This is a genomic window from Amycolatopsis taiwanensis DSM 45107 (genome assembly GCF_000519205.1).
GTDB lineage: Bacteria > Actinomycetota > Actinomycetes > Mycobacteriales > Pseudonocardiaceae > Amycolatopsis_E > Amycolatopsis_E taiwanensis.
Genome location: NZ_JAFB01000019.1, coordinates 114707 through 169439 on the forward strand (window position 1 = coordinate 114707; position 54733 = coordinate 169439).

At 70.1% G+C, this 54733-nt stretch carries 61 protein-coding genes (2 of these 61 cut by a window edge); 22 read left to right on the forward strand and 39 right to left on the reverse strand.

All coding sequences use genetic code 11. The annotated features are described in order from the left end of the window. Together A3CU_RS0116405 and A3CU_RS0116410 are read left to right on the forward strand one after the other, a co-directional pair. Positions 1 to 482: the 3' portion of a hypothetical protein gene (locus A3CU_RS0116405; protein WP_027943231.1), read on the forward strand. 286 nt of this gene lie to the left of the window's left edge; the window shows 482 of its 768 coding nt (coding positions 287-768); the start codon falls outside the window, past its left edge; it ends in the stop codon at positions 480 to 482. Positions 483 to 619: 137 nt separating this feature from the next. After that, positions 620 to 1408, forward strand: coding sequence for an SDR family oxidoreductase (locus A3CU_RS0116410; protein ID WP_027943232.1), 789 nt, complete (start codon positions 620 to 622; stop codon positions 1406 to 1408). A gap of 11 nt (positions 1409 to 1419) precedes the next feature. Here the strand turns inward: A3CU_RS0116410 and lgt are convergent, their stop codons facing one another. The 9 genes from lgt to A3CU_RS0116455 form a co-directional block, all read right to left on the reverse strand. After that, positions 1420 to 2433, reverse strand: coding sequence for a prolipoprotein diacylglyceryl transferase (gene lgt, locus A3CU_RS0116415; RefSeq protein WP_027943233.1), 1014 nt, complete (start codon positions 2431 to 2433; stop codon positions 1420 to 1422). A gap of 114 nt (positions 2434 to 2547) precedes the next feature. Continuing rightward, complete coding sequence (locus A3CU_RS53500; RefSeq protein ID WP_169739640.1) at positions 2548 to 2721, reverse strand: hypothetical protein; 174 nt, start codon at positions 2719 to 2721, stop codon at positions 2548 to 2550. A gap of 46 nt (positions 2722 to 2767) precedes the next feature. Further along, positions 2768 to 3328, reverse strand: coding sequence for a Uma2 family endonuclease (locus tag A3CU_RS0116425; RefSeq protein ID WP_043841324.1), 561 nt, complete (start codon positions 3326 to 3328; stop codon positions 2768 to 2770). A gap of 155 nt (positions 3329 to 3483) precedes the next feature. Beyond that, entirely contained in the window at positions 3484 to 3606 is a 123-nt protein-coding gene (locus A3CU_RS55135) for a hypothetical protein (RefSeq protein ID WP_281174121.1), read from the reverse strand. Between the two features lie 45 nt (positions 3607 to 3651). After that, entirely contained in the window at positions 3652 to 4434 is a 783-nt protein-coding gene (trpA, locus tag A3CU_RS0116435; protein ID WP_027943235.1) for a tryptophan synthase subunit alpha, read from the reverse strand. A 65-nt stretch (positions 4435 to 4499) separates the two neighbouring features. Continuing rightward, complete coding sequence (gene trpB, locus A3CU_RS0116440; protein ID WP_052371777.1) at positions 4500 to 5759, reverse strand: tryptophan synthase subunit beta; 1260 nt, start codon at positions 5757 to 5759, stop codon at positions 4500 to 4502. Between the two features lie 14 nt (positions 5760 to 5773). Further along, entirely contained in the window at positions 5774 to 6583 is an 810-nt protein-coding gene (gene trpC, locus A3CU_RS0116445) for an indole-3-glycerol phosphate synthase TrpC (RefSeq protein ID WP_027943237.1), read from the reverse strand. Between the two features lie 91 nt (positions 6584 to 6674). After that, the gene (locus A3CU_RS0116450; protein ID WP_043841325.1) at positions 6675 to 7223 is read right to left on the reverse strand and encodes a Trp biosynthesis-associated membrane protein; all 549 of its coding nucleotides are present in this window, start codon (positions 7221 to 7223) and stop codon (positions 6675 to 6677) included. Then, positions 7201 to 8772, reverse strand: coding sequence for an anthranilate synthase component I (locus A3CU_RS0116455; RefSeq protein ID WP_027943239.1), 1572 nt, complete (start codon positions 8770 to 8772; stop codon positions 7201 to 7203). The genes A3CU_RS0116450 and A3CU_RS0116455 overlap by 23 nt, the downstream gene beginning before the upstream one ends. A gap of 124 nt (positions 8773 to 8896) precedes the next feature. Here A3CU_RS0116455 and A3CU_RS0116460 point away from each other — a divergent pair, with 124 nt between their 5' ends. Then, positions 8897 to 9526 (forward strand): TetR/AcrR family transcriptional regulator, encoded by a 630-nt coding sequence (locus A3CU_RS0116460; protein WP_027943240.1) that lies wholly within the window; start codon positions 8897 to 8899, stop codon positions 9524 to 9526. Here the strand turns inward: A3CU_RS0116460 and hisI are convergent. Both hisI and hisF read right to left on the reverse strand, forming a co-directional pair. Then, positions 9510 to 9905 carry a phosphoribosyl-AMP cyclohydrolase gene (gene hisI, locus A3CU_RS45040; protein ID WP_052371778.1) on the reverse strand — a complete coding sequence of 132 codons (396 nt, stop codon included), beginning with the start codon at positions 9903 to 9905 and terminating at the stop codon, positions 9510 to 9512. The genes A3CU_RS0116460 and hisI overlap by 17 nt on opposite strands. Next, positions 9902 to 10675, reverse strand: coding sequence for an imidazole glycerol phosphate synthase subunit HisF (hisF, locus tag A3CU_RS0116470; RefSeq protein ID WP_027943241.1), 774 nt, complete (start codon positions 10673 to 10675; stop codon positions 9902 to 9904). Before hisF ends, hisI begins: the two co-directional genes overlap by 4 nt. Positions 10676 to 10798: 123 nt before the next feature. On the opposite strand from hisF, the gene A3CU_RS0116475 reads away from it, so the two are divergent. After that, the gene (locus A3CU_RS0116475; RefSeq protein WP_027943242.1) at positions 10799 to 11653 is read left to right on the forward strand and encodes a DMT family protein; all 855 of its coding nucleotides are present in this window, start codon (positions 10799 to 10801) and stop codon (positions 11651 to 11653) included. Positions 11654 to 11795: 142 nt separating this feature from the next. Here the strand turns inward: A3CU_RS0116475 and A3CU_RS0116480 are convergent, their stop codons facing one another. Continuing rightward, the gene (locus tag A3CU_RS0116480; RefSeq protein WP_027943243.1) at positions 11796 to 12644 is read right to left on the reverse strand and encodes a LysR family transcriptional regulator; all 849 of its coding nucleotides are present in this window, start codon (positions 12642 to 12644) and stop codon (positions 11796 to 11798) included. Between the two features lie 115 nt (positions 12645 to 12759). Here A3CU_RS0116480 and A3CU_RS0116485 point away from each other — a divergent pair, with 115 nt between their 5' ends. Both A3CU_RS0116485 and A3CU_RS0116490 read left to right on the forward strand, forming a co-directional pair. Beyond that, positions 12760 to 13485, forward strand: coding sequence for an SDR family oxidoreductase (locus A3CU_RS0116485; protein ID WP_027943244.1), 726 nt, complete (start codon positions 12760 to 12762; stop codon positions 13483 to 13485). Positions 13486 to 13617: 132 nt separating this feature from the next. Beyond that, entirely contained in the window at positions 13618 to 14007 is a 390-nt protein-coding gene (locus A3CU_RS0116490; protein ID WP_027943245.1) for a PPOX class F420-dependent oxidoreductase, read from the forward strand. A 527-nt stretch (positions 14008 to 14534) separates the two neighbouring features. Here the strand turns inward: A3CU_RS0116490 and priA are convergent. Both priA and hisH read right to left on the reverse strand, forming a co-directional pair. Then, complete coding sequence (gene priA / locus A3CU_RS0116500; protein WP_027943247.1) at positions 14535 to 15269, reverse strand: bifunctional 1-(5-phosphoribosyl)-5-((5-phosphoribosylamino)methylideneamino)imidazole-4-carboxamide isomerase/phosphoribosylanthranilate isomerase PriA; 735 nt, start codon at positions 15267 to 15269, stop codon at positions 14535 to 14537. 336 nt (positions 15270 to 15605) lie between these two features. Continuing rightward, a complete protein-coding gene (gene hisH / locus A3CU_RS0116505; protein ID WP_156960393.1) occupies positions 15606 to 16235 on the reverse strand; it encodes an imidazole glycerol phosphate synthase subunit HisH in 630 nt (209 codons plus the stop codon). A gap of 68 nt (positions 16236 to 16303) precedes the next feature. Between hisH and A3CU_RS45045 the strand changes: the two genes are divergently transcribed. The 3 genes from A3CU_RS45045 to A3CU_RS0116520 are packed head-to-tail and all read left to right on the forward strand — an operon-like array spanning position 16304 to position 17646. Beyond that, complete coding sequence (locus A3CU_RS45045) at positions 16304 to 16708, forward strand: hypothetical protein (RefSeq protein WP_156960394.1); 405 nt, start codon at positions 16304 to 16306, stop codon at positions 16706 to 16708. A gap of 37 nt (positions 16709 to 16745) precedes the next feature. Then, positions 16746 to 17207: a redox-sensitive transcriptional activator SoxR gene (gene soxR, locus A3CU_RS0116515; protein ID WP_027943249.1), complete on the forward strand. Its 462-nt coding sequence runs from the start codon at positions 16746 to 16748 to the stop codon at positions 17205 to 17207. Between the two features lie 4 nt (positions 17208 to 17211). Continuing rightward, positions 17212 to 17646 (forward strand): GNAT family N-acetyltransferase, encoded by a 435-nt coding sequence (locus A3CU_RS0116520; protein ID WP_027943250.1) that lies wholly within the window; start codon positions 17212 to 17214, stop codon positions 17644 to 17646. Positions 17647 to 17693: 47 nt separating this feature from the next. On the opposite strand, the gene A3CU_RS53505 is transcribed toward A3CU_RS0116520, so the two are convergent. The 4 genes from A3CU_RS53505 to hisD all read right to left on the reverse strand — a co-directional run bounded on the left by A3CU_RS53505 (position 17694) and on the right by hisD (position 20956). Beyond that, positions 17694 to 17852 (reverse strand): hypothetical protein, encoded by a 159-nt coding sequence (locus A3CU_RS53505; protein WP_169739641.1) that lies wholly within the window; start codon positions 17850 to 17852, stop codon positions 17694 to 17696. 64 nt (positions 17853 to 17916) lie between these two features. Beyond that, a complete protein-coding gene (hisB, locus tag A3CU_RS0116530; RefSeq protein ID WP_027943251.1) occupies positions 17917 to 18543 on the reverse strand; it encodes an imidazoleglycerol-phosphate dehydratase HisB in 627 nt (208 codons plus the stop codon). Further along, positions 18540 to 19634: a histidinol-phosphate transaminase gene (locus A3CU_RS0116535; protein WP_027943252.1), complete on the reverse strand. Its 1095-nt coding sequence runs from the start codon at positions 19632 to 19634 to the stop codon at positions 18540 to 18542. Before A3CU_RS0116535 ends, hisB begins: the two co-directional genes overlap by 4 nt. Further along, entirely contained in the window at positions 19631 to 20956 is a 1326-nt protein-coding gene (hisD, locus tag A3CU_RS0116540; RefSeq protein WP_027943253.1) for a histidinol dehydrogenase, read from the reverse strand. The genes A3CU_RS0116535 and hisD overlap by 4 nt, the downstream gene beginning before the upstream one ends. 48 nt (positions 20957 to 21004) lie before the next feature. On the opposite strand from hisD, the gene A3CU_RS0116545 reads away from it, so the two are divergent. Then, positions 21005 to 21802 carry a carbon-nitrogen hydrolase family protein gene (locus A3CU_RS0116545; RefSeq protein WP_027943254.1) on the forward strand — a complete coding sequence of 266 codons (798 nt, stop codon included), beginning with the start codon at positions 21005 to 21007 and terminating at the stop codon, positions 21800 to 21802. On the opposite strand, the gene A3CU_RS45050 is transcribed toward A3CU_RS0116545, so the two are convergent. Then, positions 21768 to 22706 carry a DMT family transporter gene (locus tag A3CU_RS45050; RefSeq protein WP_052371780.1) on the reverse strand — a complete coding sequence of 313 codons (939 nt, stop codon included), beginning with the start codon at positions 22704 to 22706 and terminating at the stop codon, positions 21768 to 21770. The two genes, A3CU_RS0116545 and A3CU_RS45050, sit on opposite strands and share 35 nt — an antisense overlap. A gap of 223 nt (positions 22707 to 22929) precedes the next feature. On the opposite strand from A3CU_RS45050, the gene A3CU_RS0116555 reads away from it, so the two are divergent. Further along, the gene (locus A3CU_RS0116555) at positions 22930 to 23589 is read left to right on the forward strand and encodes a VC0807 family protein (RefSeq protein ID WP_043841329.1); all 660 of its coding nucleotides are present in this window, start codon (positions 22930 to 22932) and stop codon (positions 23587 to 23589) included. 43 nt (positions 23590 to 23632) lie between these two features. Here the strand turns inward: A3CU_RS0116555 and A3CU_RS0116560 are convergent, their stop codons facing one another. Both A3CU_RS0116560 and A3CU_RS0116565 read right to left on the reverse strand, forming a co-directional pair. After that, positions 23633 to 24904, reverse strand: coding sequence for an erythromycin esterase family protein (locus A3CU_RS0116560; protein ID WP_027943256.1), 1272 nt, complete (start codon positions 24902 to 24904; stop codon positions 23633 to 23635). A gap of 56 nt (positions 24905 to 24960) precedes the next feature. Next, entirely contained in the window at positions 24961 to 25608 is a 648-nt protein-coding gene (locus A3CU_RS0116565) for a CatB-related O-acetyltransferase (RefSeq protein ID WP_027943257.1), read from the reverse strand. A gap of 121 nt (positions 25609 to 25729) precedes the next feature. Between A3CU_RS0116565 and A3CU_RS0116570 the strand changes: the two genes are divergently transcribed. Next, entirely contained in the window at positions 25730 to 26395 is a 666-nt protein-coding gene (locus A3CU_RS0116570) for a TetR/AcrR family transcriptional regulator (protein WP_027943258.1), read from the forward strand. Between the two features lie 50 nt (positions 26396 to 26445). Here the strand turns inward: A3CU_RS0116570 and A3CU_RS0116575 are convergent, their stop codons facing one another. From A3CU_RS0116575 to A3CU_RS0116585, 3 genes are read right to left on the reverse strand one after another with little or no spacing between them, the layout of a single operon-like run. Further along, on the reverse strand, positions 26446 to 27438 hold the full coding sequence (locus A3CU_RS0116575; RefSeq protein WP_027943259.1) for an ABC transporter permease subunit: 993 nt from the start codon (positions 27436 to 27438) through the stop codon (positions 26446 to 26448). Next, positions 27435 to 28316: an ABC transporter ATP-binding protein gene (locus tag A3CU_RS0116580; RefSeq protein WP_027943260.1), complete on the reverse strand. Its 882-nt coding sequence runs from the start codon at positions 28314 to 28316 to the stop codon at positions 27435 to 27437. Before A3CU_RS0116580 ends, A3CU_RS0116575 begins: the two co-directional genes overlap by 4 nt. Continuing rightward, positions 28313 to 28705 (reverse strand): GntR family transcriptional regulator, encoded by a 393-nt coding sequence (locus tag A3CU_RS0116585; RefSeq protein ID WP_245617122.1) that lies wholly within the window; start codon positions 28703 to 28705, stop codon positions 28313 to 28315. Before A3CU_RS0116585 ends, A3CU_RS0116580 begins: the two co-directional genes overlap by 4 nt. A 184-nt stretch (positions 28706 to 28889) precedes the next feature. On the opposite strand from A3CU_RS0116585, the gene A3CU_RS0116590 reads away from it, so the two are divergent. After that, positions 28890 to 29597, forward strand: a complete 708-nt coding sequence (locus A3CU_RS0116590) for a GNAT family N-acetyltransferase (protein ID WP_027943262.1) — start codon at positions 28890 to 28892, stop codon at positions 29595 to 29597. A 10-nt stretch (positions 29598 to 29607) separates the two neighbouring features. Here the strand turns inward: A3CU_RS0116590 and A3CU_RS0116595 are convergent, their stop codons facing one another. After that, positions 29608 to 30213, reverse strand: a complete 606-nt coding sequence (locus tag A3CU_RS0116595) for a LuxR C-terminal-related transcriptional regulator (RefSeq protein WP_027943263.1) — start codon at positions 30211 to 30213, stop codon at positions 29608 to 29610. Positions 30214 to 30288: 75 nt separating this feature from the next. Between A3CU_RS0116595 and A3CU_RS0116600 the strand changes: the two genes are divergently transcribed. Next, on the forward strand, positions 30289 to 31305 hold the full coding sequence (locus A3CU_RS0116600; protein ID WP_027943264.1) for a type VII secretion protein EccE: 1017 nt from the start codon (positions 30289 to 30291) through the stop codon (positions 31303 to 31305). Between the two features lie 37 nt (positions 31306 to 31342). Then, a complete protein-coding gene (locus A3CU_RS0116605) occupies positions 31343 to 32437 on the forward strand; it encodes a dihydrofolate reductase family protein (protein WP_027943265.1) in 1095 nt (364 codons plus the stop codon). Positions 32438 to 32441: 4 nt separating this feature from the next. On the opposite strand, the gene A3CU_RS45055 is transcribed toward A3CU_RS0116605, so the two are convergent. Next, entirely contained in the window at positions 32442 to 33365 is a 924-nt protein-coding gene (locus A3CU_RS45055; protein WP_052371782.1) for a hypothetical protein, read from the reverse strand. Positions 33366 to 33371: 6 nt separating this feature from the next. Between A3CU_RS45055 and A3CU_RS55630 the strand changes: the two genes are divergently transcribed. Then, complete coding sequence (locus tag A3CU_RS55630) at positions 33372 to 33626, forward strand: SAM-dependent methyltransferase (RefSeq protein WP_043841332.1); 255 nt, start codon at positions 33372 to 33374, stop codon at positions 33624 to 33626. A gap of 15 nt (positions 33627 to 33641) precedes the next feature. Here A3CU_RS55630 and A3CU_RS0116620 read toward each other — a convergent pair whose 3' ends face one another. From A3CU_RS0116620 to nadA, 4 genes are all read right to left on the reverse strand, one after another. Further along, complete coding sequence (locus A3CU_RS0116620; RefSeq protein ID WP_027943266.1) at positions 33642 to 34943, reverse strand: sensor histidine kinase; 1302 nt, start codon at positions 34941 to 34943, stop codon at positions 33642 to 33644. Between the two features lie 345 nt (positions 34944 to 35288). Beyond that, positions 35289 to 36167, reverse strand: a complete 879-nt coding sequence (gene nadC, locus A3CU_RS0116625; protein ID WP_425388253.1) for a carboxylating nicotinate-nucleotide diphosphorylase — start codon at positions 36165 to 36167, stop codon at positions 35289 to 35291. Positions 36168 to 36300: 133 nt separating this feature from the next. Next, on the reverse strand, positions 36301 to 37980 hold the full coding sequence (locus tag A3CU_RS0116630; protein ID WP_084143305.1) for an L-aspartate oxidase: 1680 nt from the start codon (positions 37978 to 37980) through the stop codon (positions 36301 to 36303). Next, positions 37977 to 38999 carry a quinolinate synthase NadA gene (nadA, locus tag A3CU_RS0116635; RefSeq protein WP_052371783.1) on the reverse strand — a complete coding sequence of 341 codons (1023 nt, stop codon included), beginning with the start codon at positions 38997 to 38999 and terminating at the stop codon, positions 37977 to 37979. The genes A3CU_RS0116630 and nadA overlap by 4 nt, the downstream gene beginning before the upstream one ends. 155 nt (positions 39000 to 39154) lie before the next feature. Here nadA and A3CU_RS0116640 point away from each other — a divergent pair, with 155 nt between their 5' ends. Then, positions 39155 to 39805 (forward strand): NUDIX hydrolase, encoded by a 651-nt coding sequence (locus A3CU_RS0116640; RefSeq protein WP_084143306.1) that lies wholly within the window; start codon positions 39155 to 39157, stop codon positions 39803 to 39805. A gap of 39 nt (positions 39806 to 39844) precedes the next feature. Continuing rightward, positions 39845 to 40549 (forward strand): LON peptidase substrate-binding domain-containing protein, encoded by a 705-nt coding sequence (locus A3CU_RS0116645; RefSeq protein WP_027943271.1) that lies wholly within the window; start codon positions 39845 to 39847, stop codon positions 40547 to 40549. Between the two features lie 60 nt (positions 40550 to 40609). On the opposite strand, the gene A3CU_RS0116650 is transcribed toward A3CU_RS0116645, so the two are convergent. Further along, positions 40610 to 41629: a M48 family metallopeptidase gene (locus tag A3CU_RS0116650; protein WP_027943272.1), complete on the reverse strand. Its 1020-nt coding sequence runs from the start codon at positions 41627 to 41629 to the stop codon at positions 40610 to 40612. A 114-nt stretch (positions 41630 to 41743) separates the two neighbouring features. Then, positions 41744 to 42292, reverse strand: a complete 549-nt coding sequence (locus A3CU_RS0116655; protein ID WP_052371784.1) for a DUF2567 domain-containing protein — start codon at positions 42290 to 42292, stop codon at positions 41744 to 41746. 243 nt (positions 42293 to 42535) lie between these two features. Here A3CU_RS0116655 and A3CU_RS0116660 point away from each other — a divergent pair, with 243 nt between their 5' ends. Beyond that, positions 42536 to 43153, forward strand: coding sequence for a hypothetical protein (locus A3CU_RS0116660; protein WP_027943274.1), 618 nt, complete (start codon positions 42536 to 42538; stop codon positions 43151 to 43153). Positions 43154 to 43284: 131 nt separating this feature from the next. On the opposite strand, the gene bioD is transcribed toward A3CU_RS0116660, so the two are convergent. Further along, on the reverse strand, positions 43285 to 44007 hold the full coding sequence (gene bioD / locus A3CU_RS0116665) for a dethiobiotin synthase (RefSeq protein ID WP_027943275.1): 723 nt from the start codon (positions 44005 to 44007) through the stop codon (positions 43285 to 43287). A 247-nt stretch (positions 44008 to 44254) separates the two neighbouring features. Continuing rightward, positions 44255 to 45466: a cytochrome P450 family protein gene (locus A3CU_RS0116670; RefSeq protein WP_027943276.1), complete on the reverse strand. Its 1212-nt coding sequence runs from the start codon at positions 45464 to 45466 to the stop codon at positions 44255 to 44257. A 138-nt stretch (positions 45467 to 45604) separates the two neighbouring features. Here A3CU_RS0116670 and A3CU_RS0116675 point away from each other — a divergent pair, with 138 nt between their 5' ends. Beyond that, positions 45605 to 46231 (forward strand): nucleoside/nucleotide kinase family protein, encoded by a 627-nt coding sequence (locus A3CU_RS0116675; protein WP_027943277.1) that lies wholly within the window; start codon positions 45605 to 45607, stop codon positions 46229 to 46231. Positions 46232 to 46511: 280 nt separating this feature from the next. On the opposite strand, the gene A3CU_RS0116680 is transcribed toward A3CU_RS0116675, so the two are convergent. The 4 genes from A3CU_RS0116680 to A3CU_RS0116695 all read right to left on the reverse strand — a co-directional run bounded on the left by A3CU_RS0116680 (position 46512) and on the right by A3CU_RS0116695 (position 50854). Continuing rightward, positions 46512 to 47642 carry a glycosyltransferase family 4 protein gene (locus A3CU_RS0116680; RefSeq protein WP_027943278.1) on the reverse strand — a complete coding sequence of 377 codons (1131 nt, stop codon included), beginning with the start codon at positions 47640 to 47642 and terminating at the stop codon, positions 46512 to 46514. An 80-nt stretch (positions 47643 to 47722) separates the two neighbouring features. Next, positions 47723 to 48766 carry a C40 family peptidase gene (locus A3CU_RS0116685; RefSeq protein WP_027943279.1) on the reverse strand — a complete coding sequence of 348 codons (1044 nt, stop codon included), beginning with the start codon at positions 48764 to 48766 and terminating at the stop codon, positions 47723 to 47725. A 432-nt stretch (positions 48767 to 49198) separates the two neighbouring features. Beyond that, positions 49199 to 49414 carry a hypothetical protein gene (locus tag A3CU_RS0116690; protein WP_027943280.1) on the reverse strand — a complete coding sequence of 72 codons (216 nt, stop codon included), beginning with the start codon at positions 49412 to 49414 and terminating at the stop codon, positions 49199 to 49201. Between the two features lie 90 nt (positions 49415 to 49504). Continuing rightward, positions 49505 to 50854 carry an NYN domain-containing protein gene (locus tag A3CU_RS0116695; protein WP_027943281.1) on the reverse strand — a complete coding sequence of 450 codons (1350 nt, stop codon included), beginning with the start codon at positions 50852 to 50854 and terminating at the stop codon, positions 49505 to 49507. 281 nt (positions 50855 to 51135) lie between these two features. Between A3CU_RS0116695 and A3CU_RS0116700 the strand changes: the two genes are divergently transcribed. Together A3CU_RS0116700 and A3CU_RS0116705 are read left to right on the forward strand one after the other, a co-directional pair. Next, complete coding sequence (locus A3CU_RS0116700; protein ID WP_052371795.1) at positions 51136 to 52890, forward strand: DEDD exonuclease domain-containing protein; 1755 nt, start codon at positions 51136 to 51138, stop codon at positions 52888 to 52890. Positions 52891 to 53128: 238 nt separating this feature from the next. Continuing rightward, complete coding sequence (locus A3CU_RS0116705; protein WP_027943283.1) at positions 53129 to 53416, forward strand: Lrp/AsnC family transcriptional regulator; 288 nt, start codon at positions 53129 to 53131, stop codon at positions 53414 to 53416. Between the two features lie 78 nt (positions 53417 to 53494). Here the strand turns inward: A3CU_RS0116705 and qcrB are convergent, their stop codons facing one another. Continuing rightward, positions 53495 to 54733, reverse strand: partial view of a cytochrome bc1 complex cytochrome b subunit gene (gene qcrB, locus A3CU_RS0116710; protein WP_027943284.1) — the 3' portion only. 417 nt of this gene lie beyond the right edge of the window; the window shows 1239 of its 1656 coding nt (coding positions 418-1656); its start codon lies beyond the right edge, outside the window; it ends in the stop codon at positions 53495 to 53497.

Consider the following 54733-nt stretch of genomic DNA (forward strand, 5'->3'; position numbering starts at 1 on the left):
CGCTCAAGGACGAGACCGTCCGGGAGGTGATGACCGCCCGGCTCGACGGTGACATGCGCGAGATCTACCGGGAGGCCGAGCAGGGCGCCACTCTCGACGAGATCCTGGAGGCGCGCGGAGTCACCAGCGGAAGCGTGTTCGGCGGTGGCTCCTCGCAGTCCTACCCGCAGACCACGCCGTCGGCCGCGCCGAGCGAGGACGACTACTTCTCCAACGGGTTCATGGACAGCAAGCAACCGCCGGCCACCCCGCCGCCGGCCGAGCAGGCACCGCCGACGCCGCCCGCGGCAGGCTCGGAGCCACCGCGCACACCTCCACCTCGCCGTCGCGAGGTGGAGTACACCGACGACGAGTTCGAAAATCCGCTCGCCTCGCGCGGAGAGGCCAAGCGGACCGGACCGTCCCGGCCCGCGCCGTCGCGCCGTCCACGGGACGAGCCCGAGGATGACGACGACTACTTCGGCGGCTCGGTGTTCCGCTGAGCACGGCCGCCGGAACGGCCACCTTGGCAGTGTTTCGAAGGGCGCCCGTTACCTCGGGCGAAAACACGGACTTCTGGACCTAGCCCAGTCCGGCGCAAGGTGGCCGTTCCAGCGGTAGAACCTGTTACAGTTGCCCGGTGATACTCGATCGTTTCCGCGTTCCCGGCAAGGTGGCCGTGGTAACCGGGTCCGGACGCGGCATCGGCGCCGCGGCGGCGGTCGCACTCGCCGAGGCCGGCGCCGACGTGGTGATCTCCTCCCGCACCGCGGCGGACCTGGACGAGATCGCCGCCCGGATCTCCGCGACGGGGCGCACCGCACACGCCGTAACGGCGGATCTCAGCGATCCCGAGGCGGCCGCCGGGCTCGCAAACGAAGCGGTGGAAACCTTCGGCCGGCTCGACATCGTGGTGAACAACGTGGGCGGCACCTACCCGCGCCCGCTGCTGGAGACCACCACCGAGTTCCTCGAAGAAGCCTTCCGCTTCAACGTGTCCACCGCGCATGCCCTCACCACCGCCGCGGTGCCCGCGATGCTGGCAGCGGGCGGCGGCGCGGTCGTCAACGTCTCGTCGGTCATGGGCCGGATCGCCGGCCGTGGCTTCGCCGCCTACGGCACGGCGAAGGCTGCCCTCGCGCACTACACCCGGCTCGCCGCACGCGACCTGGCGCCGCGGATCCGGGTCAACGCCGTCGCGGTCGGATCGGTCGCCACCTCGGCACTGGAGATCGTGGTGAGCAACGCCGAGCTCAAGGCGAAGATGGAGTCCGCGACCCCGTTGCAGCGAATCGGCGAAGCCGAAGACATCGCCGCAACCGTGCTCTACCTCGCATCACCGGCCGGCGCCTACGTCACCGGCAAGGTCCTCGAAGCCGACGGCGGCAGCCAGGAACCCAACCTGGACCTGGGCCTGCCCGACCTGTGAGGACCCGGGCCCTACTCGGTCTTCCGCTCGGTGGACGACTCGTCCTGAGTCGACACCGCCGCCTTCGGTTCCGACGAGCCGGAGTCGTCCGCCTCGTCGGACGTGGTCGCTTCCGCGGAGTCTTGCTTGCCTCGCAAGGATTCCGGTGTTTCGCGCGGTCCCCGCCGCCGGGCCAGCACTATGTAGGCGACAGCGCTGGCGCACACGAGCAGCGCGACCCACACGTTGACCCGCACGCCCAGCACATGAGTCGCGTCGTCGGTGCGCATGAGTTCGATCCAGAACCGCCCGAGCGTGTAGCCGGCGACGTACAGCGCGAACGCGCGGCCGTGGCCCAGCTTGAACCGGCGGTCCGCCCACACCACGAGCCCGGCGATGGCCAGGTTCCACAGCAGCTCGTAGAGGAAGGTCGGGTGGACGGGGCTGTCCTGCAACGGGATGTGGCCGAACGCCACCCCGGTCGGGCCCTGGTCCGGGATCGACGGGTTGTTCGGGTCGAACCGCTGGTAGATCTCCAGTCCCCAGGGCAGGGTGGTATGCGCGCCGTAGAGTTCCTGGTTGAAGTAGTTGCCGATCCGGCCGATGGCCTGCGCGGTCACGATGCCCGGGGCGATCGCGTCGGCCATCGCGGGCAGCGGAATGCCCTTGCGGCGGCAGCCGATCCACGCGCCGACGCCGCCCAGCGCGATCGCGCCCCAGATGCCGAGCCCGCCGTCCCAGATGAACAGCGCCTGGACCGGGTTCTTGCCCGGGCCGAAGTACCGCCACCAGTCCGTGATGACGTGGTAGAGCCGCCCGCCGACCAGGCCGAACGGGACCGCGAAGATGGCGATGTCGACGACGGTGTTCTTGGCCCCGCCACGCTGCACCCAGCGCCGCTCGCCCCACCAGATCGCGAGGATGATGCCGGCGATGATGCACAGCGCATAGGCCCGGATGGGGATCGGCCCGAGATACCAGACCCCACGCTCCGGGCTGGGGATGGTGGCAAGGAACACAGCCGAGGCGGAATTCACACGGGCCACCGTAACGTGCCGAGCGTCTCGCGCCCACACCAGGACCGTAACGGCCGCGCGGAGCGCATCAATTGAGGGTGCTGGTGGGAGACGGGTGGGAATGGTGGCACCAGTCCGTTACGGTCAGTTCGACGCACCCCCGTTCAGCGTGGCCGAACCGATCGCGAGCACGCAGCCCACCGCGAAGATCGCGGTCAGCCAGACCGGGCCCCCGCGCAGGAAGTTCCACCCCGCGGCGATGGCCATGAGCACCGCCATGATGATGTTCCGGACCTGCAGGGGCGTTGGTTTGGCCATGCCGTCAGCCTCGCACGACGGCTCGGGAGACCGACGCCGGGGCAGCCTAGGTGAGGTCGACCGTGGCGGCGAACGGCCGGTCCACCGTCAGCTTGCCGGCCTCGCTCCTGGCGATCTCGCGAAACTCGCCGTCAGACAGTTCGAAGAGAATCGCCTCGACGGGGTCCGTGGCCGGATCCACCCGCAGGTAGTAGGAAATGCGAGCCTCGGCGTACAACTGGGCCTTGAGCGAACGGTCGAACACCTTGGTGGACGGAGACTCGATCTCCGCAGCCAGCAGCACATCTGGCCCGGAGTAGTACAGGACATCGACATCCGGGCAGGTGACCACGACCAAATCCGGGATGAGTAGTCGATCCTCCCCCAACCGCACATTGACGCCGAGCAACATCTCCGTTCCGGCCGGAACGGCATCGCGCAGACCATACAACTTTCCGAGCAGGCGCTGGTGCCGCGACGTCGGCGCAGGGCTCACCAGAAGAGCCCCATCCAGGAGTTCGACCCGGTCGCCGTTGTCATCGGGCAACGCGAGGACTTCGTCGACGGTCCACGGGTCGCGATGCTTGGGCACGACGTAGTCGACTTCCGCCTCAACGGAAGCAGCCATCCCGCTTCACCTCCAACCGGCCCGAGTACCGCCTGCAACCGCCAGTGTGACACATGGATCCTCCATCTCCAGGGGAACATGTGATCACGATGGCAGCCACCGCGGACACTCTCCGTGGTGGTCGCATCCTGCCGCGGTCCCGCACGCTGCGGAGGTCAGACACCGTCCAGCGGCATCAGCACCCGCCTGCGGGCGTGCTCTTCGGCTTCTTGGGGCAAGGCGTCGGCACCAGACGCCACGACGCGCAGGTACATCGCGGTGACGATGAGCGAGATCATGGCCTGATCAGGAACGGGGGTGAGGGGAAGGCGGCCGGCGCCGGATCAGGCGCCGCCCACCGGCTCGCGCACGCCCTTCGCCAGTTCGGCGGTCAGCGCCCGGACCGCCTCGGCGCCCTCGGCCGCCTTGGTGACCAGCGCGGAGCCGACGATCACCGCGTCCGCGAACCCGGCGACCTCGGCCGCCTGCTCCCGCGAGCGCACGCCGAGCCCGACGCCGATCGGCAGGTCAGTGTGTGCCCGGGTGCGGCGAACCAGTTCCGCCGCGCCCGCGCCGACCACCTCGCGCGCGCCCGTCACGCCCATCACCGCGGTCGCGTAGACGAATCCCGAGGACGCCCGCACCGTGAGATCGATTCGTTGCTCCGACGAGGACGGCGCCACCAGGAAGATCCGGTCCAGCCCGTGCCGCCGCGACGCGTCGACCCAGTCGGCCCCTTCCTCGGGGATCAGGTCCGGGGTGATCATGCCCAGCCCGCCGGCGGCGGCCAGGTCCCGCGCGAACGCCTCGACCCCGTAGCGGCGCACCGGGTTCCAGTAGGTCATCACGACCGCCTTGCCACCGCGCGCGGCGACCGACTCGACGGTCTCGAAGACGTGCCGGAGCCGGAAGCCGGCTCGCAACGCCGTGTCACCGGCGAGCTGGATGGTCGGACCATCCATCACCGGGTCCGAGTACGGCACGCCGACCTCGACCAGGTCCGCCCCACCGTCGAGCATCGCGGCGAAGGCGTCCTTCGACCGCTTCAGCTCCGGGTAGCCGGCGGGCAGGTAGCCGACCAGCGCGGCGCGCCCCTCGCTCCGGGTCCGCGCGAACAGGCCGTCCAGACCGTCCGCTTTCCCGGCACTGTCGGCACTGCCAGCGCTGTTAATGGAAGCCGCAGGCGTCGCTGTCACTGCCCCACCAATCCGAAGTACTTCGCCGCGGTGTCCATGTCCTTGTCGCCACGGCCGGACAGGTTCACCAGGATGAGCGCCTCGCGCCCGAGTTCGCGTCCCAGCTGGATCGCCCCGGCCAGCGCATGCGCGGACTCGATCGCCGGGATGATGCCCTCGGTGCGCGACAGCAGCCGCAGCGCGTCCATCGCCTCGGCGTCGGTGATCGGCCGGTATTCGGCGCGCCCGCTGTCCTTGAGCCAGGCGTGCTCGGGGCCCACGCCGGGATAGTCGAGCCCGGCGGAGATCGAGTGCGACTCGATGGTCTGGCCGTCCTCGTCCTGCAGCAGGTACGACAACGCGCCGTGCAGGTTGCCCGGCGTGCCCGTGGTCAGGGTGGCGCCGTGACGGCCGGTCTCCAAGCCCTCGCCGCCCGGCTCGAAACCGACCAGCCGCACGTCGGGGTCATCGATGAAGCCGTGGAAGATGCCGATCGCGTTGGATCCGCCACCCACACAGGCGGCGACCGCGTCCGGCAGCCGGCCGGTCTGCTCCAGTACCTGCTGGCGTGCCTCTTCACCGATCACCTTGTGGAAGTTACGCACCATCATCGGGAACGGGTACGGACCGGCGGCCGTGCCGAAGAGGTAATGGGTGGTTTCGGAGTTGGTGACCCAGTCCCGCAGGGCCTCGTTGATCGCGTCCTTGAGCGTGCGCGAGCCGGTCTTGACCGGCACGACCTCCGCGCCGAGCAGCTGCATCCGGGCCACGTTCAGCGCCTGCCGCTCGGTGTCCACCTCACCCATGTAGACCACGCACTCCAGGCCGAGCAGTGCGCATGCGGTGGCCGTGGCGACCCCGTGCTGGCCCGCGCCGGTTTCCGCGATCACCCGCTTCTTGCCCATGCGCTTGGTGAGCAGCGCCTGGCCCAGCACGTTGTTGATCTTGTGAGAGCCGGTGTGGTTGAGGTCCTCGCGCTTGAGGAAGATCCGCGCGCCGCCGGCGTGCTCGCCGAATCGCGGCGCCTCGGTGAGCAGGGACGGCCGGCCCGCGTAGTCCCGCAGCAGGCGCCGGAACTCGTTGACGAAGTCCGGGTCCACCCGGGCCTTGTCGTACTCGCCTGCCACCTCGTCGACGACGCCGATCAGCGCCTCCGGCATGAACCGGCCGCCGAAGGGGCCCCAGTACCCGCGTTCGTCGGGGTCGTGCACGTCGTGCTGCTGGTCGGTCTGCGGCAAATCCTCGCGCACCACCGGGCGCGCGCTGCGATCGTCCATCGGTTGCGGCTCCCTCACCGGCTTGGCCGCGGACACGCGGGATGCGAACCCGCGGTGACCAGCTTGGTCAGGGCGCCCTTCGGGTCGCCGGAGGCGACCAGGCCCTCGCCCACCAGCACGGCGTCGGCACCGTGACCGGCATAAGCCATCAGGTCACCCGGTCCGCGGACCCCGGACTCGGCGATCTTCGTCACGTCGAAGGGCAGCCCGGGCGCAAGCCGCGCGAACACGTCGCGGTCCACTTCCAGGGTGTGCAGGTTACGGGCGTTGATGCCGATCACCTGCGCGCCCGCCTCCAGTGCGCGATCGGCCTCCTCGGCGTTGTGCACCTCGACCAGCGCGGTCATGCCGAGCGACTCGACCCGGTCCAGCAGGCCGACGAGTGCGTTCTGCTCCAGCGCGGCGACGATCAGCAGCACCAGGTCGGCGCCGGCCTCGCGGGCCTCGTGCACCTGGTAGGGGGTCACGACGAAGTCCTTGCGCAGCAGCGGAATGTCGACCGCGGCCCGCACCGCCTTCAGGTCGTCCAGCGAACCACCGAACCGCCGTCCCTCGGTGAGCACGCTGATCGCCCGGGCGCCCGCGTCCTCGTAGTCCTTGGCCAGGGAGGCCGGGTCGGCGATGTTCGCCAGCGGGCCCTTCGACGGGCTGCGGCGCTTGATCTCGGCGATCACGCCGATCGACGACTCACGCAGCACACTCTTGGCGTCCCGGGGCGCGGGAGCCTTCGCGGCGCGGCGCTTCAGCTCGTCGAACGGGAGCGCCTTCTCCCGCTCGGCGAGGTCGGCGCGCACACCCGCGACGATTTCTTCGAGAACGCTCACAAACACCTTTCCCTTCCCGCAGAAAAGATGCTAACCCTCGCCCCGAGCCGGACCCGTCTCGGGTCGAAGAAGCCTTAACCAGCACGGAAAACTACCGATCGGTAGTGGGATCTTCGCCCTCCGACAGTGCCTCCCACAACTCGGCGTCCGCATCCCGCGCGGGCTTTTTCACGCTGGGTGCCGAATACTGTGCACCCAGTCGCGGCATCACCCTTGCATACCTGACGCCCAGCAACCCGCCGGCGATGACGAGAATTCCCGCCAGCAGGGCCAGACCGCGTCCGGTGACGATCTCCGTCACCGGTGCACCCGTTGGGTAACCGCTCCAGTGCGCACCGTCAACGGCGACCCAGCACATGGCGGCGCCGGCGGCGACCAGCACGACCGAGAGCACCCGGCGCGCCCAGCCACCGGTCGCGACCATCCCCGCCACCCCGGCGAGCGCGAGCACGGCCAGCGGGACCAGCGCGCTGGCGACCTGGTCGCCGATCCGGGTGTCCAGCACGATTCCGCGGATCCCGGCGTCCCGGGTCTGCGCGGTCCACACCAGACGCGAGGAGCCCCACAGCAGCGCCGCACCGAGTAGCAACGCTGCCGTGATGGTCCACAATGGACGCTTATGAGACGCTGGCGATGTCATCACTGGGATCCAGCTCCCGCGCCGGGGCCATGGTCTGTGCGGCGGCGACCGCCGAAAGCACCGTGCGGGCCTTGTTGAGGCATTCGTTGTCTTCGTAGTCCGGTAGAGAGTCGGCGACCACGCCACCACCGGCCTGGACGTAGGCGGTGCCGTCGGAGACCAGCGCGGTGCGGATCGCGATCGCGGTGTCGGCGTCCCCGGCGAAGTCCAGGTAGCCGACTATGCCACCGTAGAGGCCACGGCGCACCGGCTCAAGTTCCTCGATCAACTCCATCGCGCGCACCTTGGGCGCCCCCGACAGCGTACCGGCCGGGAAGCAGGCCGTCACCGCGTCGAACGCCGTGCGATCCGCACGCAGCTCGCCGGTGACAGTGGACACGATGTGCATCACGTGGCTGTATCGCTCGACGGAGAAGAAGTCGACCACCCGCACGGTACCCGGCTTGCACACCTTGCCCAGATCGTTGCGGCCCAGGTCCACCAGCATCAGATGCTCGGCGCGTTCCTTCTCGTCGGCGAGCAGGTCCTTGGCCAGCTGCGCGTCCTCGTCCGGATCCGCCCCCCGCCACCGGGTTCCCGCGATCGGGTGCGTGGTCGCCCGGCCGCCCCGAACCGTCACCAGCGCCTCCGGGCTGGAGCCGACGATGTCGAATCCCTCCAGGCGCAGCAGGTACATGTAGGGGCTGGGATTGGAGGTGCGCAACACCCGGTAGATGTCCAGCGCGTCGGCGTCTGTGGCCATTTCGAACCGTTGTGAGGGAACGACCTGGAACGCCTCCCCCGCCTTGATCGCCTCCACCGCCGTCAGCACGGCGGCGTGGTAGTCGTCCTTGGCGCGGTGGCGCACGAACTCCGGCGCCGGGCGCGCGAACACGGCCGTCGTCGACGGGGCCGGGGCGCCGAGCCGCTCGGTCATCTCCGCCAGCCGGCGGACCGCGTCGTCGTAGGCGGCGTCCACCCGCTCGGGCGAGTCGTCCCAGTTCACCGCGTTGGCGATCAACGTCACCGTGCCCTCGTGGTGATCGAAGGCGGCCAGGTCCGTGGCCAGCAGCATGGTCAGCTCGGGGATGTCGAGATCCTTCTCGGCCAGCTCCGGCAACCGCTCCAACCACCGCACCGCGTCGTAGCCGACGTAGCCGACCATGCCGCCGGTCAGCGGCGGCATGCCCGGCAGCGGCTCGGTATGCAGCAGCGCCACCGTCTCCCGCAGCACCGACAGCGGATCGCCCTCGGTGGGCAGGCCCACCGGCGGGCTGCCCACCCACACCGCGCGACCGTCACGGACGGTCAGCGCCGCCGGGCTGCGTACCCCCACGAACGACCATCGCGACCACGTCTGGCCGTTCTCCGCCGACTCCAGCAGAAACGTTCCCGGCCGGTCCGCGGCGAGCTTGCGGTAGACCCCGACCGGGGTCTCCCCGTCCGCGAGCAGCCGCCGAACCACCGGAATCACCCGGCGCCCTTCGGCGAGTGCGCGGAACTCTTCCCGGGTCGGGCTCGCCGAGCCGAGACCACCGGCGCCGGTATGTGCGGAAGGGACACTGACCATGGCCGTCATTGTGCCGTTCCCGGCACACGCCGGTGCAGGCAGTGTTGTCAGGGGGTTCCGCGTGGGGGACCCGAGGCCGCCACACAATTCAGGTTGCGTTGAATGCGGTGCGAAGATTGCGAACATGAGCACTGCCGACCAGAGCCCGGCGGCCCGGCGGCGGGGACGTCGCCCGGCCGGCCAGGACACCCGCGCCGCCCTGTTGACGGCGGCCCGTGACGTGTTCGCCGAAAGCGGCTACGAAGGCGCCACGGTCCGCGCCATCGCCGCCCGCGCGGGGGTGGACGCGGCCATGGTCAACCACTGGTTCGGCGGCAAGGAAGGGCTGTTCGCCCAGGCGGTGCTGAAGCTCCCGTTCGATCCCCAGATCATGGTCACTACCCTGCTCGAGGGCGGTCTCGACGGCCTCGGCGCGCGGGTGGTCCGGCAGTTCGTCACCACCTGGGACGCGACCTCCGGCGGCACGTTCCCGGCGCTGGTCCGCAGCCTGGCCAGCCACGACCAGGCCGCGGCCGGCCTGCGCGACTTCCTGGTCAAGCACATCCTCGGTCACATCGTGGACCGGATCCAGGCGGACGAACCGCACCTGCGGACCAACCTCTGCGCGTCACAGCTCATCGGCATCGGCATGGCCCGCTACGTGGCGAAGTTCGACCCGTTCGCCTCCGCCGACGTGGAAACCTTGGTCGCCGCGATCGGGCCGACCCTGCAGCGCTACCTCACCGGCGATCTCGGCCTCACCGATCAGCCCTGAGCTCCGCAACGCCCGGATCGGCGACCGTTGGGTGGTCGGCGAGCAGGAGTCGCTCGTCGCTGTCGAAACAGCTGCGGGTGCCGGTGTGGCAGGCGGGCCCGGTCTGGTCGACCCGTACCAGGACCGTGTCGGCGTCGCAGTCGAGACGCACCTCGCGCACGTGTTGCGTGTGCCCGGAAGTTTCGCCCTTGACCCACAATTCCTTGCGGCTGCGCGAATAATAGGTGCCGCGGCGCGTGGTCAGCGTCCGCTCCAGCGCCTCGTCGTTCATCCAGGCCACCATCAGCACGTCCGAAGTGGCGTGATCGACGACGACGGCGCAGACCAGCCCGTCGGCGTTCCGCTTGAGCCGGGCGGAAAGTGCGGGATCGAGACTCACCGGACCGCCACCCCGCCGGCCCGCAGCGCGTCCTTGACCTCGCCGATCTTCAACTGTCCGAAGTGGAACACACTGGCCGCGAGCACCGCGTCGGCACCCGCGCGGACCGCGGGCAGGAAGTGGCCGGGCTCGCCCGCGCCCCCGCTGGCGATCACCGGCACGGTGACCGCCTTGCGGACCAGGCCGATCAACTCGAGGTCGAAGCCGGACTTGGTGCCGTCGGCGTCCATCGAGTTGAGCAGGATCTCGCCGACTCCGAGTTCCTCACCGCGCGCGGCCCACTCGACCGCGTCGATGCCGGTGCCCCGGCGACCGCCGTGGGTGGTCACCTCGAATCCGGAGGGTGTCGGCCGGCCACCTTCGGGGACCCGCCGTGCGTCCACCGAGAGCACGATGCACTGCGCGCCGAACCGGCGGGAAGCCTCGCCGAGGAACTCCGGCCGCGCGATCGCGGCGGTGTTGATGCTCACCTTGTCCGCACCCGCCCGCAGCAGGCGGTCGACGTCCTCACAGGTGCGGACGCCACCGCCCACGGTCAACGGGATGAACACCTGCTCGGCCGTGCGCCGGACCACGTCGTAGGTGGTCTCGCGGTTGCCCGAGGACGCCGTGACGTCGAGGAAGGTCAACTCGTCGGCGCCTTCGGCGTCGTAGGCGCGCGCCAGTTCCACCGGGTCGCCCGCGTCACGCAGGTCGGTGAAGTTCACGCCCTTCACCACCCGGCCGGCGTCGACATCCAGACAGGGAATCACCCGTACCGCTACACCCATATGACCAGCGTACTGGGGTCGTTCAGAAGCCTGTGTTCCTGCTTCGTCGACCGCGTGTTCCGAAAACGCCGCATACTTCGCCGTGTCGCGCGGTAATCGGGTCGGCCGCCGTAGGGTCGCGGTATGTGGTGGGGTCTGGCCTGCGCGCTGTTCGCGGCGTGCGCCTACGGTGTCGCCTCGGTGCTGCAGGCGGTCGCGGCACGCTCGGTGGCGAGCACCGAGCACGGCGTCGACCCACGGCTGCTGGTGCGCGTGTTCAAGCAGTGGCGGTACATACTCGGCGTGGGCATGGACACGCTCGGCTTCGTCGCGCAACTCGCCGCGTTGCGGGTACTCCCGTTGTTCGTTGTGCAGGCCGCTCTCGCCGCGAGCCTGGCGGTGACTGCGGTGACGACGCTGGGGATCGGCGCGTCACTGAGCCGTCGCGAATGGACGGCCGTCGCCGCGGTTTGTGTGGGACTCGCGCTACTCGGTCTCTCGGCGGAGAGCGAGGGTTCCCACCCGGTCGGCCTGCCGTTCCACATTGGACTCCTGGTGGCCGCCCTGGTGCTGGGCGCCTGCGGCATGCTCGCCGGACGAGCGCCCGCGCCATTGCGTAGCCCGGCCCTCGGCCTGGTGGCCGGCCTGTGTTTCGGGACGGTGGCGGTGGCCGGACGGGTGATGACGACGGACAGCGTGGTGAGCCTGGTGACGGACCCGGCCGCGTACGCCTTGGCCGTGGCCGGAATCATCGCGATGCTCTTCTTCGCCTCGGCCCTGCAACGCGGCAGCGTCACCACCGCGACCGCGCTGATGGTGGTCGGCGAGACGGTCCTACCGTCGATCATCGGGATTCTCGCGCTCGGCGACACGACGAGGCCGGGGTATCCGCCGGTGGCCGGACTCGGTTTCGTGCTGGCCGTGGCCGCCGCGCTCGCACTGGCGCGCTTCGGCGAGGTCTCCCAGCCGGCTGAGCGCGAAGAGCCGCCGCCGGGGTGAGCGCACCACTATCCACATTGGATCAGACATGCCGTCATGAGACATTCTCACCCGAGTTTTGCCGGCAAAGCTCACGTTTTGCGTCCGGGCGGTTTTGACCTGGATTTCCGCCGATGAGTGCGGCTGAATTTACGGTCCCTGGCTAGCGGCGGGTCGCGGCTTGGACGAGTCCGGCGACGGCACGGGACCGGCTGTGCGGTGGCCAAGCGATCACCGTCGTCACCCGCGGCGCGTCCAGCACCGGCACGGTGGCGAGATCGGGGCGGAGGTGGGTGCGGGCCGACTCCGGCAGGACCGCCGACGCCCGGCCGAGCGCGATCAGTTGAAGAAGTTGCGTATGGTCTCGAACCCGTGGACCGGGGCCGTCCGGGTAGCTGCCGTCGGGGCCGGGCCAGCGTGGCGAGGGCAGGTCGGGCAGCGCGGTGACGTCGGCCATTCGCAGGTGGGTCCGGCCGGTGAGGGGGTGCCCGGCGGGCAGGAAAACGACCTGGCCCTCCGTGCACAGCTCCTCGGTGTCGAACCCGGCCGTGGCATCGAACGGCAGGTGCAGCAACGCCACGTCGGCCCGCCCGTCGCGCAGCAGCCTTTCCTGCTCGCCGGGCCCGCACAACTGCACATCGACGGTGACCGCGCCGGGTTCGGCGGCGTAGGCGTCGAGCAGTTTCGCCAGCAGTTCGCTGGACGCTCCGGCTTTGGTGACAAGGACAATGCCTGCTTGGCCGGTCGCGGCGAAGGCCGCGCGGCGGGTCCGGCGCTCGGCGGCGTCGACCGCGTCGAGGGCCGCCCGGCCCTCCCGCAGCAGCACCGACCCGGCCTCGGTCAGCGCCACGCCGCGGCTCGTGCGTTCCAACAGCACAGCCCCGAGCCGCCGTTCGAGTTGCCGGATCGCCCGCGACAGCGGGGGCTGCGCGATCCCGAGCCGCTGCGCGGCCCGCCCGAAGTGCAACTCCTCGGCGACCGCGACGAAATACCGCACCTCCCGCGTCTCCACGCCGCCAAGATACCCGCCCGGGTGCTCCGCTGACCTGGATCGATACCCGGAACGTATCGCTGCCCACCCACTTGGTGTTGGCGATGCGGGAGAGGCGCGGGACAGGATCGACGACATGAGCGAACAGACGATCGCGCTGGTCACCGGCGCGAACAAGGGGATCGGGTACGAGATCGCGGCCGGCCTGGGCGCCCTCGGCTGGAGCGTCGGCGTCGGCGCTCGGGACGAACAGCGCCGCGAAGCCGCTGTGGAGAAGCTGCGCGCGGGTGGCGCCGACGCGTTCGGCGTGCCGCTGGACGTGACCGACGACGCGAGCGTGGCCGCCGCCGCCAGGTTGATCGAGGAGCGCGCCGGACGTCTCGACGTGCTCGTCAACAACGCCGGGATAACCGGCAGCGAGCCGCAGCGGCCCACCACGGTGGACCTCGCGACGGTACGAACGGTCGTCGAAACCAACGTGCTCGGCGTAATCCGCGTCACCAACGCGATGCTGCCGCTGCTGCGCCTCTCGGCGTCGCCGCGGATCGTGAACATGTCCAGCGGCGTCGGCTCCCTCACCCGGCAAACCACTCCCGGCGCCGAAACGGGTCCGATTGCCATCGCGTACGCGCCGTCGAAGACGTTCCTCAATGCCGTCACCGTCCAGTACGCCAAGGAACTGGCCGACACGAACGTCCTGATCAACCTCGCCTGCCCCGGCTACTGTGCGACCGACCTCAACGGCTTCCGCGGCGTGCGGACCCCCGAGCAAGGCGCGGCGATCGCGATCCGGCTGGCGACCCTGCCCGATGGCGGACCGACCGGCGGGTTCTTCGACGACGACGGAATGGTGCCCTGGTAACGAACGCGTGCCACCAGGAACGTCGCCTGGAGCCGCAGATCACGATCGGACCGCTCCGCGCTACCGTCCACAGTGGATATGACTCGCCATCGTCATGAGGAATTCTCAGACCGGCCTCGCTACGTTGACCCCATGACATCGGAATACGAGCGGCTGGCCGCGGAGAGGTACGTCCTGGTGACGACCTACCGCCGCACCGGCGACCCGGTCGCCACCCCGACCTGGGTCGCCGGTGACAGCGGCGAGTTGGTCGTGTGGACCGTGCGGCACTCCGGCAAGGTCAAACGCGTCCGGCGGGACCCGGCGGTCCACGTCCAGGCGTGTGACTCGCGCGGTCGCCGGACCCACGGGCTCGAGGTGCCGGGCAGGGCCCGCCTGCTCGACGACGCGGGGTCCGAACGCGTCCGGCGCGCGATCGCCCGGAAGTACGGGTTGGCAGGGCGGGTGACCATGTTCTTCAGCCGCCTGCGCGGCGGCCGCGAACGCACCATCGGCATCGCCATCACTCTCGACGAGCCCTGACCCTGTGTCCCCGCCTCAGCCCCCCGAGTTCCGGCTTCAGCCCCGCGAGTTCCGGCTTCAGGCCGCCGTGTTCCCGCCTCAGGCCCCCGAGTTCCGGCTTCAGGCCCCCGAGTTCCGGCTTCAGGCCCCCGAGTTCCGGCTTCAGGCCCGCGAGTTCCGGCTTCAGGCCGCCGTGTTCCCGCCTCAAGCGCCCGAATTCCCGGTTCGGTGACGGGAGTGCCTATTCGGCGTTGCGCAAGGGGGAAGAACCGACCGCAACCGGAAACTCGGATACGCCAAGTCAGAACTCGCGCCCCCGAAGCCCGAACTCAGACGCCCCAAGCCGGAACTCGCGCCCCCGAAGCCCGAACTCGAACGCCCCAAGCCAGAACTCACGCCCCCGAAGCCCGAACTCAGACGCCCCAAGCCGGAACTCATGCCTTTCAAGCCCGAACTCGAACGCCCCAAGTCAGAACTCGCGCCGCCGAAGCCGGAACTCGGACGCCTCGAGCGAGAACTCGGACGCCTGAGCCGGGGACACGCGGGATTCAGCCGGCGACGGCAGTCAGGGCCTCGGGGAGGGTGAAGGCGCCGGCGTAGAGCGCCTTGCCGACGATGGCGCCTTCGACGCCGTCGCGGGCCAGCCCGGCCAGTGCGCGGAGATCGTCCAAACTCGACACCCCGCCGGAGGCGACCACCGGGGCGTCGGTGCGCGCGGCGACCTCGCTGAGCAGGTCGAGGTTCGGGCCCTTGAGGGTGCCGTCCTTGCTCACGTCGGTGACCACGTACCGCGCGGCGCCGTCGCGGTCGAGGCGTTCGAGGACCTCCCACAGGTCGCCACCGTCCCGTGTCCAGCCGCGCGCCGCGAGCCGGTGCCCCTCGCCGGTGATCCGCACGTCGAGGCCGATCGCCACCCGGTCGCCATGGGCCGCGATGGCCTTGGCGGTCCATTGTGGATCTTCCAGCGCCGCCGTGCCGAGATTGACCCGGCGGGCACCGGTGGACAGCGCGGCCTCGAGCGACTCGTCGTCGCGGATCCCGCCGGACAGCTCCACCTGCACGTCCAGCTTGCCGACGACGTCGGCGAGGAGTTCCCGGTTCGAGCCCTTGCCGAAGGCGGCGTCGAGGTCGACCAGGTGTATCCACTGTGCACCGTCGCGCTGCCAGGCGAGCGCGGCGTCCAGCGGGTCGCCATAGGAGGTCTCGGTACCGGCCGCGCCCTGGACGAGCCGGACGGCCTGGCCGTCGGCCACGTCGACGGCGGGAAGAAGGGTGAAACTCACGCGCCAACTATAGATGGTTGTTCAGAACGCGAGATGCACATGCTTGCTGCCCCATCACAACGGTGTCTTGCGGGGCCTCACACCCCCGACTGGGGGCACGCCCCCAGACCGCTCTGTCTTGCGGGGCTCCGCCCTCACACCCCGACTGAGGGCACGCCCCCCCAGACCGCTGTGTCTTGCGGGGGCTCCGCCCCACACCCCCCAACTGGGGGCACGCCCCCAGACCCCCTCACGTGGGCGGCAGGCAGGCCGCCCCCGTGGTCAACCGGCAGCCCACGAGAAGAAGTCACGGCCTGTCTGCCCGAACACGTTCCGACAACACTGTGGCGGGCTGGGTCACAGCGTTCGCAGCCAGTTCTCCAGCAGGTGGGCGCCGGCGTCCCCGGACTTCTCGGGGTGGAACTGCGTGGCCCACAGCGGGCCGTTCTCGGCGGCGGCCACGAAGTCCTCGCCGTGGTGTGCCCAGGTGACCTTGGGCTGGCAGCCGGGAAGGCCCGAGTCGAGTTCCCACTTCCGGGCCGCGTAGGAGTGCACGAAGTAGAACCGGGTGTCCGCGTCGAGCCCCGCGAACAGTTGCGAATCAGCCGGCGCACGCACCGTGTTCCACCCCATGTGCGGGACGATTTCGGCGTGCAGGCGCTCGACGGTGCCCGGCCACTCCCCGGTGCCCTTGGCCTCCACCCCGTGCTCGACGCCGCGCTCGAACAGGATCTGCATGCCGACGCAGATGCCCAGCACGGGCCGCCCACCGGCCAGACGGGTGCTGATGATCTTGTCGCCGCCGGCCGCCAGCAGACCCGCCATGCACGCCGCGAACGCGCCGACCCCGGGCACGACCAAGCCGTCCGCGGCCAGTGCCGCGCGCCGGTCCGACGTCACCTCGACGTCCGCGCCGACCCGACGCACCGCTCGCTCAGCGGAGCGAAGGTTCCCGGAACCGTAATCAAGAATCACGACGCGAGTCACGCCCACAGTCTAGGGAATGCCGCCACGAGTCCGGTTTGAACCCACCGCGACCAGGGAATACCAGGCTGATGGCGAGGCAGGAAGAAATGCGAGTGTTGCGGGCGGGCAAACCGGATTACGCCGAGAGATCGGCGCCCGCACGCAAGATTGCCCGCCTGTCCGACGAGCTGGCCGACGAGCTGAACCGATTCGACGCGGAACCGCTGCGCCCGGCCGAAATCAACCGGCTACTCACCGGCATAAGCTGCGCCGCCGGGGCACTCACCCGGGTCCTGGACGAGCTGCGCGCCTCGCCGGTGCTGGCCCATGCGGAGAACGACCTCGCCCTGCCCGCCCGCCGGAGCGTCCTGGCGGAGCTGGCCCAGGCCGCCGCCGCGGCCGAGGACCTGATGGTGACATCCGCGGGGCTGAGCCGCGTGCTGCCCCGCGTACTGTCCACAGTGGACTACGTGCCGCCACAGGACCGTCGTTAACCTCGACTTAGGTCGAAGTCACGGTTAGCCTGATGACGTGACCAAGCTTGCCGACCACCTGAGCATCGGTCAGGTCGCGGAACGCAGCGGGGTGCCTCACACCGCGTTGCGGTTCTACGAAGACCGAGGGCTCATCCATGCGGAGCGCTCCAGCGGCAACCAGCGACGCTATCACCGCTCGGTGCTGCGCCGGATCGCCTTCATCCGCGCCGCGCAGCGGGTGGGGCTCAGTCTCGAGGAGATCAGCGCGGCGCTGGCGACCCTGCCCAGGGATCACGCCCCGACCAAGGCGGACTGGGCGCGGCTGTCCCGCGGCTGGCAGAGCGAACTCGACGCGAGGATCGACGCGCTGCAACGGTTGCGTGACCGGTTGACCAGCTGTGTGGGCTGCGGCTGCCTGTCGCTGCGGCATTGCGGGTTGCACAACCCCGACGACAGGCTGGCCCGGTTCGGACCCGGCTCCCCCGTGCTCAAGCCGGCGGCGGAGGGTGGCGCGTAGCCGGGTGCGGATCAGGTATGCGCAGCTCGCCGACGCCGACGCGGTATTCGGGTTGCTTGGGCAGCTCGCCATGAGTTACCGGCCGCAACGGTCCGCGTTCGACCAGAGCTTCGAGCTGCTCCTGTCCGCCATGACCTATGACAGCGCCGATCTTCTCGTCGCCGAGGACGGGGGCACGGTCATCGGTTACGCCCTGACGCGGCGGTTCCCGGTGCTGTACGCGAACGGGCCGGTGAGCGAGCTGCACGAGCTGGTGGTGGACGAGGCGCACCGCGGGCGGGGTGCCGGCCGCCGGCTGGTGGAGGCGGTCATCGCGCGGGCACGCACGGCGGGCGCGGTGGAACTCACCGTGCCGACGCGCCGCGCCCACGACTTTTACCGCAGGTTCGGCTTCGAGGAGACGGCGACGGTGATGAAGCTGCCGCTGCCCCCGGACTGAACGGTGCCGCTACGCCCACCGCCACGCAAGCCACTTGGAATCAGTCTCTAGCCCATGAACCACGCGACGGCGCCGCCGATGGCCAGCAGTGCGCCGATGCCGAGCACGGTGGCCATGAACTTGGCGGTCTTCCAGAGGCTGTAGACGCCACCGATCAGGAAGCCCGCCACGGCCAGCAGGATTATGCCGATTGTTTCCTTGCTCACGATGTTCGTCTTCCGCTCGGCCGACGTGATGAGGGCAACCTACCAAGCACCGCGAGGGATCGCGCTACAGCACGCCCTTTGTGGACGGGATGCCGCCCGCACGAGGGTCGGGCTCGGTGGCGGCGCGCAGCGCTCGCGCGACCGCCTTGTACTGGGCCTCGGCCATGTGGTGCGGGTCGCGGCCGTGCAGCACCCGGACGTGCAGCGCGATCTGGGCGTGGAAGGACAGCGAGTCGAACACGTGCCGGTTCAGCACGAAGGGATAGTTCCCGCCGATCGTGAACGTCGTGAACTCCGGCGGCTCGCCCAGGTGCACGCAGTACGGCCGCCCCGACACGTCGATGGCCGCGTGCGCGAGCGTCTCGTCCATCGGGATCCACGCGTCGCCGAAGCGGCGGATGCCCTTCTTGTCGCCGAGGGCCTGGCGGATCGCCTGGCCCAGCACGATGGCGGTGTCCTCGACGGTGTGGTGCGCGTCGATGTGCACGTCGCCGGTGGCCGTCACCGCGAGGTCCAGGGACGCGTGCACGCCGAACGAGGTCAGCATGTGGTCGAAGAACGGCACACCGGTGGAGATCTCCACCTCGCCGGTGCCGTCCAGGTCGAGCACGACCGAGATCGAGGACTCCTTGGTGGTCCGGGAAACCTTGCCCACCCGCGTCGTCGTTGGGCCGGACACTGTGCCGCTCATCGAGGAATCTCCTTGCTCGCCACCAGGAACGCGTCGTTCTCCTCCGGGGTGCCGATGGTCACCCGCAGATGCCCTTCGACGCCGACGTCACGGATCAGCACCCCGTTGTCCAAATAGGACTGCCAGCTCGCCCGGGTGTCACCGAAGGTGCCGAACAGGATGAAGTTCGCGTCGCTGGGCACCGGGGTGAAGCCCAGTCCGAGCAGGCCTTCGGCCACCCGGTCGCGTTCCGCGGCCAGCTTCGCCACCGTGGCCAGCGTGGCGTCGGCGTGCCGCAGCGCGGCGGACGCGGCGGCCTGCGTGAGCAGCGAAAGGTGGTAGGGCAGCCGGACCAGCTGGAGCGCGTCGACCACCGCGGGGGCGGCCGCGAGGTAACCGAGCCGGCCACCGGCGAACGCGAACGCCTTGCTCATCGTGCGCGAGACGATCAGCTTCGCGGGGTGGTCGCCGAGCAGCCGGGTCGCGCTCGGCTGGGACGAGAACTCGGCATACGCCTCGTCGACCACCACGATGCCGGGTGCGGCGCGTAGCACGAGTTCCAGCTCCGCCAACGGGATCGACCCGCCGGTGGGGTTGTTCGGGCTGGTCACGAACACGACATCCGGCCGGCGCTCGGCGACGATCTCCGCCGCCCGCGGCGTGTCGAGGGTGAAGTCCGCGCGGCGCGGCGCCGGCGCCCATTCGGTGCGGGTACCGGCCGCGATGATCGGGTGCATCGAGTACGACGGCTCGAAGCCGAGTGCGGTCCGGCCCGGCCCGCCGAAGGCCTGCAGGATCTGTTGCAGGATCTCGTTCGAGCCGTTGGCGGCCCACACGTTCCGCTCGGACAGCGGGACGCCGGTCGACGCCGAAAGGTAGGCGGCGAGGCCCTTCCGTAACTCGATCGCGTCGCGGTCGGGGTAGCGGTGCAGCCGGGCGGCCGCCTCGCGGACCGCCCCGGCCACGTCGTCGACCAGTTCTCGCGGCGGCGGGTACGGATTCTCGTTGGTGTTGAGCCGAACGGGCACGTCCAGTTGCGGGGCGCCGTAGGGGCTGCGACCCCGCAGGTCTTCGCGCAACGGCAGGTCGTCGAGCGTCACGTCCTCGATCACCGGGCGCCCTCCGGGAACCGCGCCGTCACGGCTTCGCCGTGCGCCGGCAGGTCCTCGGCGTTGGCCAGTGCGACCACCTGGCCGGCGACCTCGCGCAACGCCTCGCGCCGGTATTCGATCACGTGGATGCCGCGCAGGAAGCTCTGCACGGAAAGGCCCGACGAGTGCCGCGCGAACCCACCGGTCGGCAGGACGTGGTTCGACCCGGCGCAGTAGTCACCCAGAGACACCGGCGCGTACGGGCCGACGAACACCGCGCCCGCGTTGCGTACCCGGGCCGCGACGGCGCTCGCGTCCTTCGTCTGGATCTCCAGGTGCTCGGCGGCGTAGGCGTCCACCACGCGCAGCCCGTCGTCCACTGTGGACACCAAGATGGTGCCGGACTGGCGGCCGCGCAAGGCCTGGCCGACCCGCTCGGTGTGCTTGGTCGCGGCCACCCGGGTGGCCAGCTCGGCGTCGACCGCGTCGGCCAGCTCTTCGGAGGTGGTGACCAGGACGCTCGCGGCCAGGGTGTCGTGCTCGGCCTGGCTGATCAGGTCCGCGGCCACGTGCGCGGGATCGGCCGTCTCGTCGGCGAGAATCGCGATCTCGGTCGGCCCGGCCTCGGCGTCGATGCCGATCAGGCCGCGCAGCATGCGCTTCGCCGCGGTCAGGAAGATGTTGCCCGGACCGGTGACCAGGTCCACCGGGGCGAGTTCCGCGCCGTCGGTGTCCGTGCCGCCATAAGCGAGCAGCGCGACCGCGAGCGCGCCGCCGACCGCCCACACCTCCTCCACGTCGAGCAGCGCGGCCGCCGCGAGGACGGTCGGGTGCGGGAGGCCGTCGAACTCGGCCTGCGGCGGCGAGCACAGCACCAGCGAGCCCACCCCGGCGGCCTGCGCCGGGACGACGTTCATCACCACGCTCGACGGGTAGACGGCCAGGCCGCCCGGCGCGTACAGGCCGACCCGCTCGACCGGCACCCAGCGCTCGGTCACCGTGCCGCCCTCGGTCACCGTGGTGGTGACGTCGGTGCGCCGCTGGTCCGCGTGCACTTTCCGGGCCCGGGCGATGGATTCGTCGAGTGCCGCGTGCACCCCTGCGTCCAGCTCGGACAGTGCCCGGGCCAGCGCCGCGGCCGGCACCCGGACGGTGGCCGGGCGCACCCGGTCGAACTTCTCGGTGTAGTCCAGCACCGCGTCGACGCCGCGGTCTCGCACCGCCTCCACCACCGGCCGCACCTGATGCACGGCCTCGTCCACGTCGATCTCGGCGCGCGGCAGCGTGGCGCGCAGTTCGGCGGCTGACGGGACCCGTCCACGCAGGTCGATGCGGCTTAACATGGCTCCAGGGTACGAGCCGGGAGCCGCCCGGCGACCAGGGAGGTGTCCGTGCTGTCGATCGCCTTGTGCCAGCTCACATCCAGCGACATTCCCGCCGAGAATCTGGAGGCCATCCGGCATGGCGTGGCCAGGGCCGCGGCCGGGGGCGCGCGGGTGGTGGTCTTCCCGGAAGCGGCGATGGCCCGCTTCGGCGGGCCGCTCAAGCCGCTTGCCGAGCCGCTGGAAGGCCCCTGGGCGAAGGGGGTGGCCGCGATCGCCGACGAGCACGAAGTCCTCGTGGTGGCCGGGATGTTCACCCCGGCCGAGGACGGCCGGGTGCGCAACACGCTGCTGGTCACCGGGCTCGGCCGGCACCTGGGGTACCACAAGATCCACCTCTATGACGCGTTCGGCTTCCGCGAGTCGGACACCGTGGCACCCGGCGACGAACCGGTCACGCTGGCCGTCGACGGCATCACGCTCGGCCTCGCCACCTGCTACGACATCCGCTTCCCCGAACTGTTCCGCGCGCTGGCCGACCGGGGCGCGGCGGCCGTGGTGGTGCCGACCTCCTGGGGCGCGGGCGAGGGCAAGCGCGAGCAGTGGGAGGTGCTGGTGCGGGCCCGCGCACTCGACTCCGGATGCTGGGTGCTCGGCTGCGGGCAGGCCGATCCCGTCGCGACCGGTGTCGAGGTCAACCCGAAGGCACCGACCGGGATCGGCTACTCGACCGTTGCCGACGGCTTCGGCCGCGTGCACGCACAACTCGGCCCCGGACCGGACCTGGTCGTGGTCGAAGTGGACCCGGCGGTGACGGAACGGGCGCGCACCGCTACCGGGGCGCTGGCGAACCGACGGCTGGGTTGAGCGGCGCCGGCACCTGTTCGGCCGGCTGACCTGGCGCGGGATGGCTGTTCCGCCACGAGAGCATCGCGATACCGGCGATCATCGTGACCGCGGCGATCAGTTCACCCGAAAGCACCGCCGCCCCGGTGGAAACCGACTCGCCCATCCACCACACCCCGATCACCACGCCCACCAGCGGGTCGACGGTGGTGATCACGGCCAGCGCCGGGGCGATCAACTGTCCCTGCTGGAAAGTGTTCTGCGACAACAGGAAGCCGATCGGCCCGATCACGCACACCACGTACAGCGGCCAGTCGGTGAACGTGGCCAGCCAGCCGGCACGCAGGTCGTCGGCGACCAGCTTCATCAGCCCGGCGGTGACGCCGTACAACACACCGGTGGCCAGTGCCAGGCCGAGCACCCGGGTCGGCCCGGCGACCAGCCAGGACCAGCCGAGACCGCCCAGCGCGACCAGGCCGAGCACGACCGTGAGCAGCACCACCTCACCCGCGGGCGGCAGCTGGGCGGTGCCGTCGCTGGGCCGCGCCAGCATCAGGAACCCGGACAGCCCGGCGATGCAGACCAGCGTGCCGAGCAGGACCAGACCGTCGGGCCTGCGGTGAGCGAACCAGGCCGCGAACACGCTCGCGAACGGCAGCGCCGTCACCAGCAGCGGCTGCACGAGGATCAGTGGCCCGAAGCCGAGCGACACCAGTTGCAGACCGAGACCGGCCACCGTCGCCCCGATGCCGACCAGCCAAAGCGGACGGCGCGCCAGATCCAGCAGTAACCTGGGATGCAAGGTCCTTTCCAGCGGCACCTGTTTGGTCGCCCTCGCCTGTGCCGCGCTGGCCAACCCCATGAAACCCGCCCCCACGATCGCGGCAGGCACCGCCACCGCCAGATTTGCCCAGCTCTCGGCCATCCCTCACCTCCTGTACCGTGCAACGTGATGGTGTCTCGCGCGTCTTCCGGATATGAGCGAAGACGTGCTGACCGCCACACACCGGCGACCGGCCCGTGACGACCCCGACGTAACGGACGGATCCGCCGACCAGGCCCAGCCGATGTGGATTTCACAACCCGGCCGGGTACATTGAGCCAACTCCGCCGAGGATGCCTCCGCCCCGAAAGAGACAACCAGGCCTATGCCACCTCACCTCACCGTGCACCTGCCCAACTTCAGCTCACTGATCAAACAGGGCGCCCAGCACCTGCTCGAATCGACGATCGTTCCGCTGGGCCTGTTCTACCTGCTGCTGATCACCGTCGGCTTCAACGGCGGACTGATCGCCGCCCTGTCCTGGTCGATGTTGGCGCTGGTGCGCAGGGCCGTGCTGCGCAAGCCGATCCCCGCGGTGCTGGTGCTCACCACCGGTTTACTCGTCGGCCGCACCGTGCTGGGCCTGATGACGGGCAGCGTGTTCCTGTACTTCCTGCAGCCGACCCTGCAGAACTTCCTCGTCGCCGCCGTGCTGGTCGGTTCGCTGCCGTTCGGCCGCCCGTTCATCGCCAAGCTGGCCGACGACTTCTGCGCGTTCCCGGCCGCCTTCCGTGAGCATCCCCGCGTGCTCCGGATCTTCCGGCGGCTGTCCCTGTTCTGGGCGTTGGTGTTCATCACCAATGGCGCCACCACGCTGTGGATGCTCGCCAAGGCGACCGTGGGTGACTTTCTGATGGTTTCGACCGCCGGTTCGTGGACCGTCGTCGGTCTCGCCATCATCGTGTCGCTGCTGTGGTTCCGCCGGGCGCTGCGCGGCGAGGGAATCGTCCTGCGGATGGGTCCCGCGGCGGCCACCGCCTCCTGATCCCCCCCCCGCCCACGCCTGTTCTGTGCGGGGCTCAGGGCTCTCACACGTTGTCGGCCACGGTTGAGGTCGGGGTGTTGAGAATGCCGTCGAACGCGTCGAGGACGGGCGTGTGCAAGTAGGCGCTTTGTATCCGGATGCGGTCGGGGCCGACTGAAGCCTCGGTGCGCGCCGGGCGAAGATCGGCGATGCTGAGCCCGAGATCGGCATCGGTGAAGGCGGCTTCGATGCTTCCCGGCTCGGGTGGTTGTAGTGCGGTGTTGTCGACGGCGAAGCCGAAGCGCGCGTTCTCGTCGGGGCGCATGTCGGCGGTGTGCCCGGTAGGGCTTGACAGGCCGAGGGCGAAGTACTTATCGCCGATTGCGTTGTGCAGGTACTGCCCCATGGGCAGCCCCGTGAGGTGCCCGTTGAAGGAGATCGATGCCTTCTGAATGTGGGCGTTGTGGGCGGCCAGCACGATCCGGGTCTCGGGTCCCAGCCGCTCCAGCTGCCACCGGACCGACTCGGCCAGGTAGAGATCACGGGCCGAGGTGTCGGCGGTTAGTCCGGTTCCGGCGTAAAGCTCGGCCATGGAGCGGAAGTGGTGGTTCCCGTAGCAGGCGCCTTCGAGGCGACGTAGGGCGATGTCATAGCTGCGTTGGTCACTACGGGAGACATACAGCGACTCGACAGCGCGGAACCGGATGAGCAGGCGCGTCAGGATCGCGCTGAGGGCGTCCTGTTCCGCGGTGGTCAACCGGGTCCAGGCCGGTGCGGCCGAGGCCGCCGAGGCACCGGCGAACGATTCGGCGATCCGCATTGCCGCCTCGGCCGCCGGTACGGTTTCCGGATCGATCCGGCGCAGGTAGTCGGCGACCGGGGACAGGGCGGGAAGCAAGGACCCACCGGCCGCCGGGATGTCGATCCCGGCGAACCGCACCGGCTTCGCGGCCGTGGCGTTGTGCCGGCGCATCCAGCGCAGCGGCTCATCGATTCCCACGGGGATCGTCGCGGCGAGGTGGGTTGCCAGGTCATCGTCGGTGCCCTCGCCCTGAGCCCAGGCGTCAAGGGGGAAGCCTTCGCTGAAGCCGTATTCGAAGGCCAGGACGGTGAAACCACAGCGTTCGACCAGGAACCGCAGGATGCGCTGGCGCATGAGGGAGAACTCGTTGATGAAGTGGGAACTCTCGCCGATCGCGACGACGCGTGCGTCGCCGACGATGCCGCGCAGAGGTTCGAGGTCATCGAGCGGCGCCGCCGGGTCGAGGTGGGTGAGCGGGACGGCGTGGTCTCCAAGCCAGCCGGCGAACGAATTCTGGCCGGAGGTATCAGGCATGCTAATGACTCGTTTCTCCAAGTACTGGTACTGCGAAATCCTGGAACGGGAGTGGATCACCGGGGCGCGGGCGCGGCGTTCTCCAGGTCGTCGATGCTGCCCGAAGAGATCGTGCGGATGTGTTCGGTGATGTGCTCCAGCGGCCAGTCCCACCAGGCCACGTCCAGCAGGCGGTCGATCTCGGCATCGCTGTAGCGGCGACGGATCAGCTTGGCCGGGTTGCCGCCGACAATGCCGTAGTCGGGGACGTCGTCGACGACGACGGAACCGGAAGCAACGATCGCTCCGTCACCGATCCGGACGCCGGGCATCACCATGGTCCGGTAACCGAGCCAGACATCGTTGCCCACCACGGTGTCACCCCGTCCGGGCAGACCGGTGATGAGGTCGAAGTGCTCGGCCCAGGAACCACCCATGATCGGGAACGGGAACGTCGAGGGGCCATCCATACGGTGGTTGGCGCCGTTCATGATGAACCGCACACCCTCCCCCAACGCGCAGAACTTCCCGATGATCAGTTTCTCCGGCCCGTAGTGGTACAGCACATTGCGGGTCTCGAACGCGGTCGGATCATCCGGATCGTCGTAGTAGGAGAACTCCCCGACCTCGATCAGCGGCGAGGTGACCAGCGGCTTCAGCAGCACCACCCGCGGCTGCCCTGGCATCGGATGCACCACGGTCGGGTCGGCGGGAACAGCGGGCATGAAGAACTACTTCCTTCCCAGATGCCGGGCGAAACGTGGGTGGGTTCAGCGCCACTAACGCGACAATTGTTACATTAAAAGCTAACACAACGCCGTCCACCGACGAACCGGATAACCAGTGATGAATGCCTCAGCGCCACGATCCGAGGACGCCCGGCCGGCACAGGCGACCCAGCGCCGCCCCGGTGGCCGTACCGCACGTATTCGTGCGCAGGTACTCGGCGCGGTCCGCGCGGAGCTTGGAGAGCGCGGTTATGACGGGCTCACCATGGAGTCAGTCGCCGCGCGCGCGGGCGTGCATCGCGCAACCGTGTACCGGCGTTGGGGGGACGTCGGCGGCTTGCTCGCCGATGTCCTCGATGCGGCGGGCGAGGACGACTGGCAACCCCCGGACACCGGCTCGTTGAGCGACGACCTGGCAGCACTGAACCATGAGATCCAGGCAGCGCTGACCGCGCAGCCGCCGATCGTCACCGCCCTGATCGCCGCTTCATTCCGCTCCGAAAAAGCCAGCTGCGCCCAACAGCGGCTTTTCCAGGACCGCTACGCCCAGTGCGAGATCATCGTCAGCCGGGCGATCCGGCGCGGCGAGCTCCTGCCGGACACTGACGCGCGGCGGCTACTCATCGCCGCCACCGCGCCGGTGTACCACCAGCTGGTACTTCTCCGGATACCGCCCGACCCGCACCTACCCGGCCACGCGGCCAGAACCGCCGCTCTCGCCGCGTCCGCCGGAGCGTTCGCGGAGCCCCCATCAGCCGAGCCCCCATCAGTTGGCGGCACCTGACCGGACCCCCGCGCGGAACATCCTCGGCGCCGAACCGGTCACCGTGGCCATCACGCCACGTGCCGGAGTCGCCGGAAGCAGAACCAGGTGAGCAGTGCCGACAGCGCGACGAAGAACCCGAGTTCGGTCCACTGCAAGGGCCAGAAACGGAAGCCCGGCTGGTAGGCCAGATGCTGCTGGTAACCACGCTCACCCAGCTGTTCCACGCATTTTTCGATGGAATCGATATCCGGTACCTGCGACGGGGCGCCCTGGCCCGGACGCGGCATACAGCCCTGCACGAAGTCGGGCAGTCGCGAGACCGTGTTTCCCGCGGGATCCACGGTCTCGTTCGCCAGCTCCCACGCACCGGCGGGTTTGCGGACCGAGATCGACTCGAGCCCCTGAGCGTCCCCTCTGATCCCGGTGATGTTCGGTGCAGTGATCGCGACCGTTTCGTTCACCGCGGGCAGGATGTGCGGACGGACCAGGAGCGGGACGGCCAGCTGCACGGCGGCGAACAGGACGAGGGTCACCGCCATCGCGGCCACGGTGCGGCGCAACACGATCCCGACCGCGACACCGAGGACGAACGCGAACGCCGCGTAGCCGATGGGCACGATGCCGCGCGCGGCGAACACCACCGGCGACATCCAGTTCAGCATCGACCGGTCCGTGGACTGGTTCGCCAGCGCGTCGATGGGGCTGGCCCACCAGGTGACCGCCAGGCTCAGCAGGCCGGCCGCGATCATCGCGCCCAGCACACCGGCCCCGAGCTTCGTCGCGAGCCACCGCTTGCGCGTGATCGTCTGGTTCCACACCAGGCTGTGCGTGCCGCTCTCCAGCTCACGCGTGACCAGTGGCACACCCCAGAACACGCCGACGATCGCCGGCAGCAGATACATCAGGAGGCTCGTGCCGACGTAAAGGAAGTCCGAATCGGAGAAGTCGGTCCGTCCGACCAGCTGTGGTCCGGTGATCCCCAGCAGCACACCGACCGCCACCAGGCCGGCGAAAACGGTAAGCGCGGACACCCGGAACTGGCGCCAGGTCAACCAGGTCATCGCAGAACCTCCAATGCGGGACGGGCGGTGACCGGGTTGGTCATGTACTCCAGGACGACGTCTTCGAGCGTGAGCCCGCTGACGGTCCACGCGGGGTCGAGAATCGGCGCCTCGGTGCGGACCAGCACGGTGGTCTGCCGATCGGTGTGGCGCGCGGAAATGACGTGCTGATCGGAGGGCAGCGTGTCCAGCTCCCGGCGCGGCCCGGTCAGCCGGTGGTGGGTGGCGAGCAGATCGTCGATGTCGCCGGCGATCCGCACCTGCGAGTCCACCAGCACGATCAGGTGGTCACAGACCCGTTCCAGGTCGGCGACGAGGTGCGAAGACATCACGACGGACAGCCCGTGCTCGGCGACCGCCTCCATGAGGTCGGCCAGGAACTCCCGGCGCGCGAGCGGGTCGAGCGCGGCGACCGGCTCGTCGAGCAGCAGCAGTTCCGGCCGCTTGGCGATGCCGATGGTGAGCGCGAGCTGGGCGCGCTGGCCGCCGGAAAGCTTGCCGGCGTGCTGCTTCGGGTCCAGCCCGATCCGCTCGATGCGTTTGCGGGCCAGGTCGTCGTCCCAGCGCGGGTTCAGCCGGGCGCCCAGATGCAGGTGGTCTTCGACGGTCAGCCCGCCGTAGACGGGCGTGTTCTGCGCGACGTAGCCGACCTTGGCCAGCTGGGCCGCGCCGCTGCCCGGCGTCCCGCCGCACACCTCGATCGTGCCCGTGGTCGGTTCGAGCATGCCGGACGCGATGTTCAGCAGCGTCGACTTGCCCGCGCCGTTCGGTCCGACGAGGCCGGTCACGTGCCCGCCCCCGATTTCGAGCGTGCAGTCGGCCAACGCCCATCTGCGCTTGTACTTCTTGCCCAGTCCCCGGGCACGCAGCACGGTCACGCTATTTCCTCTCGTTCGGATTCGCGAAACGTCGACATCAACAGGGCCTCGATGCTCTCCTCGTCGAGGCCGGCCTTGCGGGCCTTGGCCAGCCAGCGCCGCAGGTCCCGCCGCAACGGCCCGAGCACGGCGAAGGAGTTGCCGCCGAGCGTCGCCGTCACGAACGTCCCCACCCCGGGCCTGGCCGCGACGAGCCCGTCGTGCTCCAACTCCCGGTAGGCCTTGAGCACCGTGTTCGGGTTGATCGCGAGATCGGCGACCACGTCCTTGACCTTCGGGAGCTGGTCACCCTGCTGCAGCACCCCCAGGCGCAGCGCGTGCCGTACCTGCTGGACCAGCTGTTGATACGGCGAAAGGCCGGATCTGCCGTCCAGGTGGAACTCAATCACCAGCACCTCCATTTATCTAGTTAGCTAGTACTATAGCTATGCCAGAATGGCGGCGCCAGCACGACCCCGGCCGCGACGAGGTTGGGCGCCAGGTGATCTTTCAAAGCGGCGGAGCCGCTTGCTGTGGGCCGTCCGCTTGCACCGCCACGCAAGCCACTCCAATGCAGGCTCTAGTCTCTGGCGGGTGAGTTGGGATGAAGGGCGACTGCTGGCCTTGGAAGTCGACGCGATCTTCGGCCTGTCGCCGGGCCCGGAAAGCTCCGAACCAACCCTGAAAGATCCATCGCTGCTGGCGGTATGGGCTTGGTCCCCGCGAGCGCGTCTCCTCGCGCTGGCGCCCGGGCTCGAGCTTGGCGGCCCCGTCGATGGTATGGACCAGGCCTACCGCCCCGGCCAACGGCCTGACGCACTTCACCACTTGGCCGCGTCCTTCGACGACCGGACGGTGTCGATCGAGGGCGGCCCGTCGTTCGTCTTCCCCGAGCGGCTCACCGACCCCGGCCCGGCCCCGCTGCCCATCATCGTCTCGACCATCGACGGCCGGGACGCCGCTCGGCAGCTGATCCGGCCCGGCAACTGGGAGCCCGGCGAGTGGCAGGAACTGATCGACGGTCGTTTCGGTGAGTGGGCAATGGCCGTGTCCGGCAATGAACCGGTGTCGATCTGTCACACTCCCGCGTCGAACGCCGCCGCCGCGGAGGCGGGCATCTGGACCCGCCCCGACTTCCGCGGCAAGCGCATCGCCCCGGCCGTGGTCTCGGCCTGGTCCCGGCTGGAGCGGCGCAACAGGGCCGTGCTCTTCTACAGCACCAGCGCCGACAACCACGCATCCCAGTCGGTCGCGCGTACGCTCGGTCTCACCCCGCTGGGCTGGCTCTGGAAAGCACGGTGAAACAGCGTGCTCAGGTGATGCCTTCCTCGATGGCCAGGCGAGTCAGTTCCGGACGACGGCGGCGGCCGGTCTTGTCCCGGATCCGTTCCAGGTAGGAGCGCACGGTCCGGACACTGATCGCCATGGCCTCGGCGATGTCGGCGTCCCGTTCCCCGGCCGCGAGCAGCGAGAGCACCTGGCGTTCCCGTTCGGACAGCAGGCTTCGCACACCGCGCGCGGAGTTCAGCAGGAACGACGCCAGCGTCGGGGAAACGTAGGTGTTCCCGGCCGCGATCTCGCGGACCGCGTGCAGGATGTCCTCGCCGTCCGCGGCCTTGGACAGGTAACCGCGGGCGCCGGCCGAGATCGCGCCGAGCACCTCCTCCTGGCCGGCGTGCGCCGAAACGACGAGCACCTTGTGCCCCATGCTGACGACCTTGTGCACGGCCGCCGCGTCGGTGACCCCGCGCAGTTTCAGGTCCAGCACCACCACGCACCCGGCGGGCTCGCCCGCAACCGCGAAGCCCGGGACCGAGTCGGAGACCGGGCCGAGGTCGATGTCGTCGGCGTCACTGAGCACCCGGGCTACGGCAGCCCGGTAAAGCGGATGGTCCTCGATCACCCCAGCGCGGATCATCTTCGCCTCCTGTGGGCAGTTTCCCGGCGGGAAAGGCCTTGCCCGGAAGTTTATTATTCAACGGAAGGAGGGAGATTGCGCCCACGACGGTGCCCACCGAACCGGCTCGCTTCGCCGCTGCCGGGTGGTTTCGCCCAGATCGCGGCCTGGGAGGTGGCCGCGATCCCGCTGAGCCTCCACTGGTGCGACCGGCTGGCGCGGATCGCCGTCGCTGGTGTGGCGGCGCTGCTCGGCGGAACCGCCTCGGTCCGGGTCGCGGGCCGGCGCCCGTTCGGCTGGGTGTTCACGTGGATCTCCTACCGCCTGCTGCAACACCGCGCCCATGCGACCGGCGTGGACCCGTTGCGCGCACTCGCGCACGACTTCCGGCTGCGCCAGGACGTGGACCGGACGGGCAACCAGTTCGGCGTCGCGGGAGTCGGCGACGGCTGGAGCGCCGTCATCCGCATGAGCGGCGACCCTCCGGTCCGCACGCTGCTCGCCGCGTTGCGCGTGGCCTGCGCGGAGGACGAGATCCCGCTGGCCGGCGCCCAGCTGGTCATCCGGAGCGACGGCGCCGAGCGAGTCCACCTGCTCGCCGTGCGCTACCGGCCCGGCCAGGCGCCGCTGGCCGCGGTGGTGCGGGGCGGGGGCGAAGCCGGTGAGCTGCGGGCCACCACGCGAGCAGCGCAGGCGCTGCTCGCCACGCTCGCCGAGTCCGGGCAGTGCGGACACCTGCTGGAGGTGGGCGAGCTGGCCACCGAACTCCGGGCCGCTCTCGGCGCGCACGTCGCGGGCCCGTCAGCGACCGACGGCTGGAGTTGGTGGTCGGCGGGCGGCACCACACAAGCCAGCTTCGCCGCGCGGGGCAGGCCGGACCCGGAGTGCACGCTGGCCGCCCGGTCACCCACCGCGTCGGTCACGGTGAGCTCGTACACGCTTTGGCGCACGGATTCCGGAAAGTTGCAGGAAGAGCTGACAATCCGCCTGGTGAAGCGCCAGACCCCGCGGTTCGCGCCGCGGGCCCGCGAGGTGGACGTAACCGTGTTCCCGCTCTACGGCCGCCAGGCGTCCGGTGTCCGCCGGACCTTGCCGCTCGCACTACCCAGATAGCTCGTCAGCGGTTCCGGCTCGGTGCGAGACTGGCGGCATGCGCCGCCCCTACGTCCTGCTCTCCGCCGCCGTGTCCGTCGACGGCTTCCTCGACGACGCGTCGAGTCATCGCCTGGTCCTGTCCAACGACGAGGACTTCGACCGGGTCGACGAGGTACGTGCCGGTGTCGACGCGATCCTGGTCGGCGCCAACACGATCCGCGCGGACAACCCACGGCTGCTCATCCGTGACGAGAAACGCCGGCAGGCCCGGATCGATCGCGACCTCCCCCCGGACCCCGTCAAGGTGACGCTCACCGGCACCGGCGGCCTGGACCCGGAGGCGGCGTTCTTCACCGCCGGCGAAACCGAGAAACTGATCTATACCAATGACGCCGCCGCGGTTTCCGAGCGTCTCGGCGCCGTCGCCACCGTGGTCGAAGCCGCCGGCCTGGACGCCGTTCTCGCCGATCTCGCCGACCGCGGCATCCGGCGGCTGATGGTCGAGGGCGGTGGCCGGATCCACACGATGTTCCTCACCGCCGGAGTCGTCGACGAGCTCCAAATCGTCTTCGCGCCGTTCTTCGTCGGCGACGCCGGAGCACCCCGGCTGGTCGGCCCGGGAAGGTTTCCGCAGAACCCCGCGAACCCCATGCTGCTGGCCGAAACCAGGCAGTTGGGTGACGTCGTCCTGCTCCGGTACCTGATCGGCCAGGCAGCGCGAGATTTCACGCGCCTTCGCGAAGCGGCCGAACTCGCCGAGAGCAGCCCGCCATCGCCGACCTTCCGCGTCGGCGCGATCGTTACCGACGAAGAGAACCGGGTGCTCGCCACCGGCTACTCCGGGGAGACGGATCCACACGACCACGCCGAGGAGGCCGCGCTGGCCAAGCTGGCTCCCGGCGATCCCCGGCTGGCCCGCGCCACCCTCTACAGCTCGCTGGAACCGTGCAGCAGCCGGGCTTCCCGCGAGCTCAGCTGCACGCAGCACATCCTGCGGGCGGGCATCCCGCGCGTGGTGTTCGCGTGGCGGGAGCCGGACGTGTTCGTCCACGCCGAAGGCGCCGAACAGTTGCGTGCCGCCGGCCGCGAAGTGGTCGAACTACCCGAACTCGCCCCGCTGGTCCGCCACGCCAACGCCCACCTCGTTTAGGTGATCACGTCGAAGCGGCGTCAGCCCGCCCCTGTTGGGGCTGACACCCCCGGGCCGCCTGGTTGAACAGTTCGTCGACGGAGTTCACGGTGGCGACACGGTGGATCCAGCCTTCCAACTGGTCGAGGTCGGTGCAGCCACTGATGCGTTCCCGGACCTGCTCAGGTACTTCGATCCCCCGGGACTCGAGCACGGCGAGGACCGCCTTGGCCTCACCCTTGGCCTCACCCTCGGCGCGGCCTTGGTGGATGTACTTGCGGACGAACTCGCTCTTGTACTCGTAGGTGCCGGTCGACATCAGGTCCTCCAAGTGCTTACGTGCCGCCGCGGGAAGCGTTGCTAGCACAAAATCATGATACTGGGAAGCGTGTTCCGCGTCGGAGTGTTGCAACGCGGCGAGAAGGGCGTGAAAGATCTTGTCCTGGTCCGGATGTGTGCTATGCGCGATGGCCGAGAGCACAGCCAGCTCCGGACTGCCGGTGGCCTGCTCCACATCGGTGACGATCGGCACCCGATCCGGGCTCAGCACCAGCGGCGCGAGGACCCACCCGGGATGCCCCAAGTCCACCGGTGTGGCGCACCAGGCCGCGGTCGCGCTATCGGCGCAGACCACGAGCAGCACGGCCGGGCAGCGCAGCCGGGCACGCAGCGTCGCCAGATAGACCGGCCAACTCCACCGTTTGCCCGCGTCGCGACCCAGCTGGACCTCGACCACCACCGCGAGTTCCGCCGCCGCGGACCGGCCGAGCGCCACCACGGCATCGGCCCGGTACTCGGTGGGGTTCACATCAGTGAGATCACCCGACTCCAGCCGGGCGACCCGATAGTCCGGCAGATCCATGTCGAAGGGACCGGACAACAGCTCGGCGGCCAGCGACGGCCGGTTCTGAAACAGCGCTATTAACGCTTCGTGTAGGAATGAAGGCACAGCGTGATGCTATGGACGCCTACCGACGATCCTCCGGCGCGGACGCGCCCTACCCCGGCCTACCGCAACGCCAGCCAACCCGTGGTGTTTCGCACCAAAGCAGAGGTGTCGGCCTTCTTCGGGGACTTCGACTTGGTGGCCCCCGGCGTGGTGTGGGTATCACAGGGGCACCCGGGGTACCGCGGAAGCGACAACGAGAGCGACGCGAACCCGGCCCGCAGCAAGATGCTCGCTGGTGTTGCGCGCAAGCCGGCGCGCTGATTCACGTCTGGACTGTCACCGGGGGACCCAGAGGGTGACGCGCGTGCCGCGGCCGGGCCAGGACTCGATCCGGCACCAGCCGCCGACCTCGGTCAGCCGTGCCTTCATCGACTCGCTGACGCCGAACCCGGCGGGCCGGGCGTTCTCGTCGTAACCGGCGCCGTGGTCGCGCGTGATCACCGCGACACCGCCGTCGCGCTCTTCCATGCGCACCACGACTTCCTTCGTCCCGGAGTGCTTGATGGTGTTGCGCAACGCTTCGCGCGCCGCGTCCCGGACGGCGACCCGCCGGACCTCCGACAGCCGGTCGTCCCCCATGTCGGAGATCGCGAGTTCGGCGCGCAGGCCGTCGCGTGCCATTTCCACGGCCAGCGCGGCGAGTTCCGCGGCCAGCCCGTCCGGAGCCTGCTCGGCCCCGAGCCCGCGGCGCAACTCGGTCGCCTGGGCACGCGCGGCGTGCCGGACGCGCAGGAGCTGCCCACGCGGGTCGATGTCGTCGCCCGCGCCGCTCATCGCGATCGCTTCCAGCGCCTGCAAAACGGTGTCGTGCAGCATCCGCTCGCTGCGCGCACGCTCGGTGGTCTGGCCCAGCCGGATGCCGACCGCGAACGCCAGCCGGGTGCCCAGGCCGATCAGCACCAGCGCCAGGACCGCCAGGATCAGCGCCATCAGCATCCCGGCCCAGGCCACCGCGTCCGCGACGGTCATCGGCGAGGACTGGGACGGGTGCCCGGCCCACAACGTGACGACCTGGGTCGCGATGCCGAGCAGCGCGAGCGCCAGGCCGGCCGGCACCCCGTGCACAATCGTCCACAGTGCCACGGCGCCGGTGAGGTAGACGAACGTGACCCACCCGGCCGGCCAGTACAGCGCGGGCGGCACGCCGAGGCAGGCCACGACGCATGCCCCGAACGCGAACACCGCGTCGGCGGCCAGGAGCGCCCTGGTGAAGCGGCCGCTGCGATCCGGCACGCGCAGCACCCAGATCACGCTGACCAGGCTGGTCAGGATGCCGATCCAGGCGATCGCGGTGACGAGCAGGGAAGCGCCCGTGCCGAAACTGATGACGAACCACAGCCAGATCACCGCCAGCACGAACACGCGGCTGGACAGTGGGAGCAGCACCGCGTACCGGGTGGCCCGGATCAGCAACGGGTCCGGCTGCGCACCCGCGTCGGTCGAGGCGAGCGCGCCCAGCCGGCGCAACGCGGGCAACGGTTCCGGATCGCTGGCCTCCGGCGGCAGTTCCTGGGGCGTCACAGCCACCACTGAGGCGCCTCGCCGCAGCAGCGCGCCCAGGAAGCTCGGTTCCCGCATCAGCACGCTCTCCCCTGTTCCCTCTCCCGTCCGCGTTTCGAAAATCCCCATCGGTGAGCGTCCGCGCGCCGGGCCGAAGGCTCGTGTTCGCGGGCCACGGCCTGGCCACGCAAATCCGACCGCGCGCTGCCGGACAGCCTAGTCATCCAGTCCTGGATCGTGGTGTTCATGGTTGTCTGGTTGGTTGTTGCCGGTAGTGACTTGCTCCGGCGGGGCCGGTCAGCGGTGTCGAGCTTTCGCGACAAAGACGGGAAGAGCGGCCGAATTACCCCGATCGGCATAACGTGTCCCGCAGTGTCACACCAAGATCGGATAGGACGGTCATCAAAAGAGAACCCAGTCGGGTCAGTGCAGGTCCAGACCCAGGTCCAGGGCCTGCGCGGAGTGCGTGAGCGCGCCGACGGCCAGGTAGTCGACCCCGGTTTCGGCGTAGGCGCGGGCCACGTCCAGCCGGAGCCCGCCGGAGGCCTCCAGCCGGGTCTTCGGCGACCGGTCGTCCCGCAACCGCACCGCCCGCGCGCAGTCCGACACGGTGAAGTTGTCCAGCAGCACCTCGTCGGCACCGGCCGCAAGCGCCTCCTCGAACTGGTCGAGGTCGTCCACCTCCACCTCGCACGGCAACCCGGCCGCATGCTCCCGCGCCGCCCGCAGCGCACCGGTGATCGACCCCGCGGCCATCACGTGGTTGTCCTTGATCAGCACCGCGTCGCCGAGTCCCAGCCGGTGGTTCACCCCGCCCCCGCACCGCACCGCGTACTTCTGCAGGCGTCGCAGGCCCGGCAACGTCTTGCGAGTGTCCCGGATCGCGCATCCGGTACCGTCCACTTCGGACACCCAGGCGGCGGTCGCGGTCGCGACGCCGGACAGGTGGCAGAGCAGGTTCAACGCGGTCCGCTCGGCGGTGAGCAGCCCGCGCACCGGGCCGCGCAGCACCAGTGCCGGTTCGCCCGCCACCAGCCGCGCACCGTCCTTTCGCGCGCCGAGAATCTCGTAGTCCCCGCCGAGCACCGCGTCGAACACCGCCACCGCCACCGGGATCCCGGCGATCGTGCCGGCGGCCCGCGGAGTGATCTCGGCGAGCGCGGTCGCCGCCTCGGGCACCGTCGCGCCGGTGGTGGCGTCCGGGCCGTACCGGAGATCTTCGGCGAGTGCGGTGTCGACCACCCGCCGGACGTCCTCGGGATCAAGAGCTTCGTGGTTCATGCCGCGCTCCCATCTACTCATGCGGCCCTCCCTGTGTCTTGTCGGACTCGGCCACCTGAGCGGGCTGCGCGATGGTGGCTCATGCGGCCCTCACGGTGTCTTGCGGGACACCCGCACCCGGTCGGGCCACCCGAGCGGGCTGCGCGATGGTGGCTCATGCGGCCCTCCCGTCCAGCACCGCGTCGGCCAGCACCGGTTGTCCCGACGGGCTGAGCCGGATGAACTGGCTGCGTCGCCAGGATTCGTCGTCACGTCCGGGAAAGTCGCTGCGCAGGTGGCACCCGCGCGACTCGGTACGCCTGGCCGCGGCGGCGACCAGCGCGTGCGCGACCAGGGTGAGCGCCGCGTCCTCCACCTCCCGGTGCGTCCTCATCGGACCGTGGGTGAGCCGGAGATCGAGCACGGACCCGGCGACGGCGAGCCCGTCGGCGTCCCGGCCTAGCGCCGCGTACCGGCTCATCACCCGCTGCAGCGCATCCCGCTCGGCGACCGGGACGACCCGTTCCGGTTCGGCCGCCTGCCGGGGATCGGCGAGCAGCCCGGCCGCCAGGTCCGCGGCGACCGCCTCGGCCGCGGCGGTTCCGGCGACCAGTCCCTCCAGCAGACTGTTGGACGCCAGCCGGTTGGCGCCGTGCAACCCGGTCCGCGCGACCTCGCCGGCCGCGTACAGCCCGCGCACCCCGGTCCGGCCATCGGTCCCGGCCAACACGCCACCACAGGCGAAATGCGCGGCCGGCGTGACCGGAATCGGCTCGCGCGCCGGGTCCACGCCGATCGCGCGACAGGCCGCCTGCACGGTCGGGAACCGCCGGTCGAACCCGGAAATCCCCGTGGCGTCAAGGAAAACGTGGTCCTCGATCCCGCCCGGTGCCGCGGCCATCCGCCGGGTGATCGCCGCCGACACGACATCCCGGGGCGCGAGATCACCGAGCGGGTGGACGCCGTGCATCACCGGCGCGCCCGCGCCGTCGACGAGCACGGCACCTTCGCCGCGCACCGCCTCGGTAACGAGCGGGCAGCGGCCGCGTGCCCCCGGCGTGTAGAGCACGGTCGGGTGGAACTGCACGAACTCCAGGTCCGCCGCCGGCGCACCGGCCCGCAACGCGAGCGCGAGCCCGTCGCCGGTGGCGATCTCCGGGTTGGACGTCGCCTGGTACAGCTGGCCCAGCCCGCCGGTGGCGAGCAGCACCGCGGGTGCCCGAAGCCGGCCGGGCACGCCGTCAGGATCGAGCACCGCGACCCCGCCGACCTCGCCGCGAGGCGTCAGCAGTGCGTCGACCGCGATATGCCGTTCCAGCACGGGCAGGCCGGCGGACTGGGCGACGAGGGACCGCTGGACCTCGGCGCCCGTCGCGTCACCACCGGCATGGATCACCCGGAAGGCACTGTGCCCGCCTTCGCGGGTCCTGGCGAGCAGGCCGCCCGCGCCCGGGTCGAATCGCGCGCCGCGCGACCGCAGCCACGACACCGCTGCCGGGCCCGCGTGCAGGATCGTCCGCACCGCGTCCGGTTCGCACAGGCCCGCACCCGCGGCCAGCGTGTCCTCCACATGGCGGGCGACCGAATCGCCGTCGTCGCGCTCGCCGTCCAGGACCACCGCGACCCCGCCCTGCGCCCAGCGGGTGTTGCCGTCCTCGATCGCGGCCTTGGTCACGAGCAGCACGCGCAGGCCGAGTTCCCGGGCGCGCAATGCCGCGGTCAGCCCGGCGACGCCGCTGCCCACCACGACCAGGTCGGCTCGCGCCTCCCATGACCCGGTTTTCGATCGAAAGTCACAAACCTGGGCGACGGGTTCCCCTGCCTCGCGGGCCGCACGGCCCGGCCCGGGGGTCACTCGCCGCCGCCCGGCTTGCCGATCTCGATCATCCGCCGCACCGAGGCGCGGGCCCGGGCGGCGATCTCCGGATCGACGTGGACCTCGTCGGCCCCCTCACGCAGCGACCGCAAGAGCGCCGCCGGCGTGATCATCTTCATGAACCGGCAGGAAGCCCGGTCGTTCACCGCGCGGAAGTCGATCCCCGGCGCGGCCTTGCGCAGCTGGTGCAGCATGCCGACCTCGGTCGCCACCAGCACCGACTTCGCCCGGGTGGCACGGGCCTCACGCACCATGTCGCCGGTGGACAGGATCCGGACCTTCTCGCGCGGCACCATCCCCTCGCCGGCGAGGTAGAGCGCGGAGGTGGCGCACCCGCATTCGGGGTGGATGAACAGGTCCGCGTCCGGGTTCGCCGCGGCACGCGCGGTCAGCTCTGCGCCGTTGATGCCGGCGTGCACGTGGCACTCGCCCGCCCAGACGTGCAGGTTCTCGCGGCCGGTCTCGCGCTTGACGTGGGCGCCGAGGAACTGATCAGGGCAGAACAGCACCTCCTGGTCCGCGGGGATCGACGCGACCACGTCGACCGCGTTGGACGAGGTACAGCAGATGTCGGTCTCGGCCTTCACCTCCGCGGTGGTGTTGACGTAGGAGACCACCACCGCGCCCGGATGCTCGGCCTTCCACGCGCGCAGCTGGGCGCCGTCGATCGAGTCGGCCAGCGAACAGCCCGCCCGCGCGTCGGGGATGAGCACGGTCTTGTCCGGGGCGAGGATCTTCGCGGTCTCGGCCATGAAATGCACGCCGCAGAACACGATCGTGGACGCGTCGCTGGCGGCCGCGATCCGGGACAGCGCGAGCGAGTCGCCGGTGTGGTCGGCGATGTCCTGGATCGCCGAAACCTGGTAGTTGTGCGCGAGGATCACGGCGTCGGTTCGCCGGGCGAGCGCGCGCACCTCTTCGGCCCAGGCTTCGTCGGGTTCGACACCCCCGAAGGGCACCGCTTCCGACGCGCTGTCCGGCAGAGTCGTCGTGGCCATGGGGCCCTCCTGTTCTCGGCGGCTTCGCACGCGAGACGGAACGCGCGCCGGATACCGCCACTCCACTCGGCTAGGTTTTCGCCTTATAATCGAAAACCGTGCGTAGCCATATTAACAGCAGCGCCCCTCTGGCACACGAGGTTCTGGCGGCCGTATTGCAGGTGCGTTCCGCCACACTGCGTGTGCTGCTGTGGCGCCGAGCCCTCGATCCGCACGTCGGCCGCTGGTCACTGCCCGGCGGCCGGCTCCGGCCGGACGAGGACGTGGAGACCTCGATCCGCCGCCAGCTCGCGGAGAAGGTGGACGTCCGTCAGCTCAAGCACGTCGAGCAGCTCGCCGTGTTCAGCGCGCCGGACCGGGTGCCGGGACCGCGAGTCGTCGCGACCGCCTTCCTCGGGCTGGTCCCCTCCGACGTCGACCCCGAGATCCCCGAGGACACCCGCTGGCACGAGGTCGACGCCCTGCCGCGCACCGCCTTCGACCACCGCGAGATCATCATCGGCGCCCGCGATCGCCTGCGCGCCAAACTCTCCTACACCAACGTCGGCTTCGCGCTCGCACCCAGGGAATTCACCGTGTCCGCGCTGCGCGAGCTGTATTCCGCCGCCCTGGGCTACAAGGTGTCCGCGACCAATTTGCAACGCGTGCTCTCACGGCGCGGACTGCTCGCCCCGACCGGGCACACCGCACCGCCCGGCCGCAGCGGAGGTCGTCCCGCCGCGCTGTTCTCCTTCACCGGCAACGGAATCCAGGTGACCGACCCGTTCGCCGTGTTCCGCCCGCCACCGAAGCGATCGCGGAAGTGACACCCAGCGGCCGGCGGGTTTTCGACGTACCGTGTAGCCGTGACGGACGAGCGAAGACAGGACACCCTGCCGCTGTTCCCGTTGCAGACCGTGCTCCTGCCCTCGACGGTGCTACCCCTGCACCTGTTCGAGCCGCGTTACCGGCAACTGGCCGCCGACCTGCTCACCGGGGTGATACCCGACCGCCGATTCGGCATCGTGGCGATCAGGAACTCGGCCGTGCGCGAGGTGGAGTCACTCGATCACGTGTACACGATCGGGTGCACGGCGCTGCTCGCGGAGAGCAAGCGGCTCCCGGACGGGCGGTACGACATCGTGACCACCGGTGAGCGCCGGTTCCGTCTGCTGTCCATCGATCGCACTCGCGCGCCCTACCTGGTCGGCGAGGTCATGTGGCTGCCCGACGAGCCACTGCCCCCAGGCGGGCGGGAGGCGGCGGCAAAGCTGTCCGCTTCGGCCCGGTCGGCGTACCAGCGGTACTGCGAGTCGGCCTGGGAACGCGATTCCTGGCAGCCGCCGGAACCCGGCGCCGACCTCGCACAGCTGGCCCACCTGCTCGCGGCGGACTGCCTGCTGCCACTGGCGGACCGGCAACAGGTGTTGGAGGAAACGAACCCGCTGCGCCGCCTGGACCTGGTCCACCGGCTGCTCGCCCGGGAGGCCGGCTTCCTCTCCGCCCTACGCGCCGTACCCGCCCCGCCGCCCGAAGTGTACGAGCTGAACGCCCCCGCCGCACTGAACTAGGTGGTGTTTCAAAGCGGCGGCGCTACCCGCACCGCCACGCAAGCCGCTCTCCGAAGTACGTCAGTCGCCGGAGAATTTGCTCCAGACCTTGCCGGCCGCGCCCGACACCGCGCCGCCGACCTCGCTGAAGAGCTTGACCAGCGGGTCGGCCGAGGTCGCGAAGGACTCCTTGTAGGACTGCGCGGCCGACTTCAGGTCGTCGGTCCAGTCGGTGGCCGGGCTGTCGTCTTCGCGGCGCTGGTACTGGCCGGCGAGAACCGCGCGGTAATCCTCGCTCGCCGCCCAGCGTTGCAGCTGCGCCGCGCGCACCACGCTGAGCGGGTGGGCCATGTGTTCCACGTACCGCAGCTTGTGCAGGCTGTCGCGGATGTCGTCGACCGACTCGTACTCGTCCGCCTGCTGCAGGAACGACTGGATATCCACTTTGGACGGATCGGCGCCACCGGCGAGCAGAATGTGCGCGCGCAGCGCCGCCCGCGGGTCCTGGCCGCACAACAAGCCCGCGCGGTCGCAGGACAGCTCCGCCTTCCGGAACCACTCGTTGAGCGCCGCCAGGATCGCGCGCAGGCCGAGCGCGCTCACCGGCGTCCAGGACATGGACGCCTGGAGGTTGAGCAGCCTGAGCAGCATCGTGCGGTACACCGCGTGCCCGGACAGGATGTGGCCCATCTCGTGGCCGATCACGAACCGCAGGCCCTCCTGGTCCATCAGCTCGACGCAGGCCGTCGTCAGCATGATGAACGGCTCGTCCAGGCCCAGCGCCATCGCCTGGACGTCCGGGTCGCGAGCGACGAAGAGGTTCGGCACCGGGTCGAGGTCGAGCACCTCGGCACATTCGTGTCGCAGCCGGTCCAGCTCCGGATACTGGCTCGGCCCCACCCGGATCGCCGAGGCCAGCGCCATCAGCCGCTCGCCGCGCTCGCTGAACAGGCCCGAAATGGTCTTCAGCACCTGCGCGAAACCCGGCACGGCACGCAACGTGGCGAGCGCACCCCGGTCCGCCGGGTGCTCGTAGGCCCGGGGGCTGATCCCCGGGAACCGCACCCGGCCGGTAGCGGAAACCTCGGTTGTCTCCGACACGCGCCGCCTCCTTGCCCGGCGAGGGCTCCGCCCCCACACCCCTTGATTTGGCGGTCACTCTAGCGGGTCATGATCGGCGCCTGATCTTGTGCCGCCGCAAGCATTTCCGGTGCGTCAGCCCAGCCGCCGGCCGAGATCGTCGCGACCGTTCCAGCCGGCCAGCAAGCCGTACACGACAACGGTCGCCAGCGGCTGGGCGACGATCACCCAGAGGCTTTCGATGCGCGGCGCCACCGCGATCACGGAATTCAGGGCGGGCGCGGTGGAAAGCGCGTAGTGGCTGTTCGCGAAGGCCGTGCCGAGCCGGGTGCCGAGCCAGGCCGCGAGGACCGCACCGAGCGTCGCGCCGATCATGATCACCGGGCCGCGGCGTTCCCGCAGCAGCCAGACCGCCACGCCCGTGCACACCCCCGCCGCCAGGCCGAGCAGGCCGTAGATCGCGAGGTCGTCGAAGCGGTGCCAGCTTTCCAGCAGCAGCGGGATGAGCTGGTCACCCTCCTGCACGAGGACTCGCTCCGGGGGTGCCAGCCGGGACCACAGCCAGCCCAGCGGAATGCCGAGCAGCCCCACGACGGCCAGCACGCTCACGGCCGCGGCCAGGTCGGCCTTGACCACCACACGCGGCCGCCGCCAGGGTGGGACGGGAAGCGCCGAAGACCACATCGGACCGCTTTCCACCGATGACTCTGGCACTCCGCCTCCGTTCGATCCCTCCCCCACCCGAGAGTAGGCAACTCGCACAAGCCTGCCGCGCATACCCGGGCTCACCGCAGTTGAGCACTCTATCTCCTCGGCCGTGATCGCGAAGTATCCGGCCGAAAGGCTCAGGAACCGGGAGGGGCAGCGACACGTCTTTGATCGACAAGAAGCCACCTGGGTTTCACCGAGAAAGACAAGGAGAACACTATGCGTCGGGGAGTCCTGGGGATCACCGGCCTTGGTTTGATCACCACACTGTCCCTCACCGCCTGCGGCTCGCAGCCGAGCGATCCACCCGGCGGGTCCGCCACCGCGGCCGGCACCGCCACGGCAGCGTCCGGCACCGCCACGGCCGGTGCGGCCGCGGAGACCAGCAACAATTCGCCAGGCGGCGACTATTTCACCTACACCAACGAGCGCTTTCGGTTCTCGGTCACGTTGCCCCCATCGTTTGCCCCCTTGGGCGACGAACCCACGAACGGAGACGGGCGGAGGTTCTCCCCCGACGGTGGCCGGGTGGTCGTGACTGTGTACGGCGGTAACAATGCCCTCGACGAAACAGCCGCCGGCGCAGCCGCCGCCTTTGTGGCGCAGAAGAATGCCGAGAACGCGCGCATCACGCTCAACAACGTCAGCGGTAACACCTACACCGTGTCCGGCTATGACCAGTCCGGTGACAACATCTGGTACGAGCACAAGATCGTCCAGTCGCAGGTCGAATTCGGTATTGACTGGACCTATCCGGCTTCCCTGAAGGCCAAGGTCGACCCGGAGGTCACGGTGAGCGTGCAGAGCTTCGAGCCCGGCCCCAACAAACCAGCCTGAGCGGATTTCGAATCGGCTTGCTTTGTGGTGCGGGTAGCGGAACCTCAGGCGTCGGCGCAAGCCGACCGCCTCACCGCAACGGGCTGACGCCGCTTACGAACCACAATGAATTGGCCGCGACAACCTGGTGGCTACTCGCCGAACGTCTCCTTCTCGAAGCAATCGGCATCGAAGTCCCCGTCGAACCACGGCGATAGCCCGCGCCGTGCCTCCTGCAGGAAGCCGGCCCGGCTCAGCCGGCCCATCCCCGCCGGCAGCACCCCGAGCAGCGGCGCCCCGGCCGCAACCGGCACGTCACGGAGGCCGGACCGGGCGACGACGCCCGCTGGGGACGGCCACGAGCCGATCACCACCCCGATCACGTGCAGCCCGCGCGTGGTCGCCACCTCCGCGGTGAGCGCCGTCGCGTCGACCGTGCCGGTCCCACCCGCGCCGGCGACCAGTAGCACGGGCGCACCGAGCGCCCAGGCGACGTCGGCCAGCGTCGCGCCGTCCGGGGTGAACCGGAGCAGCAGGCCGCCGGTGCCGTCGATCAGCACGAGGTCGTGCGTGTCTGCCAGGCGGGTGGCCGCGGCCGCTGCCTCGGCCGGTCCGACCGGTGCGATGCCACTGCGTCTCGCCGCCGCATGCGGGGGCAGCGGCTCCGGGTAGCGCCGCAACTCACGGGTGGTGACCTCGCCCGCCAGCCGGACGATCTCCTCGACGTCGCCCGGCGCGTCGTAAGCCACCCCGGTCTGTGCGGGCTTGAGCACGGCGACACGGCGGCCGGCACCCCGGGCGAGCGCAGCGATCGCCGCCGTTACCACGGTCTTACCGACACCGGTCCCCGTTCCGGTCACGACCAGCACACTCACCGAACTCCACCGTTGTCCCGGGCCCATCGACGGATGGACGCTGCCGACCGCGCCGGCACCGCGCTCCGCGGGCGATCACCGGCGCAACAAGTGATCCTTCCATCCGAGGCCCGGTAATGGAGTACACGGCGGATAACGGAAGTCGAACTCGCGATTTTCGTCCCCGAAGGAGTGCCGTCTGGCATTCAGGTCTCGACATCACGTCCCGGTGCTCCGGGGTCGCGGAGACGAAGGCGCGGCCCGCCGGTCAGTGCACCCGGATCGGCAGGGATTCCAGGCCGCGGATCAGGGTGCTGTCGCGCCAGCGCAACGTCTCTGGCTCACCCTCGAGGGCCAGGCTGTCGAACCTGCGCAGGAGGCCACCGAGGGCGATCTCGGCTTCCAGCCGGGCCAGGGGCGCACCGACGCAGTAGTGGATGCCGTGCCCGAACGCGAGGTGCCCGCCAGGTGCCCGGGTGACGTCGAGACGATCAGGGTCGGGGAACCGGCCGGGGTCGCGGTTCGCGGACAGCAACGAGATCAGGACGAACTCCCCGGCCGGGATCTCGACCTCGCCGACGCGCACCGGTTCGACGGTGAAACGGAGCGTCGCAATGTTGACCGGACCTTCGAACCGCAGGAATTCCTCGATCGCGTTGGGCAGCAGCGACTCGTCGGCACGCAAGGCGGCGAGCTGATCGGGGTTGTCCAACAGCGCGAGCACGCTGCTTCCGATCAGGTTGACCGTCGTCTCGTGCCCCGCCACCAGCAGCAGGAAGGCCATCGCGACCAGCTCTTCCGCGGAGAGGCGGTCGCCCTCCTCGGAAACGTGCACCAGCTCGGACAGCAGGTCCTCGGTGGGGGTTTGCCGCTTCCCGTCGATGAGCTCGCGCAGGTAGGTCGCCATCGCGGCGGAATCACGCCGGACCGCTTCGAGCTCCGAGCGCGAGAGCAGCGTGGCCGACCATGCGCTGAAGCGCTCGCGGTCTTCGCCGGGGACGCCGAGCAACTCGCAGATGACGGTGGTCGGCAGCGGAAACGCGAAGGACTTCACCAGATCGACGGAACCGGCCTTGGCCATCTCGTCGAGCAGTTCGGCGGTGATCTCTTCGATCCGGGGCCGCAGCCGGGCCACGGTGCGGGCCGTGAACGCCTTGTTGACCAGCTTGCGGAGCCTGGTGTGGACCGGTGGATCGGCGTTGAGCATGTGCTGTGACAGCGCGGTGTCCACGAATCCGCCGTCGTCACCAGGCTCGGCCTGAGCGCGCAGCAGTTTCCGCGCACGGGCGGTGTCCTTGCTGATCCGGGAATCGGCGAGCAGTTCCCTCGCGTCGGCGTAACGTGTGACCAGCCAGCCCTTGAAGCCGTTCGGCGCGGCCAGCCGGCAGGCCGGCGCCTCGGCGCGCAGCTTCCGGAAGAACGCATGCGGATCGCTCAGGAACTCCCCGTCCAGCATGATCCCCTCGTCCGATCCCCCCATGGGGCACCTCCCGGTTCGGTGTTTCCCGTCCTCTGGCGCCATCATCCTCCGGATCCGGCCCGCAGACCACGATCACACCGGCGGTGCGAAGGCGGCGTGAGCCGATGGTGTGCGGTGCCATGCGGAAGGATCCCAGGCATGAGGTACCGGCCGATCACCTTCGAACGGCTCGCGGGCGAACTAGCCGAACGGATTCTCGCGACGCCGGGCACGCCGTGGGTGCGGGTCGCCGTCGACGGGGCCGTGGGCACCGGCTCACTGGCCGGCGCGCTGACCGATCCGCTTCGGGTCGGCGGCCGCCCGGTGTTGCGCGTATCGGCACCTGATTTCCTGCGCCCGGCGTCGCTGCGATACGAGCGTGGCCGGCACGACCCGGACGCACGCTACACGGACTGGCTCGACGAAGGTGCCCTACGGCGTGAGGTCCTGGATCCCCTTTCGCCGGGCGGCAACGGAATGGTGCTCCCCGCGCTGTGGGACGCCGAGCGGGACCGGGCCACCCGGCTGGAGCGGGTCGCGCTGCCACCCGGCGGTGTGCTGATCGCCGACGGGGAGCTGTTGCTGGGCCGCGGGCTGCCGTTCGAGCTGACCGTGCACCTGTCGCTGTCAGCCGGCGCGCTACGCCGCCGCCTGCCGGAGCAGGAACACTGGGCGTTGGCCGCCTTCGATCGCTACGAACGCGAAGTACACCCGGCCGAGGTGGCCGACGTCGTGGTGCGCGCCGACGACCCGCGCCACCCCGCCGTACTAACCGCCGCGAGCTAAGTCCTAATCGGCGCGAGTCGGGATGGCTATGTTGTGCTTCCAAAGCGGCGGAGCCGCTTGCGGTGAGGCCGTCAGCTTGCACTCTGCAGCCAAATTCTCAGACGTCTTCTCGCGAGGACAGCGCCGACGTGGTGAATTGGACATTCATGAGGAGGCGATCCCGGAACGAAGGGGGTCTGGGGGTGCAACCCCCAGGCGGGGCCTGGGGGTTGCACCCCCAGACAACACAGACGTCTGAGGTTCCGCCACCCGCACCGCTACGCAAGCCAATTCACAATCCCTAGAGCAGGGTGCGGAAGCGGTTGGCTAGTTGGTCCCACCGCCAGTGCTCACCCACCCAGGCACGGCCGGCCTCGCCCATCTTGCGGGCTCGTCCCGGATCGGTGAGCAGCGGTGACAGGGTCTCCACGAGCTGCCGCAGGTCACGGCCGTCGACCACGTGCCCGGTCACCTCGTCGAGCACGGTTTCCGGCGCGCCGCCGGACCGGCCCGCCACGACGGGGAGCCCGGTCGCGGCGGCCTCCAGGTACACCAGGCCGAGTCCTTCGACGTCGAGGCCCTTGCCCCGGGTGCGCGCGGGCATGGCGAAGACGTCCCCGGCCGCGTAGTGCGCGGGTAGCTCCGGCCACGGCACCGACCCGGTCATCACGACATGCCCGGTCACGTCGAGCTCGCTCACCAGATCGGTCAGGCGCTTGCGGTACGGCCCTCCGCCCACCAGGAGCACGGCCACGTCCGGAACTCGCCTTCGCAACTCCGGCACCGCCCGCACGAGCATGTCCTGCCCCTTGCGGGGAACCAGCCGCGACACGCACACGACGGTCGGCCGGTCGCCGAGGCCGTAGCGCTTCCGGATCTCTTCACGCGCCGCTTCGTCGGGCCGGAACAGGTCGGTGTCGACCCCGGATGGCAAATACTCCAGCCCGGCCATCGGGCCGAAGGCGGCGGCGAACCGGCCGCGGGTGTACTTGCTGACGTAGGTGACCACGTCGGTGGTGCCGCCGATGCGCCGCAGCGCCTGCCGCGCGCCAGGCAGCATCGACCAGCCGACTTCGTGGCCGTGCGTGGAGGCGATGATCCGCCGCGCGCCGGCGATGCGCAGGGCCGGCGCCAGCAAACCCAGCGGCGCGGCGGCCCCGAACCAGACGGCCTCGCACTCGCGTGTCCGCATGATCTCCTTGGCGCGCCGCAACACATCCGGGGTGGGCAGCATGAGCGAGGTGGGGTGCCGCATCACCTCGAACGGCGCGGCCGCGTCGAACTCGGGATCCGAACCCGAAGCGGACCGCCATGAGGGTGCGTATACGACGAGGTCGTCCGCGGGCAGGTGGCGAGCCAGGGAGTCGAGATAGTTCTGGATTCCTCCGGGCCGGGGCGGGAAGTCGTTGGTCACCAGAAGGGTCCGCAGCACGGTGGGAGGCTACCGGCTGACAGCGAACGGGGCGGCACCCGCCTGCGCGGTGTGCCGCCCCGTCCGATTTTCGTGGTGGGTCAGCCGTACCGGCGGGCGCCGGAGTAGTTGTTCTGCAGCGGCGAGACCTTGACGACGTCACCGGTGGTCGGCGCGTGCACCATCTTGCCGTCACCGACGTAAATGCCGACGTGGTAAGCCGGCGAGCCGTAGAACACCAGGTCGCCAGGCTGCAGGTTGGCCCGGGACACGGCAGTGCCCGAACTCTGCTGCTGGGCAGCGGTGCGTGGGATCGAGATCCCGGCCTGCTTGAACGCCCACTGCGTCAGGCCCGAGCAGTCGAACTTCTCCGGCCCGGTCGCGCCCCACACGTAGGGGGAGCCCCGCTTGCCGAGCGCGAAGTTGACCGCCCTCTGCGCCGCGCCCGAGCCCGGCACGTTGGAGACGGGGTCACCCGTGTCACGCTGCGCGGCCAAGTCCGCCGCGCTCAGCCTGGCTCGGACGGCGTTGATTTCGCTGATCTGCTTGTCCAGATCAGCGGAACGGGCGTTGAGGTCGTTGAGCAGGTTCGCCGCCTCGTCGGAGGCGGTCTGTGCCTGGTTCTTCAGGTCGTTGGCCCGCTGCTGCGCCGCCGTGGCCGTGTTGGCCGCGTCGATGTAGGCCTGCATGGCCTTGTTCTTGCTGTTGGCGAGCACTTCCAGCGCGGACGAGCGGTCCAGGAAGTCCTGTGTGGACGTTCCGCTCAGCAGCGTGGACAGCTTCGCGAACTGCGAGCCGCCGACGAATGACTCGTCGGTGAGCTGGTCGACCTCGACCTGATGGTCGGATTTCTCCGCGTTCGCCGCGTCGGCATCCCGGTTCGCCGTCTCGAGGTCGGCGTTGGCCTTGTCGAGTTCGGCGCGCTTGGCCTTCAGGTCTTCCTCTGCCTGGAGCTTCTGCTCGTTGAGCTGCTCGGCCTGCGCGGCGAGCTGCCGGTACTGAGCGAGCGCTTCCGAGGATGTGGTGGGGGGATTCTGCGGGAAGGGTGCGGGGTTCGCGCTGGCCTGGGGGGCGCTCACCGCCGCGATCACGGCAGTGGCCGCGAGGGCTCCTGCGACCACGCGCTTGATTGATTGCGACTGCACGCCGCGCGTGTCTCCTTTGCGCTCGGCCGCCCGCCGGACCGCGCCCGCAGCAGAGGTCGGGGGTCCTCTGCATGCCGTGCCGGGCATGACACCCGGTCAGCACGTAGCGCCTGACGATCGCGCGCCCAGGCACCGGGGAATGCACCTGGTTACCGCGATGGTTCCGGCACAGCTCCCCGACAAAGCTGCTTCGGCGGCAATCCCGCGTCGCCGTCGGCCGACGGCTAGCGGCCGCGAGATCTCGGACAGGTTACGAAACCGCAAGCGTCCCGTCTACCCGCGCAGACGAAAAACTCTGCGTAACGGCGTGCAACCCCATTGGGACCAGGGAAAACCGTAAAATGTGACCGACATCTCGATTCCGAGCGTATTCGGTTACTGACCGTTCGGCGACCAGAACGACCGTTTACCGCTGTAGTACAGGGTGCCGAATCAAGCCGCCCGGTCCCCGCGCGCCATCCAAGCCGGCGCAAAACGCAGTTTCGGCACCAGCCCGGCTTCGGCAAGCGTTTCGACCGCGCGCAATTCGGCTTCGTCCCATTCGACCGGCCGCGGCACGTCCACCAGCACGCCGATCACACAATCAGAGCATGAGATCCCGCGCAGCACGCACCGGCCGCAGTCAATGATCACGCCTTCGTCGTTCACAGGCCCTCCTCGAACCTTCGTTCGACTCCTTCATGGCCCACGTTAGGCACCCCCACCGACAATTTCGGTGGATGAGACCGGAACGACGACTCAGACCCGGCCGAGGCAGGAGAGCAGCACCACGGAGGCGACGGAATGAGCGCCCGCGGTGCGCGTCGAATCCGCGACCGCCCGGTCGGAGGTGGCCACGACGAGCGGCCGGCCCGACGGCTCCGCCGCGACGAGTTCACGGATGACGTCGTCGGCGATCACGCCGCGCTTGGAGAACAGCACCCGGACGCCGCGCGCCGCGGCCGTGGGCACCGCCAGCACGCCCGCGCCATCGAAGACCACGGTCACTTCCGCACCGGTGCGGGACGCGAGCGCGGCCAGTTGCCGCACCAGCCGGTCGCGCTGGTCCGCCAGCGCCAGTTCGGGATAACCGGTCTTCGTGACGTTGTAGCCGTCCACGATCAGGTGCACGCTCGGCATCGCGAGCAACCGGTCCAGCGCGGTCGCGTCGCGTACCTGGCTGCCGGCACCGGCGGCCGAACGAGCACCCCGCACGTGGTCGGCGGGCCGGCGCGCACCGGTTCCGAGCGAAAGCTCACGGCGAAGCCCGGCTACCGCGCCGTCCAGGGTGTCGACGAGCAGCTTCAACCGCACCTCGTCGGCTTCCCGCGCCTCACGGGCCGACTGCCGCGCGATCTCCGCGTCCGCCACCGCGCGTTCCGCCCGCGCCCGCTCGGTCGCCGCACGCTGCCGTTCACGCTCCAGCTGCGCGGTCAGCGCGGCCAGTTCCTCCTCCTGGCGGGCATGGACCTGCTCGACCTCCGCCCGCGCCTGCTCGGCGGTGTCGCGGGCCTGTTTCAGGCCGACGCCCTGTTGCCGCAGCCGGCCGCGAAGCTTGACGAGTTCGTCGTCCCGCTCGTGGCGTGCCCGCTCGACCGCCTCGATCGCCGCCCGCAGTTCCTCCCGCACCTGCGCCAGTTCGGCCTCGAGCCGCTGGCTCCGCGCGATCGCCGCGTCCCGCTCGGCCCGGAGCGCCGTTTCCGCCGCGTTCTTGGCGACCAGCCGAACCCGGGAACTCGCCGAAGCCTCCCCGAGCAGCAAAGCCGCGGTGGCAGCGGCCACCGAATCCTCGTCGTTCGGATTGAGTGCGTCCGGGCGGTACTCACGCAGCCATTCCAGCGTCGCGGTACGGAAAACCGAGGAATCCTGCAACGTGGTCAGCAGCGCCGTCGCGCCGAGCCTGGCGCGCTTGGCCGGCGCGAACTTGGCGACCGGGCGCAGCTGCTGCGGGATATCGAGCCGCGGCATCTTCCCCAGCGCTTCCGCGGCGAGCTCGGCGAGCCGCAGGCGCACCGGTTCCGGCAGTTCACGCCAGTCCGCCGGTGGACTGGGGGCCGGCGCACGGAGATCAGGGTCCTCCGGCTGTTCGGCATGCGCTGAGGGCGGCATCCATCCAGAGTAGTCGCTGGTGTTGACGATCACCGCACGCGGGAAATGTCGGGGGGCCTGCCTAGGCTGCCGACCATGTGTGCCGTGCAGGGGGTCTGGGGGCTTGCCCCGGGGGCGGAGCCCCCACAGGGCAGAGCGTCCGGGGGCTTGCCCGGTGAGGGGTCCGCGGGCGGAGCCTCCAAAAGGCAGCGTGTCAAGGGGTTGGCTTCATGAGTGACCCGTTACTGACGAAACGCGGCACAAACGGGCCACTCATGCGCGCCGCGAGCCGGGCCAATGTGATGTCGTTGGTCTCGGCCCCCAGCCGGGGTGTGGGGGCCGGGCCCCCACCGCGTACTGATCAACTTTCCTTCGATGAGCTGGGCACGCCGTTGCGAGACACCACTTTCGTGGTGTTCGACCTGGAAACCACGGGCACCCGGCCGGGCCGGGACGCGATCACGGAGATCGGCGCGGTCAAGGTGCGGGGCGGCGAGGTGCTGGGCGAGTTCGCGACGCTGGTAGACCCGGGCATGCCGGTCCCGCCGCAGATAGTCGCGTTGACCGGTATCACGACCGCGATGCTGCACGACGCGCCGCCGATCTCCCGCGTGCTCCCGGCGTTCCTGGAATTCGCCGCCGGAGCGGTGCTGGTCGCGCACAATGCCCCGTTCGACACCGGGTTCCTGCGCGCGGTCTGCTCCGAGCACGGCTACGCCTGGCCCAAGCCTGCCGTGGTCTGCACGGTGCGGCTGGCCCGGCGGGTACTCAGCCGCCAGGACACCCCGAACTACCGGCTCTCCGCGCTGGCCGCGCTGTTCGGAGCCTCGACCACCCCGAATCACCGGGCGCTGGTCGACGCCCGTGCGACCGTGGACGTTCTCCACGGTCTGCTGGAGCTGCTCGGCCCGCTGGGCGTGCACTCGCTGGAAGAGCTGATCGACTACCTGCCGGAGGTCACCCCGGCGCAGCGCAGCAAGCGCGGGCTGGCGGCACACCTGCCGGAACGGCCGGGCGTGTACCTGTTCCGCGGTCCATCGGAAGAGGTGCTCTACGTCGGCACGGCGAGTAACCTGCGGCGGCGCGTGCGCCAGTACTTCACCGGCTCGGAAAGCCGGGGCCGGATCCGGGAAATGGTCGCGCTCGCGCAGCGGGTCGACGGGATCGAGTGCGCACACGCCCTCGAAGCGCAGGTGCGGGAGCTGCGGCTGCTCGCCGCGCACCGCCCGGCCTACAACCGGCGTTCGAAGAATCCGCACGGCTCGTGGTGGGTGGCGCTGACCGAGGAAGCGTTTCCCCGGCTGTCGGTGGTAAGGACGGTGCGGGACGGCGCGCTCGGGCCGTTCCGGACCCAGGCCGCGGCCCGGCTGGCCGCGGACGTGCTGGCCGGCGCCACCGGGCTGCGCACCTGTACCCAGCGGATCCCGGTGCGGGCGCCGTCGGGCCGGCCGTGTGTCCTGGCCGAGCTCGGGCGGTGTGGCGCGCCCTGTGCCGGGCTGCAGAGCGAATCCGAATACTCCCCCGGCGTCAACGCGGTGATCGATCTGGTCGACGGTAGGAGCGCGGCTCCGCTGGAAACCGCGTTGCGCCAGCTCGAAACGCTCGCCGAAGCGCGGCATTTCGAGCAGGCCGCGCGGCGCCGGGACGAGCTGGCGGTGCTGGTCCGCGCGGTCGATCGCGCGCACCGGCTCTCCGCGCTGGCCGCAATCCCGGAGCTGGTCGCGGCCGCTCCGGACTCCTCGCGCGGCTGGGAGTTCGCGGTCCTCCGGTACGGCCGGCTCGCCTCCGCCGGAGTAGCCCGACGCGGTGTCGCGCCGATGCCGGTCGTCGAGGCGCTGGTCGCCGCGGCGGAGACGGTCGACCCGGGCCCCGGTCCGCTGCGTGGCGCCCCGGCCGAGGAGGTGGGGCTGCTGCTGCGCTGGCTGACCCGGCCCGGGGTCCGGCTGGTGCGCACCGCGGTGCCGTGGGCCGAACCGGCGCATGGCGCCGGCGGCTGGGAAAGCTGGCTGGCGCGTGTCGAAACGGCCGTCTCCCTGGAGCACACCGAACGTGAGTGAAACCCGCTCGGCAGACGCGCCTTTCCGCGACCCGCATGCGAGATAGGATCAACTCGACTCTATTGCCGCGGAGGGTAACGCAAAACGTGAGATAAACACGCTTGGTGACACAGCGCCATGCTCTGCCCTGCGTGGGCGGGGAGGCAGGCCGCCAACGTGGTAAACCGGCAGCCGACGACCAAAGTCACGGTCTGGCTACCCGAACACGTTCTGAATAACAAACAAGGAGGAAATGTCAGTGATCACCGCGATCGTGCTGATCCAGGCCGTGGCCGACAGCATCCCGGAGACCGCGCAGGCGATCGCCGACATCCCGGGCGTCTCGCAGGTGTACTCGTGCGCGGGCGACGTCGACCTGATCGCGATCATCCAGGTATCCGCGCACGAAGACCTGGCCGACCTGATTCCCGCCAAGATCGGAAAGGTGCCCGGCGTGCTCGGCACCGACACCCACATCGCCTTCCGGTCCTACTCGACCGCGGACACGGAGTCGGCCTTCGCCATCGGCTCGGCGGACGCCGACTGACCGCCGGATTTCCGCCCACCCAACGAAATCAGGGCCTCGTGGACTGCACCACGAGGCCCTGATTCAGTCGGTACGCCACTAGTGGCCGGCGGACACCTCGTCGGACGAGAGAACCTTGCCGTTGCCACTGCCGTTGCTGTGACCGTTGCCCTTGGCCCGGTCCAGCGCCGCGGTCTCCTCGGCGGGGTCGGGCGCGAGCATCGTGCCCGGAACCGCGCGGCCGGCCGCGCCCAGCTTGTTCATCTTCTTCGGCACCGGCGCGCCCTGGTACTCCAGCGGGACGGCGTGACCGTGCCCGTCCACCGCACCGAGCGGCTGGTGCAACTCGATGAACTCACCGTGCGGCAACCGCTTGATGATGCCGGTCTCGACGCCGTGCTCGAGCACCTCGCGGTCCGCGCGTTGCAGGCCGAGGCAGATCCGGTAGGTCACGAAGTAGGCCAGTGGTGGCACCACCAGCACCCCGATCCGGCCCGCCCAGGTCGTCGCGTTCAGCGAGATCCTGAACTGGTCGGCGATGATGTCGTTGAAGCCCGAGGCCTCGATCACCGCGAAGAAGCCCAGCGCCATCGCACCAAGGCTGGTCCGGACCGGCGCGTCCCGCGGCCGTTGCAGCAGGTTGTGATGCGCGGTGTCGCCGGAGAGCCGGCGTTCCAGGAACGGATAGGCCAGGAGCAGCGCGAACAGGATGGGCATCCAGACCGCGCCCGCGAAGAACACCGCCGGCACCGTGTAGTTACCCAGGTACAGCTCCCATGACGGGAAGATCCGCAGCAGCCCGTCCGCCCACGCGAGATACCAGTCCGGCTGGGAGCCCGCACTGACCTGGGCCGTGTTGTACGGACCGATGTTCCAGATCGCGTTGATCTGGAAGACCCCGGCCATCAGCGCCGTGACACCGGTGACCACGGCGAAGAACGCGCCGGCCTTGAGCGCGAAGTACGGCATGATGCGAACGCCGACGACGTTGGTCTCCTTGCGCCGCACCCCCGGGAACTGGGTGTGCTTCTGGTACCACACCAGGGCCAGGTGCGCCCCGACGAGCGCCAGCATGATGCCGGGAATCAGCAGGATGTGCAGCGTGTAGAGCCGGGGCACGATCACGTCGCCAGGGAACTCCCCACCGAAGATCGCCCAGTGCAGCCAGGTGCCGATCACCGGAGTCGCCAGCACGATGCCGGACACCGTCGCGCGGATCCCGGTGCCGGAGAGCAGGTCGTCCGGCAGCGAGTAGCCGAAGAACCCCTCGAACATGCCCAGGATCAGCAGCAGCGCGCCGATCACCCAGTTCGCCTCACGGGGCCGGCGGAACGCTCC

Excerpts from the sequence above, each read along its gene's own strand:
- nadA (WP_052371783.1), bottom strand. The coding sequence starts at position 38,999 with ATGGCCACGACGACTCTGCCGGACAGCGCGTCGGAAGCGGTGCCCTTC.
- A3CU_RS0116670 (WP_027943276.1), bottom strand. The coding sequence starts at position 45,466 with ATGGGGGGATCGGACGAGGGGATCATGCTGGACGGGGAGTTCCTGAGC.
- hisB (WP_027943251.1), bottom strand. The coding sequence starts at position 18,543 with ATGAGCGGCACAGTGTCCGGCCCAACGACGACGCGGGTGGGCAAGGTT.
- A3CU_RS0116450 (WP_043841325.1), bottom strand. The coding sequence starts at position 7,223 with ATGACATCGCCAGCGTCTCATAAGCGTCCATTGTGGACCATCACGGCA.
- A3CU_RS0116700 (WP_052371795.1), top strand. The coding sequence starts at position 51,136 with ATGTCGTTGGTCTCGGCCCCCAGCCGGGGTGTGGGGGCCGGGCCCCCA.
- A3CU_RS0116475 (WP_027943242.1), top strand. The coding sequence starts at position 10,799 with ATGTGGTGGGGTCTGGCCTGCGCGCTGTTCGCGGCGTGCGCCTACGGT.
- A3CU_RS0116485 (WP_027943244.1), top strand. The coding sequence starts at position 12,760 with ATGAGCGAACAGACGATCGCGCTGGTCACCGGCGCGAACAAGGGGATC.
- A3CU_RS0116660 (WP_027943274.1), top strand. The coding sequence starts at position 42,536 with ATGCGTCGGGGAGTCCTGGGGATCACCGGCCTTGGTTTGATCACCACA.
- A3CU_RS0116605 (WP_027943265.1), top strand. The coding sequence starts at position 31,343 with ATGCGCCGCCCCTACGTCCTGCTCTCCGCCGCCGTGTCCGTCGACGGC.
- A3CU_RS0116425 (WP_043841324.1), bottom strand. The coding sequence starts at position 3,328 with ATGGCTGCTTCCGTTGAGGCGGAAGTCGACTACGTCGTGCCCAAGCAT.
- A3CU_RS55135 (WP_281174121.1), bottom strand. The coding sequence starts at position 3,606 with ATGATCTCGCTCATCGTCACCGCGATGTACCTGCGCGTCGTGGCGTCT.
- A3CU_RS0116555 (WP_043841329.1), top strand. The coding sequence starts at position 22,930 with ATGCCACCTCACCTCACCGTGCACCTGCCCAACTTCAGCTCACTGATC.
- A3CU_RS0116490 (WP_027943245.1), top strand. The coding sequence starts at position 13,618 with ATGACATCGGAATACGAGCGGCTGGCCGCGGAGAGGTACGTCCTGGTG.
- A3CU_RS53500 (WP_169739640.1), bottom strand. The coding sequence starts at position 2,721 with ATGGCCAAACCAACGCCCCTGCAGGTCCGGAACATCATCATGGCGGTG.
- A3CU_RS0116565 (WP_027943257.1), bottom strand. The coding sequence starts at position 25,608 with ATGCCCGCTGTTCCCGCCGACCCGACCGTGGTGCATCCGATGCCAGGG.
- A3CU_RS0116455 (WP_027943239.1), bottom strand. The coding sequence starts at position 8,772 with ATGGTCAGTGTCCCTTCCGCACATACCGGCGCCGGTGGTCTCGGCTCG.
- hisD (WP_027943253.1), bottom strand. The coding sequence starts at position 20,956 with ATGTTAAGCCGCATCGACCTGCGTGGACGGGTCCCGTCAGCCGCCGAA.
- trpB (WP_052371777.1), bottom strand. The coding sequence starts at position 5,759 with ATGGACGATCGCAGCGCGCGCCCGGTGGTGCGCGAGGATTTGCCGCAG.
- nadC (WP_425388253.1), bottom strand. The coding sequence starts at position 36,167 with ATGAGTAGATGGGAGCGCGGCATGAACCACGAAGCTCTTGATCCCGAG.
- A3CU_RS55630 (WP_043841332.1), top strand. The coding sequence starts at position 33,372 with ATGCTATGGACGCCTACCGACGATCCTCCGGCGCGGACGCGCCCTACC.
- A3CU_RS0116620 (WP_027943266.1), bottom strand. The coding sequence starts at position 34,943 with ATGCGGGAACCGAGCTTCCTGGGCGCGCTGCTGCGGCGAGGCGCCTCA.
- A3CU_RS0116655 (WP_052371784.1), bottom strand. The coding sequence starts at position 42,292 with ATGTGGTCTTCGGCGCTTCCCGTCCCACCCTGGCGGCGGCCGCGTGTG.
- A3CU_RS0116560 (WP_027943256.1), bottom strand. The coding sequence starts at position 24,904 with ATGCCTGATACCTCCGGCCAGAATTCGTTCGCCGGCTGGCTTGGAGAC.
- A3CU_RS0116695 (WP_027943281.1), bottom strand. The coding sequence starts at position 50,854 with ATGCCGCCCTCAGCGCATGCCGAACAGCCGGAGGACCCTGATCTCCGT.
- A3CU_RS0116460 (WP_027943240.1), top strand. The coding sequence starts at position 8,897 with ATGAGCACTGCCGACCAGAGCCCGGCGGCCCGGCGGCGGGGACGTCGC.
- A3CU_RS0116595 (WP_027943263.1), bottom strand. The coding sequence starts at position 30,213 with ATGATCCGCGCTGGGGTGATCGAGGACCATCCGCTTTACCGGGCTGCC.
- A3CU_RS0116675 (WP_027943277.1), top strand. The coding sequence starts at position 45,605 with ATGAGGTACCGGCCGATCACCTTCGAACGGCTCGCGGGCGAACTAGCC.
- A3CU_RS45050 (WP_052371780.1), bottom strand. The coding sequence starts at position 22,706 with ATGGCCGAGAGCTGGGCAAATCTGGCGGTGGCGGTGCCTGCCGCGATC.
- A3CU_RS0116570 (WP_027943258.1), top strand. The coding sequence starts at position 25,730 with ATGAATGCCTCAGCGCCACGATCCGAGGACGCCCGGCCGGCACAGGCG.
- A3CU_RS0116575 (WP_027943259.1), bottom strand. The coding sequence starts at position 27,438 with ATGACCTGGTTGACCTGGCGCCAGTTCCGGGTGTCCGCGCTTACCGTT.
- A3CU_RS45045 (WP_156960394.1), top strand. The coding sequence starts at position 16,304 with ATGGCGAGGCAGGAAGAAATGCGAGTGTTGCGGGCGGGCAAACCGGAT.
- hisF (WP_027943241.1), bottom strand. The coding sequence starts at position 10,675 with ATGGGTGTAGCGGTACGGGTGATTCCCTGTCTGGATGTCGACGCCGGC.